The following is a 55,658-nucleotide window of genomic DNA, read 5'->3' as shown; positions in this document are numbered from 1 at the left end:
CGATGTCCCAGTAGTTGTTGCGGCTGACGTCGTGGCTCACGAACGCCGCCGGGGTAGCGTGCGAGAACGGCACGGTGCTGGCCACGCCGATCGCGTAGCCCATCTCGTTCCTGAGCGTTTCGGCTATGGTTTCGATCTCGCCGCCGGCACTGTCGGTTCTTTCCCAGGCGATGTTGCCATCGACGGTTTTCACGCCGGTTGCAATTGCCGTACCTGCGGATGCCGAGTCCGTGGCTGGTCCGGAACCTGTTGCATTATCGGGATTGCCGTTCGGCAGGAAATAATCCTCAAGAGTCTCGATGTCGTGATGCGATGCGCTGAACTGCAGCCACCCGGGCAGAGGAGAACCATCGGCAAGCGTCGCCGTGTAAGTCAGACTGTCGCCTTCCTCGATGTCGGCAAATGCATCGGCCAGCACTATATGCTCCAGCTTCGAGTCTTCCTGCACCGTAACGTCTTCAAGAGGTCTCTCAACAGTCGGCGTATCGGGAAGGGCGTAGATCGCAAGACCCGGCTCGACTTCGTTGGACACGATCAGTAAGCCGCTGCCGGTAACCAGACCTTCTGGCGAAACGAATCCCGTATCGCCCTCGACATCGAGAAGTTCGACAAATTCCACCTCGTATGGGTTGGTGACATCGAAAACAACCACGCTGTTGGCCCGTTCGAGACCGACGTACGCGTAGATGCGACCGTCTACTTCGGCAAGCGTTACATTCTCCGGCTCGGTGCCTTTATCGTCCGAACGCCCGTCGTCATACACCCCGGCTTCAATTGCTGCCCGTTCAGTCAGATCGCCGCTATCGTAGACGATATTGCCTTTGCTGTCCATGATGGAAAACGACCGTCCGCCGAAACCGATCACCTGTTCGGGCGATTGATCTTCAGCTGCTTCATCGGTGAGGTAAACTTCGGTGTTGATGGTTTTGAGACGTCCGATCTCCCCTGACTTCTTGCCTTCATCCTGGATGTACTGATTCAGTTTTTCGAGGTCTTCATAATCGACGAGACGGGTTTCATCGGAATAGAAGTAATCGTCCGACTTCCAGCCATACTTCATGGTGAGGAAATATTCATCACCTTCTTTGACTTTTTCGGCCTCATTATCAGTTTTATCGGATTCAATCACGTAGAAGGTTCCATTCGTCAATGGATCGGTTATCGTATCGACAGGCGTTACCCCGCCAGGAAGCGTCGCGATCAGCTTCAGATATGCCCCATCGTACTCTTCTTCCACGACAAAATTGACAGCATCCGGGCGGATTCTGCCGTCGCCTTCGTTGGCTATGACGACGAAGGTTTCGCCATTATACTCATAGCTATCGATGCCATCGGGCATGCGCATGCCGTAGAATGGTCGATGTCCGGGATCGATCCCCCCATCCTTGTCGGAAGTATCGACTGCAAGCTCGTTGAATCCTATTTCCACCAGGATGTTGTCGGGCCGTCCGTCCACATGGACGAAATCGTTGTCGAAACCGACCACGAGCGTGCCGTCCGGCTTGAGCGCAAGTCCCTCGGCCTTGTCGAAACGAGGGTCAATGCCAAGAGAGGGCAGATTAAGCAGTTCGTTCTTGTTTACAAAAACAATATCGCCCTGCAGCGCATCGGCCAGACTCTCGACATCTGCAAGCTCCGGCTGCGTCACGCCGGTACCGAGCAGTTGCTCCCAGCTTTTACCGTCCTGTCCAGTCGTGTAGTCCAGCGTGTCCGTAGCTCCGGCAAGATTGATTTCGAAAATCGTTTTATTTGCGTTCGATGTTGTCCCCGAATCCCGTTCGATGACGTAAAACACATCGCGTTCCGCATCGTAGACTGCGTCGCCGATCTTGTCCTGGCCTTTCTCGCCGGTAAGCGAATAGATGTATTCATGAACGGCCTCGCCGGTCGTCGGATCAACTGCGATGATCCTGACAACCTCCTGGTTATCGAAACCCGACGGCCTCAGGGGACTCTGTACGAATGCGTAGAGCAGCCCGTCATCGCTGTTCCAGGCCATCGCCTCGAAACCGCGGTTGTTGAAGATGGTGCTGTAGACTCCGGGAAGCGTCTGAAGGGTGTATGCCGGAACATCGGCATACTCGATATTGGCTGCGGCCGCAAAATTGGTTCCTGCAGGCATAATACGATGAATCAGGTTCCCTGTAGCCGCATCGAAAATGGCAATCTGAGGGCCGTATTCATCAGCGACGGCAAAGACAGGATTGCCGCTGTTCAGTCCCGAAATCGTCAGATGCAGGATCGATTCCGTATCGAGACCGAACTGATCCTTGCCGACAAGCTCGTAGGTGTTGAAACCATCCCCATCCTGCCCGGTGAGCCGATAGGCCGCATCGTTGCGGTCGAGCATGCCAAGACCGGAAGCATCGCGGAATCCGCCAATCCCATCCGGAACCTTGAGCGTTGTGCTGCCAAGCTCAACGATCTGGCCATTTGCCTTGCCGAGCTTGTAAACGGTTATCGGATAGTCGGGATCGTCGAAGATTTTGCCGCCTTTGTTCGGGTCTGCAGGATTGTCGTCTTCGCGATCTCCGATACTTGCGGCCTGCGGGCCTCGATCGGTAATGGTATAATAGATTTCGTATTCGGTTCCGTCGATCGTCTCCTTCCCGTCATACCAGAGACCTGAAAGGCCGCCGGCAACCACCTCTCCGTCATCGACCTGGCCATTATCGTTGAAATCGGGTCTTTCACCCGGATAGGCGATATCGAATTCATAGGTGGTCGCCTCAGGAGTGCCGCGATCCCAGTCTTTCAGTCCGACAGGATGAATCGCCACTATTTTTTTCGTTGTCAGATCGACAACCGCGATGGCATTGTTCTCCTGCAGGGATACGTAGGCCTTGCCGCCGCTTATGGAAACATACTCCGGCTCCATATCCTGGGCAACGAGGTTACCCTGAATGCCGTCTGCCGCGTCGTCGCCCGAAATCCGGATGCCTTTGTTGCGCAACTGTTCGAGCTGATCGTTATAATCTTCGAAAGTCAGTGTTGTCACTGCCGATGATCCGGGAGCTGCCGCATTGACTTCGATAATCGAGATACTGCCGAGAGGATCCATCGAATCAACTGCCTGGGTATAGAACATGTTCGGCTCGCCTTCGTTCGCGGTAACAAGCCTCGTACCGTCTTCATTGAAGGCAATGGAGTCCGGCAGCGAACCGACCGTAACCTGACCTGCGGGAATCAGGGTTGTACCGGAGATCGTGAAAAACTGAACCAGTCCATCGGTATGGTAGGTTGCTGTACTGCCGGGAACAGTCGCTTCCCGGTCAACGGCGACGGCAACCAGTCCGTCGGCATTCACCGCGACGCTCTGAGCCTTGCCGGCAAGTTCGATGGTTGCTCTCAGTACAGGGTTAAACGGATCGAGAAGGCTGACGACATAGAGTTCGTCATTGCCGCCGATGACAAATGCTGTTCTGGTTGCCGCGTGGTATGCCGTTATCTCCGATCCGGGCAACGTTATGGACCCGATCAGAGTGTGCTGTTTGCTTTCAGACATGGTGAGGCTCCTGTCCTGGTTGAAGTTGTGGTGAAACGGTAGTGTGACCGAAGTAAGCTCCCACAATGATAAGACAGGGCAAAAACAGTTTTATTAAGGGCGTGCAACGACTTTGTTGCCGTTATGCAAAATCGTCGAGCGGAGAAGGCTGTATTGCCGGACGACCGTAAAACAGATCGTCCGGCATCGCGGAAAAAGTCTGTTATTCCGGATCAGAGGAACTCTTCGAAATAATCGAGGTCTTTGTGAAAGGTCTCTTCAAGCGAGAACAGCGACAGAAATGCCCCTATAAGACAGATGCCGCCTACAAAAAGCGCGCTGTAGCGCAGCCCGAGAAAGCCGCTGCTGAACTGGAAGAGCATGGTAATGGGCACCACCATGCCACGCACGAAGTTGGGAACCGTGGTGGCGACCGTCGCCCGAAGATTGGTGCCGAACTGCTCGGCGGCAACGGTAATGAAAATAGCCCAGTAACCTCCGGCAAATCCCAGCAGCGCACAGACGCCATAGAAGAACGATGCGGAACTGCTGCCCTGCAGGAAATAGAGCGCGACTGCAGCGACGGTCAGCAGCATGAAAATCAGCACCGCTTTTTTCCTGCTCTGAAGAAGCTGGCTCAACAGGCCGCTCGACAGGTCGCCGAAAACCAGGCCAAGGTAGCAGTACATCACGGCATTCCCTGCGGAAACCGTCTCGCCTATGCCGAGATCAAGCGCAAATTCAGGCGAAAAGGTGATCAGCACGCCGACGACGAACCAGATAGGCACGCCGATCATGATGGAGTTCAGGTACCGGAAAAATCGACTGCGGTCTGTGAAAAGCGCGAGCATGTTTCCCCGGCTTATGGAAGATTTCTGCTCCATGGTGCTGAACATGCCGGATTCGGCGACTTTGAACCTGGCAAGCAGGAGAAGCAGGCCAAGTGCGCCGCCGATGAAAAAAGCCGTGCGCCAGTCGTAACTGTTGGCGACGAAATTGGCAAGAATCGCACCCGAGACGCCGATCGATGCGACCAGCATGGTGCCATACCCGCGAATGCGGGTGTGCAGTATTTCGGATACCAGCGTAATGCCGGCTCCGAGTTCTCCGGCAAGCCCGATGCCTGCTATGAAGCGAAGCGCCCCGTATGCGGGCAGAGAGGTCACGAAACCGTTGGCGATATTGGCAACCGAATACATGAGGATCGAGGCGAACATGATCTTCAGCCTACCCTTTTTGTCGCCGAGCCATCCCCAGAGGATGCCGCCGAGCAGCATCCCGATCATCTGCATGTTCAGGAGAAAAACGCCATCGTCGATAAGCGCCTGCCCTTCGATGCCGAGTTCTTTGAGACTGGGAACCCTTACGATGCTGAAAAGGACGAGATCGTAGATATCGACGAAGTAACCGAGTGCCGCCACGATGACCGGCATGCTGAACACATCGCGAACCGATGCGTGTTCTGAACCTGACACGAAATCCTCCGGATAGGGGTTTGCCGTACCGACCGGAAAACCCGATTGATGAATGCTGCTGAAAAAACGATTCTGAATATGCAAAAAATGACAAATTTAACCCGACAGAAATACGCCTCGTCGAGCTGTACCTGTACGTATCCTCCGGTACTCGTCGAGCACCGGCAGATCGGCTTCAGGAAAGTCGTAGTCTCCGATCGAGTTAAGGGTAATCCATGCGAGTGCCTGGTGTTCATGTGCTTCCGGCTCCCCGGAGCGGATTGCGCAGAGGAATGGCAGCAGGCGAAGCGAAAAATCCGGATATGCGTGATACACCGGCTTCAGCATACCTGAAACCGTAACGGTTATGCCAAGTTCCTCGCGGATTTCCCGGTGCAATGCCTCAAGCGCAGGCTCCCCTTCCTCGACTTTTCCACCGGGAAATTCCCATTTAAGGGCAAGCGACTTCCCTTCGGGACGCTGTGCGACGAGAAACGAGCCGTCACGCTCAATAATGGCGCAGACGACATCGCCGATATGTACTGGCGGAGGCATTCCTTGTTCCGTGGGTTGAGCAATAGTGTTATCTTCCTCGAAGATACAGGGTAAGAGCGTTTTTTCGAAACCTATTCATGGCAAAGGATGACCGACGACGCTAAGAGCCGTGAGGCTATCGCCTTTGCGCTCAGGCTCCTCTCGCTGAGGAATCACAGCCGGCATGAACTTGCCGGAAAACTGGTGAAAAAAGGCTACGGACACGATGCCGTCGAAGCCGCAATGAACTATCTTGCCGAAAAACGTCTCGTCGACGACGAAGCGTTCGGTAAAGAACTGATCAGCAGCCGATCGAAACGCAGACCTGTCGGTGTAAGCACCATGCGTTTCGAACTTGCCCGCAAGGGAGTTCCTGACGAAATTGCCGGAAGTCTTCTCCGGGAATATGACAACGCATCGCTCTGCCTTGCCGCGGCTGAAAAAAAATTAGCCGCACTGCACCGTTATGACGAGACGGTCCGGAAAAAAAAACTGGAAGCGTTCCTGCGAAACAGGGGGTTCAGCTGGCCGGTCGTCAGAGAGACCATCGAGAGTCTCTTTCATAACCGGCCTTGGTGATGATACCGGTTACACTGCGTCGGCGTGCACCAGCGAACCGACCTCCTCGCCCTGAAGCAGACGGGTGAAGTTCCCTTTTTCGTTCATGTTCATGACAACGATAGGCAGCACATTCTCCCTGCAAAGCGTGATAGCCGTCATATCCATAACCCGGAGGTTCTTGCGAATGACGTCGAGATAGGAAATCCTGGGAAAGAATTCAGCTTTGGGGTTCTTTTCGGGATCGGAATCGTAAACTCCGTCTACCCTGGTGCCTTTGACTATCACATCGGCTTCTATTTCGATAGCTCTGAGCGATGCTGCCGTATCTGTGGTGAAGTATGGATTGCCCGTACCAGCGCCGAAGATCACGACGCGGCCTTTTTCGAGGTGGCGTATGGCCCGCCTCCTGATGAACGGTTCGGCCATCTGCTCCATCTTGATGGCTGTCTGCAGCCGGGTATAGATTCCCTTTCGTTCAAGCGCATCCTGAAAGGCGATGGCATTGATGACCGTGGCGAGCATGCCCATGTAGTCGGCCTGTACCCGGTCCATTTTTGCTGCGGCTTCTGAAACTCCGCGGAATATATTGCCGCCACCGATGACGAGGGCGATTTCAGCTCCCATATCGCGGGCCTCGCGGATCTCTTCGGCATAACGGTCGAGCATGGCGGCATTGATGCCATACCCGTCATTTCCGGCAAGCGACTCGCCGCTCAACTTGAGCAAGATCCGCCTGTATTTCAGCATATCACCTCCATCGACAATGGTGTTGATTGAATCGAGCCTATGTAAATATGATCAAAAAAAAAGCCTCGTACAACGAGGCTTTTTTTTAATTACTCTCCTAACTGATAGCGGACAAACCCTTTAACATCAACCTGAGCCTGATGCTTCTTTCTGAAGTCAATGAGCACGTCGGCAACTTTCGCATTGCTGTCCTTGATAAATGCCTGCTCGGTCAGCACCACCTCCTGATAGTACTTTTCGAGGCGTCCGGTGACGATCTTATCGACGAACTGTTCCGGCTTGCCCTGTCCGAGCGCCTGCTGGCGGTAGATCTCCATCTCCTTTTCGATGTACTCGGCCGGAACCTCTGAACGATCGACAACAATCGGAGCGGATGCGGCAACCTGCATGGCGAGATCCTTTGCCAGCTCCCTGGATTCTTCAGGCTTGTCGGTGACAAGCTGCACAAGAGTGCCGAGCTGAGAACCGGGATGGACGTAAGATTCCACTACGCCATCGGGAGCCTCGCAGAACACGAGCCGTTTGAGTTCGAGCTTCTCGCCCAGCTTGCCGGTCATGGTTGTCATTGCGTCTTCAACCTTTTCGCCTCCGAAGTCTTCGCCAAGAGAAAGGGCAAGAAGGGCTTCGGGAGAAACCGCTCCGCTCTGAAGCGCCAGAGAAGCCAGTGCGTTGGCAAAACCGGTGAACACGTCGCCGCGGGCAACGAAGTCGGTTTCGCAGTTAAGTTCAAGTATGACTCCGCTCTTGCGATCATCGGCAAGCCTGATGGCAACCATTCCTTCGCGAGCTTCTTTTTCGGCTCTTTTGGCAGCAAGCGCGGCACCTTTCTTGCGAAGGTACTCGATGGCTTTCTGCATGTCGCCGCCGGTCTCCTCAAGGGCTTTCTTGCAGTCCATCATGCCTACGCCGGTAGTATCTCTCAGATCTTTGACGTCTTTTGCTGAAATCTGGCTCATTGGTTTAGAATCACTCTTTTATATTTTGTTATAGTAACGCTGCGTACTCATGATCTTATTCGGCTACTGCTGCGCCTTCGATCTCTTCTTCCTGTTCGTCCATTTCGGCAATCACTTCCTGCTCGACTTTCAGCGCGCGTGCGTTGATAACGGTTTCGGCCGCAGCCTTGACCATGAGCTGAATGGAGCGGATCGCGTCGTCGTTTGCAGGAATGACGTAATCGACTGTTTCCGGATCGCAGTTGGTATCGACCATCGCGAAAATGGGAATGCCAAGCGAACGGGCTTCCTTGATTGCGATGTGCTCTTTTTTGATATCGACCACGAACAGCGCGGCTGGAAGCCTTGTCATGTTGGCGATGCCGCCGAGAATCCTCATGAGCTTTTCTCTCTCGCGGGCGAGCATGAGACGTTCTTTCTTGGTGATCATATCGAAGGTGCCGTCCGTTTCCATGCGGTCGATGGCGTTCATGCGCCGGATGCTCTGACGGATGGTCGAGAAGTTGGTCAGCATGCCACCAAGCCAGCGCTCGCAGACGTAAGGCATGCCTGCTCGCTCGGCCTCTTCGGAAATGATGTGCTTGGCCTGTTTTTTCGTACCGACGAACATGATTTCGCGGCCGGTCGATGCAATGGCTTCGAGGGCCCTGAGCGCCTCGTCGGCAAGGACGACGGTTTTCTGCAGGTCGATGATGTGAACGCCGTTCTTTTCCATGAAAATGTACGGCTTCATTTTCGGACACCAGCGGCGTGCGAGGTGGCCGAAGTGCACTCCTGCGCGGAGCATATCTTCAAGCTGAAACTGCTGTGACATAAATGTATTCTTCCTGGTTTAGTTTGAGCCTCTACCATGCTGCGGCTCCGAGGGATCCGGCACCCGAGAGTGCCGGACACTTCCATGAAGCATCATCCGGAAGCGATCCGGAATGACATGGTATGCGGGATGTTTACTGAAAAAAATATTAACGCTTCGAGAACTGGAAACGTTTACGGGCTTTCTTGCGTCCGAATTTCTTGCGTTCGACCATACGGGGATCCCTGGTCAGGAGTTTTTCGGTCTTCAGAACCGGACGGACGGTTTCGTCGAATTCGGTAAGCGCGCGGGCAATGGCAAGACTCACCGCTCCGGTCTGGCCGCTGAGTCCGCCGCCCTGAACGTTGACCTTGATATCGAACTCTTCAGTTCTTTCGGTCAGCGCAAGAGGCCTGAGCGCCTTTGTGCGTTTGACCTCGTCTTTGAAATACTCTTCCACCGGAAGCTTGTTGATGATGACCCGGCCCTTGCCCGGCGTCATGAACACTCTTGCCACCGAGGTTTTACGGCGTCCTACGGTATCGATAACCTCTTTCATTCCCTCTTCTTTATTGGTGTTTAGTTAACTTTCAGTTCAACGGGGCACTGCGCTTCGTGCGGATGCTCCGTACCGGCATAGACCTTGAGTTTCTTGAACAGCTGGCGACCGAGATTGTTGTGAGGAAGCATTCCCCAGACCGCATGCTCGATGACTTTTTCAGGCTTTTTCTTCAGCAGATCCCTGACATGATCGATCTTGACGCCGCCGGGATAGTGCGAGTGATGGAAATAGCTTTTGTATTCGACTTTCTTGCCGCTCAGACCGACTTTCTCCGCATTGGTCACGATGATGAAGTCACCGGTGTCGATGTGCGGCGTGAACTGGGGCTTGTGTTTTCCCCTGAGTACCCTGGCGATTTCAGCTGCCATTCTTCCTAAAACCTGGCCTTCGGCATCAACGACATACCACTTCCGCTCAACTTCCGCAGGCTTTGCCGAATATGTTTTGAAACTTAACGTCTTGCTCATGCTGCTACAATGGATTAACTGGACTTTTCCGAAAAATAAAGTTTAGCAATGTAAATTATTTCATTTAATTCTACAAATTATAGTATTGCTCTCTTCTCTGAATATTCTCAGGCGGCCGTTTCGGTCCGCCGCACCTGCATAAGACAGTATTGCCGTTATGAAGCCACTGATTGCTCTGGTAGGGCGCCCGAACGTAGGAAAATCCACTCTTTTCAACAGGATTCTGCGCCAGAAAAGCGCCATTGTCGATCCAACCCCCGGCGTAACCCGCGACCGGCATATCATGCCCGGGGAGTGGCAGGGAAAGCAGTTCCTTCTTATGGATACCGGAGGTTACTGCATGGAAGGCGACGTCATCAGCATGGCCATGCTGGAACAGACCATGACGGCCATACGCGATGCCGACGCCGTTGTATTCATCACCGATGTCCGTTCCGGACTGACCTACGACGACCTTGAAATCAGCAGAATGCTGCAGCGGCAGTTCAGCGACAAGCAGATATTTTTTGCCGTCAACAAGGTTGAAAGCCCACAGCTCGCCATCGACGCCGAATCGTTCGTGAGCACAGGCTTTACCCATCCCTATTTCCTTTCTGCCCGCGACGGAAGCGGCGTGGCGGACATGCTTGACGACATTCTCGAATCACTTCCGGCACATGAAGGCCAAGGCGATGACGACGATCCGGCAGTCAGGCTGGCCGTAGTAGGCCGGCCCAATGTGGGCAAATCGAGTTTCGTCAACGCACTGCTCGGAACCAACCGGCAGATCGTATCCGATATACCAGGCACCACGCGCGACGCTATCGACAGCCGGTTTACCCGCAGACAGCAGGAGTTCGTGCTCATCGATACAGCGGGCCTGCGAAAACGCACGAAAATCGATGCCGGCATAGAATTCTACAGTTCGCTTCGCACGGAAAAAGCCCTGGAGCGGTGCGAGGTCGCCGTCGTGATGCTCGACGCAAGACAGGGCCTTGAAAAACAGGATCTGAAAATCATCAACATGGCGGCAGAACGCAAAAGAGGCGTCCTGCTCGTGGTAAACAAATGGGATCTGATCGAAAAAGACTCGAAAACCAGCACAATCTACGAGGAAAACCTGAGATCGCACATGGGCAACCTCTCCTGGATTCCGATACTGTTCATATCGGCAATGACGAAAAAGAACCTCTATCGCGCCATCGACACAGCCGAGCAGATCAGCCGGAACCGTTTGCAGAAAATTCCCACCAGTACACTGAACCGTTTTCTCGAAGAGGCGCTCGCAGCAAAGCACCCTTCCACAAAATCAGGCAAGGAACTGAAGATCAAGTACATGACGCAGATCGAATCCCACTGGCCGGTATTTGCATTTTTCTGCAATAATCCTGAGCTTGTGCAGAGCAATTTCAGGAAGTTCCTTGAAAACAAACTTCGCGAAAAGTTCAATCTCGAAGGGGTTCCGGTGTCGCTTCGGTTCATGGAAAAGTAACCGGCCGGAAAGCCCTTGCCCCTAAAGGGGCATCGCCAAATGCAATTCGACCATCAAACTCATCTCAGTTACTATGCACAAAGTAGAAGAATCGCAGATCATCGCCGCACTGCAGACCGTCATGGAACCGGACCTGAAAAAGGATCTGGTCTCGCTCGGCATGATTCAGGATATCCGCATCGACGAACAGAACAAGGTATCGTTCAGCGTGGTTCTTACGACGCCTGCGTGCCCCATGAAAAACCATATCAGGCAGGCCTGCATCGACGCCATTCGTACCTATGCCCCCCTTGCCGACGATTTAGAAGTGAACATGACCTCGAAAGTCACTTCAGGATGCGGCCATCACGGAGAAGAAAAGGAACGCCCGCTGAAGGGGGTGAAAAACATCATCGCCGTCGCGTCAGGCAAAGGAGGCGTAGGCAAATCCACCATAGCGGTCAATCTTGCCGTCAGCCTTGCCGAAACCGGCGCGAAAGTCGGCCTGATCGACGCCGATCTCTACGGACCGAGCATCCCGACCATGTTCGGCATTTACGACGCCAAACCCGAGGTTGTCAATAAAAACCTTGTCCCTGTCGAGAAATACGGCGTCAAACTGATGTCGATCGGGTTTCTCATCGAAACCGACACGGCGATAATCTGGCGCGGGCCCATGGCTTCGAGCGCCATCAAACAGTTCATTACCGAGGTGGAATGGGGCGATCTCGACTACCTGATCTTCGATCTTCCGCCCGGCACCGGCGACATACAGCTGACGCTGGTGCAGACAATTCCGCTGACGGGTGCGGTTATCGTCACCACTCCGCAGGATGTCGCGCTTGCCGATGTCGCAAAAGCGGTCAGCATGTTCCGAAAGGTGCATGTGCCGATTCTCGGACTGGTGGAGAACATGAGCTACTACGAACTGCCCGACGGCTCGAAAGATTACATTTTCGGCAAATCGGGAGGTGAAAAGTTCGCAAAAGCCCAGGGCATCGCATTCCTTGGCTCCATTCCCATAGGACGGGAGGTACGCGAAGGCGGCGACAGCGGCACTCCGTTCGTCATTGCAAATCCCGGAACCGTCACTGCTGCGGCGCTCGCCCGTTCGGCGCAGGAAGTTGCCCGTCAGATTTCAATGACAAATGCAGGAATGAGTACGGGTTCGGAACATTCATGTTCGTCGGGTTGTTGCCATTGAATGCCCGGACAGAGGCATTCAGGAAGTTTTTTTATCCTGTTTTTTTTAGCGGGAAGTGATATTATAAGAGCTTGAAACAGATCCGGCTTTTGAGTTTTTCATGTATTTCAAATCATTTTAACAGCATTCGATCATGAGCACCAAGGATTATCTGCCTAACAGCGACGGCCTCTACGACAGGGTTATCGCTGCACTTGAAACCGTACGCCCTTACCTTCAGGTGGACGGCGGCGACTGCCAGCTCGTCGGCATCACCAAGGATATGGTTGTGGACGTCAAACTTCTCGGAGCTTGCGGTTCCTGCCCGATGAGCACCCTCACCCTCCGCGCCGGAGTCGAACAGGCGATCAAGAAAGCAATTCCCGAAATCGCCCGCGTCGAGTCGGTCTGAACCGGTAAAGAACAGAACGCCAAAACGGCTGCCCGGCACCATCACCAAAGCAGCCGTTTTTATTTTCCGCCATCCAGCCTCTTCCCTAATCCGGATTTCTCAACAGCACTTCCAGAGCGTCTTCGTCAGCGACGAGAACATCCCTTGGCTTGCTGCCGTCGGCATGGCTGACGATGCGGGCGTCAGCGAGCTGATCCATCACCCGTCCCGCCCGACTGAACCCGAGCCTCAGACGCCTTTGCAGGAGCGATACGCTCGCCTGCTGGTGCATGACCACAAGCCTTGCCGCTTCCTCAAACATAGCGTCTCGGCCGTCCCGATCCTGTATGCCGCCGGCAGACATCGAGCCTCCTTTCTGCATCTCCGCCGCCGGAAGCATATAGATATTTTTCAGGGCCTCCTGCGACCCTATAAACCTTGTGATCTGCTCAACCTCGTGAGATGACACATAAGGGGCCTGGATCCTCATTGACTTCGGCTGATCCGAGGGCTGATAGAGCATATCGCCGTTACCGAGCAGCTGTTCGGCACCGGAACCGTCAAGAATCGTGCGGGAGTCGACCTTGCTGGCTACCTGGAAGGCGATGCGGGCGGGAAAATTGGCTTTGATGATACCGGTGATAACATCGACCGAGGGGCGCTGGGTAGCAACGATAAGGTGAATGCCGACGGCCCTGGCAAGCTGGGCGATCCTGATGATCGGTTCCTCAACCTCTCGGCCGGCCGTGATCATCAGATCGGCGAGTTCGTCGATCACGACGACCAGATAAGGCAGAGCCTCGTCGGGCAGACGCCTGTTATAATCGCCGATATTGCGGACACCGGCCTTTTCAAGGCTTTCGTAACGAGCCTCCATCTCTTTGACCACGCATCTGAGCGCATAGACCGCTTTCTGCGGTTCAGTGATGATCTGCTCGTCAATACCGGGAAACTTGAGAAGAAAATGGTTTTTAAGATGCTGATAGTGGAAAAGTTCTACCCGTTTCGGATCGATCATGACGAATTTCACCTTGTCGGGGCGGCAGGCATAGAGCAGACTTGAAATGATGACATTGATACAGACCGACTTTCCCGCTCCGGTGGCGCCGGCAATCAGCAGATGGGGCATCAAGGCAAGATCTGCGATAAATACTTCGTTCGCAATGGTTTTACCGAGCACGATGGGAAGCGTCATCGTGCTGTTCTTGAATTTTTCCACCTGCAGGACCGATCGGAGCCAGACGGTTTTCGGCTTGCTGTTCGGAATTTCGACACCGACGGCATTCTTGCCCGGGATAGGGGCTATGATGCGGATCCCTCTTGCGGCAAGCGCCATGGCCAGATCGTTCTCCAGAGACTTCACCCGGCTGATTTTGACGTCAGGAGCAAGCTCCATTTCAAAAAGCGTTACCCGAGGCCCGACCGTGGTTGAAATCCTCACCACGTCGATTTTGTAGATATTGAGTTTTTCAAGCAGTTTACGCTTGCTTTCGGCAAGATGGCGTTCATCGATGCTGTTATCGTCCTCGGCAACCCTTTCGAGCAGATCGATCGAAGGAAAACGGTAGGGCTCCCTGTCCTTGGTCTTGACTTTCAGACGCCGCTCATCAAGATCGGCTTCTTTCTCATGAACGCCGGCAGTGATGATCATTTCAGGTTCTCCGGCGATTCCGGCCTGTATGACAGGCTCCACAACCGGCTGCAGAGGAGGCGCTTCGGCATGCTCATCCGAAAATACCTTCAGATGGTCGCCGGAACCCAGGGCATCATCAGCCATGAGGTTTTTGTTCGGCTGAACCGGTTCAGAAACGGTTTTGCTGACATTTTTCTTTCGTTTTTTCTCATCTTTCCGCAGTTTGTTCTCCTCTTTTATGCGAAGCCGATCGGCTTTGCGCGAGGCTCTCCGCTCGAACCAGGCCCTGACGATGCCGACAGGCCGTCTGAAAACCTCGCCGAAAGACTGCCTGGTATCGGAAAACAGGTTGCCCAGGGTTCGGCTTATATAAAAGGTAGTTACGGCTGCGGCGGCAACAAGAAAAATCCATGCGCCCGTCATGCCGATAAGGGTAGAAAGCATGGCAGCAAACATCCTGCCGATAGTACCGGCAAGATAGTCGCTGAACGGCATTGAAGTCAGGCCCGACATGGTAGCGATATCGATAGCCATGAAAAGCATGTACAGAAAAAAAAGCAGGGCCGGTTTGAGACTTCTGTGGCGAAAAAGCGACCAACCCCACACAAGCAGGGCGATGCCGGGCAGAACCGCAGGGTACCCGAAAAACGAACGGACAAAAAACGCCGAAAGCCTCGCGCCCAGCAACCCGAAAGGATTTCCGATGCTTCGGGCGGTCTCTTTTGCCGCAGAGCTCGATATGTCGTTCCAGGAAAGCGAGACAAGAAGGGATTCATCTTCAGGATGAAAACTCAGCAATGCCGCAATGAAAAACAGGGATGCAAGCATCAGGACAATACCAGCAATCTCCCTCTTCTGCTGCTCGTTGCCTCCCTTAAACGGTATCCAGTCTTTCTTGTTATGTTTCTTCACTGCCACGCAGTAATTCCTTATGATGATCTAAAGCGGAGAACGCTCCACGAAAGGCAACGCGCGAATAGTGCCGGGATGAAGCACTCCGCGGATTTCAACGAATACAGGGGTCCCCGGTCTGCCGTACTCCTTGAGAATCGAACAGGTACCTATAGGCTCCTGCAAAGTCGGCGAGAGGGTGCCGCTGCAGACGGTACCTATCTCCTGCCTGTCGGAGTTGTAGAGCCTGAAATGCTGGCGCGGCAGAGCCCTGCCCTCGAGGCTGAAGCCGGCTACCGTCTTTCTCGGACTCAGCAGCACCTGCTCGCACGCATCTTTGCCGATAAATCGGCCCTTCTGCATTTTAACGACCCACTTCAGACGGGCTTCAAGCGGATTGACCGTGCTGTCTATTTCATGTCCATAGAGCGAGTAGCCCATTTCGAGCCTGAGCGTATCTCTGGCACCGAGTCCGACCGGCTTGATGCCGCAGGCTTCTCCTGCACTCAGGAGTGCCGACCAAAGTGCCGGTGCGGAATCGTTCGGAATGAGAATTTCCACGCCCTGCTCGCCTGTATATCCGGTACGCGCTATCAGCAGTTCCGCACCGTTGAAACCGGCCTTCCGGAACCTGAAGGTTCCCAGAGAGGAAAAATCGAACTCCGGCAGCACTTTTCTCAGGATTGACGCCGATGCCGGACCCTGAAGGGCGATAAGCGAAAAATCGTCGGTGCGGTCTTCAAGCGTTACGCCATCGAAAGCGCCGATATGCTGCTTTATCCAGTCGAAATCCTTTCCGGCATTGCCTGCGTTGACAATAAGGAACCATGTTTCCGCATCGATACGATAGATGATAAGATCATCGACAATTCCGCCATCCGGGTAAAGCATCAGATTGTACTGGGCGTCGCCGTCAGAAAGCACTCCGATATCGTTGGTGGTGAGGTACTGGAGAAATTCACCCGCACGCGCCCCCCTGATAAAAAAATTTCCCATATGGGAAACATCGAAAAGCCCTGCGGCTTCCCGAACCGCTTTGTGCTCGGCAATGATGCCGCTGTACTGCACAGGCATGAGATAACCGCCAAAATCGATTATTTTTGCTCCGGCCTGTTCATGCAAGGGAAAAAGCGCTGTTTTTTTCATGACGATCAGATAACGGCATACAATTGACGGGAAAGGCAACCTCCTGTAAAAAAGCATTTTACAGGAAAGTTCAAAGCCTTTTTCTTTGTACATGCAATATATGAATCCTGAGGGGAACTTCGAACGGGCAGCGGCAGCGCAAAAGTCAGGAGCCGAGGGCTTTTGCGCTTTTTCTGGCGATTTTCACCGGTTTGCAGAGCTGCTTGCGTTCATCCGAAGCCCGACCGCAGAGTCCGCAGATGTATCTGGGCCTCCTGCCGGTCGCAGCAAGGCGTCTGACGTGGCCATGCAGGGTTTTGCTGTCGCACTTGCAGAGTTTTTTCATGGCTTGAAGGATCTCCCCATGATGATCGTATCGCCAAGTTCATTCCGGTCGCCCGGCATGACGGGAAAGTACTCGGCCAGAATCCTGCCGCAGCGCTCTACGGCATCGGCTATGGCGGCTCCCTGTCGCCTGCTCCGGATTCCGCTTATGATGGTATCGACAATCTCCTGCCAGAGATGCGGCTCGACCTTCGCGCTGATACCCTTGTCGGCAATGACCCGTACCCGGTGTTCGAATACCGAGATATAGATAAGGATGCCTGTGCGATCGACCGTATCGTGTATGCCACGCCGATGGAATGCGGCGGCAGCTGCCTGTTCTACCTCGTCATGCATGTCGGTGGCCGACACGAACGGACGTTTGAGCAGGGATACTCTCCTGAGAAGCTCGTTGAGCAGGATAAACAGCACGCCAAAAAGCATGAGAAACATCCACATATCGCTGCTGCCGGCAACAAGCATTGCGGAAAGTGCAATGGCGAGCGAAAACATGGAACTGCCAAGCAGTCCCGCAGCCGGATAAGCGTCACTGGAAGCAACAACCTTGACGACGATCTCGCCTGAGGTTTTTTGCTCGGCTTCGCGGATGCGCTCCTCGATAATCTGTTTATCCTGATCCGAAAGAAAGCTGTTGACCGGGTCGTTCATATTCTCTCTATAGCCTTTTGCTTGTATTCATTTACCAGTTACCCGATGCCCCGCCGCCGCCGAATCCGCCGCCGCCGCCACCGAATCCACCGCCGCCGCCAAATCCGCCGCCACCGCCAAAGGAACCTCCGCCGTAAAAACCGCCGCCCGGCCCCCCACCATAGATAAATGGACCTCTGCCCCGGGTTATCTGGCTTATAAAGTAAATAAACAGTATGACAAGCACCAGCAGGGCCAAAGAAGGGGATCCTCTTTTTTCTTTGACGGGAGCAGCCTTGTATTCTCCCTGCACGGCAAGGATGATCGACTCTACGCCTTTCCGAAAGCCGGCATCGAACTGTCCCGTCCTGAAGAGCGGAACCACATCGGAGTCGACGATCCGCCCGGCAAGCAGGTCGGTCATGCGGCCTTCGAGTCCGTAACCAACCTCGATACGAACGTTGCGGTCATCCCGGGAAACCAGAAAGAGAACGCCGTTATCGACCCCTTTCTGACCGATTTTCCATGCTTCGGCCACCCTGATGGAAAAATCCTCTATCGGATCCCCTTCGAGAGAGGGTACCGTGAGAATGACAATCTGAGTGGACTCCTTCTCTTCAAGTTCGGCAAGCCTTGTGTCGAGAATTGCTTCTACCTCCGGAGAAATCATTCCTGCAAGATCGTTTATCCTGCCCGTAAGCCGCGGCACCTCAAGCGCACTGGCTGACTGAACCAGCACCAGCATTGCAAGCAGGCTCAGGAAAAACAGCATCGGGGCCGTCCGTTTCTGCATAAAATTCCGCAAAGCTTAAAATTTCACCTCAGGAACCGCCTGCGCTGCGGCATCGGCTTTGAAATACTCCCTGGCCTTCAATTTGAGCAACAGGCTGTTGGTAATGGAGTTTGGAAACTGCCTGATCGAAAAGTTGAATACCTCAACCGCGCCGTTGTAACGCTGGCGCGCAACGCTGATACGATTTTCGGTGCCTTCGAGCTGATTCTGCAGATCCCTGAAATTCTGGGTTGCCTTGATGTCGGGATAGCGTTCGACGGCAACCAGCAGACGGGACAGGCTTGATGAAAGCTGGCCCTGGGCATTCTGAAATTTGTTCATGGCCTCGGGATCGCTGAGCATTTCGGGGGTAAGCTGTATGGACGTGGCTTTCGCACGCGCTTCGACGACAGCCGTGAGCGTCTCCTGTTCAAAATTCGCGGCCCCCTTTACCGTAGCGACCAGGTTGGGCACCAGATCGGCCCGTCGCTGCAGCTGGGATTCAAGATCGCCCCAGGCTCTTTTGACGGCTTCGTCGTTCTGCTGTATCGTATTATATCCGCAACCTGAGAGCGAACCGAGCAGCAGGAAAAAAGCGAACAGTCTGAAAACGATGGGTTTCATGGCGGTCGTATTGTTAGTTGAACATCATGTTATTGTAATTGATAATTACATGTTACGGATGCAATATAAAGCATTTTGCGGGATGCGGAAAAACGCTGGTCAGCTGATCAGACGCTCGACCGTAAAGATCCCCTGAACTTTTTTCAGCTTGTCCATCAGTGTTGCGAGTTTCTCGATATTGCGGACATAGACCATCAGCGTACCGACGAACATGCCGTCCTTGGCATGCAGCGAAATGCTCCTGATGTTGGTATCGAACCGCGATATCACGGTCGTAATCTGGTTGGTGATGCCGATCCTGTCCTCGCCTATGATTTTAATGCCGGCAAGAAAATCGGTCTCCACCTTGCGATTCCACGAAACCGAAACGATTCGCTCGCTTTTCAGGAAATTTTCGTTACTGACGTTCAGGCAGTTCTTGCGATGAATCTTCACCACGCCGTCTGCGGTAACGAAACCGATGACGTCGTCTCCGGGAACAGGCTGGCAGCATTTCGCATAAGCGTAAGCGATGTTGCTCATACCGGCAATGATGACCTCGTTTTTTCCGGTAACGGGAACTTCCGGCTCCTGACGGGCGGACTGAAGGTACGCCTCGATCTGCCGGGTTTCGCTGACCGTCTGTTTTGCCGCTGATTCCTGCGGCTCCTTTCTTGCGTTGCTGACGCGCTCGAAAATCTCTTCGCCGTTGATCTCCTGGCTGGCAAGCGCGCTGAAAAAGTCGGCGGGCGTTTTGATGCCGTACTTTTTAGCCTGCCGGATGATATCGTTATCGGTAAAGAGCTTTTTGCCTCCCGATAGCAGTTTCTCCCAGATGGTACGACCTTTCTCGATCTGCATGCGCCGCTCTTCGTTGATGGCGGCCCTGATTTTCAGCCTTGCCCGGTGGGTGACGACAAACTTCAGCCAATCGGGTTTGGGCTTCTGGTTTTTCGAGGTGATGATCTCCACCCGGTCGCCGGACTTGAGCTTCGCGTTGAGGCGAACGATCCTGCCGTTCACTTTGGCGCCGATACAGCCGTTGCCTATCTCGGAGTGGATTGCATAGGCAAAATCGATAGGCGTGGCATCCGCCGGCATGGTCTTCATATCGCCTTTCGGCGTAAAGACGTAAATCTCGTCGTGATAGAGATTAAGTTTGAAGCCTTCCATAAAGGACGCCGCCGAATCGGCGTCCTTTATCAGTTCCCGCGCCCAGAGAAGAAAAGAGTCGATACTGGCGTCGTCCTTCGATATCTTCTCCTTGTAGCGCCAGTGAGCCGCGACTCCAAGCTCGGCAAACTCGTGCATGCGCTTGGTACGGATCTGCAGCTCGACCACATAGCCTTTAGGGCCGATGATTGCCGAATGCAGCGACTGGTATCCGTTGTGCTTGGGTATGGAAATATAATCCTTGAAGTGCTGCGGTATTGGTGGATACTTCTGCGTTATGAACCCGTATACAGCAAAACAATCGGCTACGCGCTCGGTATCGACGATCACCCTGATACCGTAAAGATCGTGGATGTCCTCGAAGCTCTTGTTTTTGTTGCGCATCTTGTTGTAGATGGAAAACAGGTGCTTCGCCCGTCCCTGAACCTCTATAAGGAAACCCTGTTTTTCAAGATCCTCCTTGATGGGCGAGATCATACGGTTGAGATAATTGATGCGCTCTGCCCTGCTCAGCCTGACTTTCTGCTGCAGAAACTCGAACATCTCGGGATCGATGTATTTCAGAGCGAGATTCTCGAACTCGACCTTCATCTTGCCGAGACCGAAGCGATGAGCAAGCGGAGCGTAAATATCCCTTGTTTCGAGAGCGATCTTGAGGCGGCGGTGTTCGGGAAGCGATTCGAGTGTGCGCATGTTGTGCAGCCGGTCGCAGAACTTGATGAGAATGACCCGGATATCCTTGACCATCGAGAGCAGCATCTTGCGAAAACCTTCGGCCTGTGTAGTTTCCCGGTTGATCATGATGCCGGATATCTTGGTCAGCCCTTCGACGATGTCGGCGACATCGGAACCGAGCTCGGCAGCAATGTCGTCGTAGGTATAGCCGCTGTCTTCGATCACATCGTGCAGCAGGGCGGCGGCAACAGAGACGTCGTCGAGAGGAAGCTCTTCGAGCATGATGGTGGCGACCTCCACCGGATGATAGAAATAAGGCTCTCCGGATGCTCGTTTTTCCCCCTCATGAGCCCTGTAGCACATGAAGAACGCGCGCTGAACGAGCGATTCGTCGCAGTTCTTGAGATTGCTGCGGCAAAGGCGCAGTATCTCGTGCAGTTTTTCGTAATGGTTTTTCTCTATCTGTGCAAGCATATGCGGTTGCTTCCCCTCTTCCGGTATGGGTTATGTTCCTCTATCTATTCTTATATGATTTTATTTCGCCATAAGCAAAACGAAGGAAAAAGAGCTATCCTTTTTTGCCGGCCTCGGCCCCTCTTTGCTCGAACTTCGTTATTTCATCGCGAAGGTAAGCGGCTTTTTCGTATTCCATGCTTTCGGCGGCTTCCTGCATTTCAAGGCGGAGTTCGGCCGCCATGGCGAAGCACTCTTCAGAGGTAAGCGTACCGATAAGAGACGAAAGCATCCTGTCCGGTTTCGGATCGAGCCCGAACCGTTTTCTGCGGTAACGTTCTTCGGCGTCGGCGACGCTGGTGGTGTTGAACACCTGCTCCATGGATTTGACGATGGACTGCGGCACGATACCATGCTCCTCGTTGTACAGCTCCTGAATCCGCCGTCGGCGTGCGGTTTCATCGAGTACCTCCTGAATTGAGCGGGTGACGACGTCGGCATAGAGCACCACGAATCCTTCGGCATTGCGCGCCGCACGACCGGCGATCTGCATGAGCGAACGGGTATTGCGAAGGAACCCTTCCTTGTCGGCATCGAGAATGGCAACAAGCGATACTTCAGGAAGATCGAGCCCTTCACGAAGCAGGTTCACCCCGACAAGCACCTCGATGTCGCCAGCACGAAGCTCCCTGAGAATCTGCATGCGCTCGAGGCTTTTTATCTCCGAATGCAGATAACGCGAACGAATGCCCGCCTTGCGAAGAAACGCATCGAGATCTTCGGACATCCGCTTGGTAAGGGTCATAACGAGCACCTTGAATCCTTTGGCCATGTGACGGCGGATCTCTTCGAGCAGATTGTCGATCTGGCCCTTCACGGGCCGCACCTCCACAGGAGGGTCGAGCAGGCCGGTCGGCCGGACGACCTGTTCGACGATCACGCCTCCGGAAAGCTGCAATTCGAGATCGCCGGGCGTGGCGCTCACGCAGATCACCTGCGGCACGAGATCGAGATACTCGTCGAACTGCAGCGGACGATTGTCGAGTGCCGAGGGGAGCCTGAAGCCGTGCTCTACAAGAATGGTCTTGCGCGACCGGTCGCCGCCGTACATACCCCGTATCTGCGGCAGCGTGACATGCGATTCGTCAACCACGACAAGATAGTCTTCAGGAAAGTAATCGAGCAGGCAGTGGGGACGCTCCCCGGCTTTGCGTCCGGCAAGGTGCCTCGAATAGTTCTCGATGCCGGAACAGTAGCCAAGTTCCTTCATCATCTCCAGATCGTAACGGGTACGCTCTTCAAGGCGACGCGCCTCGATGAGGCGGTTATCGGCGCGCAGCTCGTTCAGGCGTCCGGCCAGTTCGTTCTCGATGGCCAGCATGGCCTGCCGCATCTGCTCTTCTCCGGCAACGAACTGGCGGGCCGGATAGATGAACGCATACTCGTCGCGACCCAGCACTTCTCCGGTCTGCATGTCGAAAGTCTGCAGGCTCTCGATTTCCGGGCCGAAAAATTCGATTCGAAGGGCAAGTTCGTCATGTGCCGGAACGAGATCGATGATATCCCCCCGGACCCGGAACTTGCCGGGAGCGGGAGAGAGATCGTCCCTGACATAGTGCAGGGAGACCAGTTCCTGGAGAAACTCGTCACGATCTTTTTCCATTCCGGGACGAAGTTCGATGATCTGGGACTTCCACTCTTCGGGCGATCCGAGTCCATAAATGCAGCTGACCGAACTGACCACGATCACATCCCTGCGCCCGCTGAGCAATGCGCTGGTAGCCTTGAGCCGCAGCCGTTCGATCTCGTCGTTGATGCGAAGATCTTTTGCGATATACTTGTCGAGCGCGGGCAGATATGCTTCGGGCTGATAGAAATCGTAATAACTGATAAAATATTCCACGGCATTGTCGGGAAAAAACTGCCTGAGTTCTCCATAAAGCTGCGCAGCGAGCGTTTTATTGTGGCTCATCACCAGTACGGGCCTACCCGCTTGCGCAATGACATTTGAAATCGTGAAAGTCTTGCCGGAACCGGTCACTCCAAGCAGCGTCTGCCACCGGTCTCCCCTCCGCACTCCTCCGACAAGCTGTTCGATCGCCTTCGGCTGATCGCCTGCCGGCCCGTAAGGACTCACGAGCCTGTATTGTTCGCCGGCCATTCCGCTATCTCCCCCATACTTGTGGTTATCCATAAATACTTGCAGAAAAAGAACTATTAGCAAAGGCTGTTCGTTCTGCAACCCAGAGCAGGCTGTCCCTCCTGCGCGTAAAGTATGGTATTTTTCGCCTGTTGCCCGTCGATATGTTGCAATAGTGCTCAGGAAATCCGATTATTATATTTTTTCCAATGACTGTTGTCCATTATTCACGACAGGGGAAGCTCCTTGCCACGGCGGGCGTAGCCCTTTTCTTTTTTATGCATTTACTATCCTGCAGATCCATGATAAACGAAGTGAAGCATTCGACCGACGCCTATCCGTATACGACAGTACCCGGAGATTCCCTCCATACAAGAATCTACAGGCTCAGCAACGGCCTGACCGTATTGATGAGTCCCTATCACGACGAACCGAGAATCTATACCTCAATTGCCGTCCGGGCAGGAAGCAAGAACGATCCTGCCGAAACAACCGGCCTTGCGCACTATCTCGAGCATATGCTGTTCAAGGGAACCGATTCCATCGGATCACTCGATTACGAGAAAGAACATGCCGCCCTCGAAAAAATCATGGACCTCTACGAGGAGTATAGGTCAACGGCCGATCCGGATAAACGGGCAGCCATCTACCGTGATATTGACAGCACGTCGAATGTCGCCGCCCGGTATACCGTACCGAACGAATACGACAAGCTCCTGAACTCCATCGGAGCCCAGGGCACCAACGCTTATACCTGGGTAGAACAGACGGTCTATATCAACGATATCCCCTCGAACAAGCTCGATCAGTGGCTCACCATCGAGGCGGAACGGTTTCGCAATCCGGTCATGCGACTTTTCCATACCGAACTCGAAACGGTCTATGAGGAAAAGAACATGACCATGGACAGCGACAGCCGAAAAATCTGGGAGAATCTTTTCGAGGGTCTTTTCAGCAGGCATACCTACGGCACACAGACCACTATCGGCAAGGCGGAACATCTGAAAAATCCGTCGATAAAGAACGTCATCAACTACTACCGCAGCTATTACGTGCCGAACAACATGGCCATCTGCATAGCCGGCGATTTCGATCCTGACGAAACAATCAGACTTATCGACAAAAAATTTTCAATACTGCAGCCGAAGGAAGTTCCGTCGTTCACTCCTGCCGTCGAAGAACCGCTTGCAAAACCGGTCGTCAGAAAAATCAGGGGACCCGAAGCCGAAGAACTCGTTATCGGGTTCCGGTTCAGCGGCGTAAACTCCCAAGAAGCCGACTACCTGACCCTGATAGACAAGGTGCTGTATAACCAGACCGCCGGCCTGATAGACCTGAACCTTAACCAGCAGCAGAAAACGCTTGATGCGGGATCGATGCTCGTGATGATGAAGGACTATTCCGCCCATCTCCTGAGCGCGAAGCCGCGCGAGGGCCAGAGCCTCGACCAGGTGCGGGAATTGCTGCTTGAACAGATCGAACAGCTCAAGCAGGGCAACTTTCCGGACTGGCTGCTCGAAGCGGTTGTCAACGACCTGAAGATCGAACAGCTCAAAATGTACGAAACCAACCGCGGAAGGGTAGAAGCATACGTGGATTCCTTCATCTGGGGAATGGAGTGGAACGATTATACCGCTCAACTCGACCGGTTGCGGAACATTACGAAAAAAGATCTCGTTTCGTTCGCAAACACCCATTATGGCGATAATTACGTTGCGGTATACAAAGAGCACGGAACCGAAAAAAGCAGTCCGAAAATTCAGAAACCCCCCATAACGCCGATCAGGGTGAACAGGGATACATCGTCGAAGTTTGCCGGCGAAATCCTCTCCCGGAAATCGGAGGAGATAGAACCATCGTTCCTCGATTACCACAAAGACATAGGTTTCCATGATCTCAATGCCGACATAAGGCTGCACTACCTGCAAAACAGGGAGAACGACCTGTTCACCATCTACTATGTGTTCGATATCGGTAAAAACCACAGCAGAAAAATCGATCTGGCGCTCGATTATCTCTCGTATCTCGGCACATCCGCACTCCCGCCTGCCGAATTCAGCCGGGAACTCTATAAAATCGGTGCAAGCTTCTCGGCTTTCACGTCGGACGATTATGTCTACCTGAAACTCTCGGGGCTGCAAAAGAACTTTTCCGCATCGATCCGCCTCCTCGAACAGCTGCTGACCGATACCATGGCCGACGAAGGTGCGCTGGAAAAGCTTAAAGCCGGCACCATGAAGGAAAGAGCCGACGACAAGCTCTCCAAACGAAAAATTCTTTTCGAGGCCATGGCAAGCTACGGAAAATACGGACCGGCCTCCCCGTTCACCAACGTGCTCTCCGACAGGGAGCTCGATCAGGTATCGTCTGCGGAGCTGCTCGACGAGATCCGTAACCTCATGCAATACCGGCACCGGGTGCTCTATTACGGACCGGCCACCGCAGATGCGCTGATTGCGGAGCTGCGTACCGTGCGCCGGTATCCGGAAACCTTCCTGCCGACTCCCGTCGCCGATCCCTTTCCTGAGCTCGATCAGCAGAAAAACCTGGTCTACGTGGTTGACTACGACATGACGCAGGCCGAGGTAATCATGCTTTCACGGGACGAACCCTACGACGCATCGATGGTACCGCTGGCGACGCTCTTCAACGAATATTACGGAGGCGGCATGTCGTCGGTGGTGTTTCAGGAACTTCGGGAAGCCAAAGCGCTGGCTTATTCGGTCTTCTCGGTATACAGAATGCCGAAATTCCGCGATCGCCACAGCTATATTTTCAGCTACATCGGCACCCAGGCAGACAAGCTGCCTGAAGCTCTTGACGGTATCAGCGCCCTCATGCGCGAACTGCCGGAATCGCCGGAACTGTTCGCATCGGCTAAAAACGGCATCATGCAGAAAATCGCTTCGGAGCGGCTCACCAGAACGGAAGTGCTCTTCAACTACGAAGACGCAAGGAGACTCGGACTCGACCGCGATATCAGGCAGGATATCTACCATCACGTCCCGAAAATGGAACTTGGCGACGTACAGAACTTTCACCTGGAGCATTTCGGAAACAGGAACCATGTCATGCTGGTGCTTGGTGACACCTCAAGGCTCGACATGCAGACGCTGGGCAGATATGGCCAGGTCAGGGAATTGAAACTCGACGAACTTTTCGGTTACTGAACGATACGGAAGCGGCAGGTGAACTATCCGATCGACAACAATCGGCGGAAGGCTCAATTGCCGCGCTATCCCATAACTGCACAGCCATACCATTATGAAAGTGCTCAGCCGGTATATCTTCCGGCAGTTTGCGACATCGTTTCTCTTTGCTTCGATCGCTTTCGTACTGCTGTTCATGCTGATCGACATGGTGGAAAATCTCGACGATTTCGTCGATCAGAATATCGGCCCGATCGGCATCCTGCACTATTACTTGCTGACGATACCCGCAACGGTTCAGATTACAGCGCCTGTAGCCGCGCTGCTCTCTTCCATTCTTGCCGCAGGAAGGTTTTCCGCATCGAATGAATTGGCGGCGCTCGGATCTGCGGGCCTCGGCATGCGTCAACTGATCCTTCCGTTCATGATCGGAGGCGCTATTATCGCTCTCGTCAATTTCTTCAACGCCTCGATTGTCGAACCCGCAGCTGCAGGCGCCAGAATCGCATACAAACGTACCATGCTGAACGAAACCCGCCGCGGGCTTCACGACGGGCTCAATATCCAGCTTCTCGAACCTGACGGCAGCGTCGTAACCATCGGATCGTTCGATCCGCTCAGTTCGACGGCAAAAGATGTGACTGTCGAGCGATTCGACGGATCCCGTCTGCGCTCGAGAACAGATGCTCCCGAAATGGCGTTCAATCCGCAGCTGCAGCGATGGATAATGCCGGTTGCTTCCCGACGGTCGTTCGGCGCCGACACAGGCTCAGCGGAGTTCAGCAGCGGCAGCGACACGCTTTCGCTTGATGTTTCGCCCCAATCCCTCAGGGAACTGAATCTGCAGCCGGAAGAAATGACGCTCGTGCAGCACTACCGCTATCTTGTCGATAAAGCGCGGGCGGGATTTCCGAAGCTTGAACGCGCGGCCGTCAAACTGCACGCCAAAGTCTCCATGCCACTGGCGTCGATGATCGTCATTCTTATCGGTGTACCGCTTGCCGCCATGAAGCAACGCAACGGACGCGCAGCGGAAATCACCCTGGCGCTCTTTATCGGCCTGCTTTTTCTCGGCATGCAGAGAACCGTAGCCACAATGGGGTATAACGGCATCATCGAACCCTGGGTGGCGGCATGGCTGCCGCTCATGGTGTTTCTGGCCACAGGCCTGCTGCTCTATCGCAAGGCATCGACATGAATGGCCGTAAGCCACATATTTCCCTCATCGCGCTGATGACAGACTTCGGTACCGATGACACCTATATCGGACAGATGAAAGGCGTGATTCTTTCCATCCACCCGGCAGCGAACATCATCGACCTCACTCATGCCGTCATGCCGCAACATATCGCGCACGGCGCGTTCCTCCTCGAACGAACCATACCGTTTCTCCCGGAAGGAACCATCACGGTCTCGGTGGTCGACCCGGGAGTCGGCACATCGAGAACTCCGATCGCCGTAAAAACGGACAGGCAGATATTTCTTGCGCCGGATAACGGGCTTCTGACCCCTGTGCTTGCGGGACAGACCATTATCGCCTGTTCGAGCATTGCCAACCCCGACGTGATGCTGCCGACGCAGAGCGCGACCTTTCACGGCAGAGATATTTTTTCGCCGGCGGCCGCCCATCTTGCCGCTGGTTTTCCATTCGAGAAGCTTGGCGATCCTCTCGATCCGGCATCCTGCGTCACCCTGCCGTCGAACGGCAGCCGCACTGATAACAACGGCAGGGCAATCGAAGGGTGGGTGCTGTTCGCCGACCGGTTCGGCAATCTCGTCACGACAATCGACTCCCCACTGCCCGGCAATCCCGATGAGTGGCGCGTCGAAGCGGCCGGACTGCCAGCCTTACCTCTGTCGAGAACGTACGGAGATGTCTCTGAAGGCGAACTGCTGGCTTACGGGGGAAGTTTCGGAACGATCGAGATAGCCGTGCGGAACGGCAATGCTGCCCTGATGACCGGCCTCACGGTAAACGCCGGGGTACGACTTGTTAAAACTGAAAATCCCTGCCGTACCGAAACCGACAGGGATCCGTCATAACGCCAAGATAACGCCGAAAAAGGGAGCAGCAAAGTTCCCGCCGTTGTCAGCTTCCGATATACTCCTTGAGAATCTTGCTGTACGCAGACTGGCGAAGCCTTCTGATGGCTTTCTCCTTGATCTGCCTGACGCGTTCCCGGGTCAGCTTGAACTTCTCTCCGATCTCTTCGAGCGTAAGCGGGTTGTCCATGCCGATACCGAAGTATGAGCGGATGACGTCGGCCTCTCGCGGAGCAAGCACGGAAAGCGAACGCTCCACTTCGAGGGTGAGAGAATCGCGGTTCAGGCCGTGATCGGGAAGATGACCGTCATTCTGCAGCACATCGAGCAGCCGGTTGTCGTCTCCCTGGGCAAACGGAGCATCGACCGATACGTGACGTCCGGCAATTTTGAGGGTATCGGCAACATCCTGGGAGTCCATATCGAGCAGATTTGCCAGCTCTTTGGTATTCGGATCGCGCTCGTACTCCTGTTCGAGCTGGCTGTATGCCTTGCTGATCTTGTTGAGCGTCCCTACCCTGTTCAGGGGAAGACGGACGATCCTCGACTGTTCGGCAAGTGCCTGAAGAATGGATTGGCGGATCCACCAGACCGCATAGGAGATGAACTTGAACCCTCTGGTTTCATCGAACCGCTTGGCAGCCTTGATCAGACCGAGATTACCCTCGTTGATCAGGTCGCCGAGCGTCAGCCCCTGATTCTGGTACTGCTTCGCCACGGAAACAACAAATCGGAGGTTCCCCTTTATGAGTTTGTCGAGTGCGCGCTTTGCCCGCTTGTACTCCACGGTATCGACCGGCATATCGTAGCCCGCCTTGATGGCCATGGTAAGTTTAACTTCGTCATCCGCAGTGAGCAGATCGTATTTACCGATCTCCTGAAGGTAACGGTCGAGCGAAAGGCTCTCCCTGTTGGTGATTTGTTTGCTTATTTTCAACTGCCTCATTGTCTTGATACACTCCCTGCAAACCTGTGGGCAGGCATCATGAAGTGATGGTTTTTCCTCTCAACATAAACGGAGAAAATATCCATTTAGAAATAAATTTAAAAAAGGGATTTTATGGAACAGCAAGCCCACCCGCATGTCCGCTCTCCTGCAACTGACGGAAGAACAGGCAACTGCATTAAGCAAGAACCTGAAGGTTAATAGTCAGTTTTTCAAGATTTCTTTCCGCTTCGGCCAGTTTTGCCCGTTCCTTCTCAATCACGTCCGATGGAGCATTTGCCGCGAACCCTTCATTGGATAGTTTCTTCTTCAATGAGGTCACATATGAAGAAATGCTGCCGATCTCCTTCTGAAGCCGCGCCCGTTCTTTTTCGAACGATATTAACCCTTCAAGCTGGATAAAAAGTTCATTGCCCTCCACCACCGAGGCTGCTGCATGTTCCGGCCTCGTAAAAGATTCAGCTATTTCTACGCCACATTTCGTCGCTGCCGCAATAATCTCCCTGTTGGCTGAAAAAACGTCGAAAGATCTCCCGTCACGGGCTTTAAGAATCAGGGGAGCGGTACTCGACGCCGGAACGGCGAAAAGGGATCGGAGGCTTCTGACTTCCGAAATAACCGCTCTGGGCAGGAGAGAAAGGGAGATATCGCGATCAAGCCACTCCTGAATCGGATCGGGAATCCGGGAGAGCGCTATCGTACTCTCTTCAGGGCGTCTGGCAATATGGTGCCAGATCTCGTCGGTAATAAACGGCATGACGGGATGCAGCGCTTTGAGCGTTCCCTCCAGGACATGGACGGCAAGAAGAACTGCCCGGCGAGCTTCCTCAGGATCTGAAGACACGGAAAGCGCTGTCTTGAGGGCTTCGAGATACCAGTCGCAGTAATCGCCCCAGAAAAAGTCGTAGACGTTTCTGACGATATCGTTGATCCTGAACTGCCCGAATGCCGAGTGGTAGCGGTCGAGCATGGCGTGGTATTTCGCCATGAGCACATCCTCTTCGGCGAACGTAAAGGCGCCAGTATCGGGTACGAAACCCTGATATGCCTCTTCGAACGTTTCAGGCGAAGCAAAATACTTTTCACGCTGCATGAAAACGAGCCTCGACGCATTCCAGAGTTTTGTGGCAAAGTTCCGGCCCAGCTCGCACTTTTCCTCACCGAAAAGCACATCCTGACCGAGGGGCGCGATATAAATGATGGTAAAACGCAGCGCATCGGTACCATAGATGTCGATCACCCTGAGGGGATCGGGCGAATTGCCGAGGGATTTCGAAAGCTTGCGCCCTTTCATGTCCCTGATGATGCTGGTGAAATACACGTCCCGGAACGGCACGTCACCCTTGAAGTAGAGGCCGGCCATGATCATGCGCGCCACCCAGAAAAAGATGATATCCGGACCGGTGACGAGCGTATCGGTCGGGTAGAAAGCCCGAAGATCGTCGTTGTCACTGTGCGGACCTGTCCAGCCAAGCGTGGTAAGCGGCCAGAGCCACGACGAGAACCAGGTATCGAGCACATCGTCGTCCTGCACCAGTTTGTCGGTGCCGGCAAGATGGCATGCCTCCTCGTAAGAAGAGGCGACCCATACCCTGCCTTCGGGATCGTACCAGGCAGGAATGCGGTGCCCCCACCAGAGCTGGCGCGAAATGCACCAGTCCTGAATATTCTCCATCCAGTGACGATAGGTACTGATCCAGTGCGGCGGATGGAAGCGGATCTGGCCGTCGTTGACCACCTGCAGCGCGCGTTCGGCCAATGGCTTCATGCGAACGAACCACTGTTCAGAAAGATAGGGCTCGACCACCACATCGGCTCGTTCGGAATACCCTACGTTATGTTCGTACTCCTCGACCCGTTCGAGATTGCCGCGCTCTTCAAGATCGGCCATGATCTTCTCCCGGGCATCGAAACGATCCATGCCGGCATAACCGTACTCGTCGGTCATCCTGCCGTCGCGCCCCACTACGGAGAGAATGGGAAGATTGTGGCGCCGGGCCACTTCATAGTCGTTGGGATCGTGGGCCGGCGTAATCTTCAGGGCACCTGTACCGAATTCGATATCGACGTAATCGTCCGCAATAACAGGTATATGGCGACCGGCGACCGGCACGACGACCAGTTCGCCGACAAGATCGCTGTAACGGGGATCTGCGGGATTCACGGCAATAGCCACATCCGCGAGAATGGTCTCCGGACGAACCGTGGCGATGGTGATGTATTCGCCGGGACGCTTCACGAGAGGATAGCGGACGTAGACCAGCTTATCCCTCCTGGGCTTCATGATCACTTCCTCGTCGGAAAGAGCGGTCTGGGAGACCGGGCACCAGTTGATGATACGCGTTCCCCGATAAACAAGCCCGTCCCGATAGAGTGCGATGAAAGCATTGATGACCGCCTCGGACGCCCGGTCGTCCATGGTGAAGAGGTTCCTTCTCCAGTCGCAGGATATGCCAAGCTTTCGAAGCTGGCGAAGAATCAGCCCGCCGTACTCTTCGCGCCACTGCCAGACATGGTCGAGAAAATCCTTGCGACCGAGGTCATGACGGCTCATCCCCTCCTTTCGGAGCTTTTTTTCCACGACGGTCTGGGTCGCGATGCCCGCATGGTCGGTACCGGGCAGCCAGAGCGCTTCGTTGCCCTTCATGCGGCTGTACCGGATGAAGATATCCTGCAGGGTATGGTTCAGCACATGGCCGAGAGTGAGACTACCGGTTACGTTCGGCGGCGGCATGAGCACGGCATAAGGCGTTTTGCCTTCTGACAGTACGCGACTGCTTTCGGCGTGAAAACAGCCGGATGCCTCCCAGCGGGCGCTGCTCCAGCGGTTTTCGACTTCCTGGTGGTTATAGGTTTTTTCGAGATTGAATGGCACTCTCTCTTCGCTCATGATAACGACGGTTACGACTGATGAAAAAAAGTGATCTCCGGACTTATGATCAATCCGCCTTTTCAGGCGCCGGACGTTTTTCGAATATCTGGTCGATGATGCCGTATTCGAGAGCCTCGGATGCGTTCATCCAGCGGTCGCGCTCGGAATCCTCCCTGATCTGCAGCACATCCCTTCCGGTATGTTTGGCAAGCAGTTCTTCGAGCAGCTTGCGGATCTTTTCGATTTCGCGGGCCTGGATGATGATGTCGGTTTCCTGCCCCTGCGCACCGCCCGAGGGCTGGTGAATCATGATGCGGGAATGCGGCAGCGATGCGCGTTTCCCCGTTGTGCCGCTGGCAAGCAGAAATGCCCCCATGCTGGCAGCCATGCCGACGCAGACCGTCGCAATGTCCGGACGGATATACTGCATGGTATCGTAAATACCGAGTCCCGCAGACACACTGCCTCCCGGAGAGTTGATGTAGATGAATATATCGCGTTCAGGATCTTCAGATTCAAGAAAAATGAGCTGAGCCATCACCAGACCGGCGACATGCTCGTCTATGCCGCTGCCGAGGAATATGATACGCTCCCTGAGCAGACGCGAAAAAATATCGAAGGCGCGCTCGCCGCGTCCCGACGTTTCGATGACCATGGGTACCAGCGTATTCTGAATACCCTGTTCTATAGCGCCCGAATAGAGTTTGCGGGCGTAATTTTCAAAGCCGAAATTTATGTTTGCCATAGCTGGTCAATGAGTTGAGTGAATGAAAAAGAAACCGTTAAAATACATAGAGCAAACAACAAATCAATCAATCCTGTTCCAATAGGTAATAAACTTGAACGAGAAAACAATATATTTAAAGCCCGAAAAACCAAACAATCGCAGATCATGCAGGTCCGTCTCATCTCGGTTACAACGCCCTGTTTCGACACTGAAAACAAGCCGCTGACGGCAGAAGGACTTATCGCCTACTGCGCAAGGGTTTCGAGCCCGCATCAGGAAAACCTCGATTACGAAAAACTGCTGGCTTACTGCATATCCAACAGACACTGGAGCATTTTTGAAATGGCGGACATGACCGTGGAAATAGTCACCTCACGAGCCATTGCGCCCCAGATACTCCGGCACAGGAGCTTCCAGTTCCAGGAGTTCTCGCAGCGGTATGCCAGAGTGCAGGCAATAGAAACCTATACACCACGACGCCAGGACAGCAAAAACCGTCAGAATTCGCTGGACGATCTCGGAACCGAAACCATAGAATGGTTTGAAAACGCCCAGGCGGAAATTGCGCGGATATCGATGGAAAAATATGAGGAGGCTCTCGATAAAGGCATCGCAAAGGAGTGTGCGCGGGTACTGCTGCCGCTTGGAACCCGAACAAAACTCTACATGAAAGGATCGGTTCGAAGCTGGATCCACTATCTTGAGGTGAGAACCGACAGGAGCACCCAGAAAGAACACCGCGACATAGCCGAAGCCATCAGAACCATTTTCTGTGATCAGTTCCCCGTAACTGCATCGGCTCTCGGATGGAGCTGACCCTGCAACTCAGGCGGTGAGCATGCCGGAAAGCCTGACAATATGGTTCTTAAGCTCCTTGCGATGAACGATACAATCGATGAAACCATGTTCGAGCAGGAACTCCGCCCGCTGGAACCCTTCCGGCAGATCGCGCTTGATCGTATCGCGGATGACCCTCGGACCGGCAAATCCTATCAGCGCCTTCGGTTCGCTGAGATTGATGTCGCCGAGCATGGCAAAAGATGCCGTGATGCCGCCCATGGTCGGGTCGGTCATGAGCGAAATGAAAGGGAGTTTTTTCGAGCTGAGCAGGGTAAGTTTCGCCGACGTCTTTGCCATCTGCATGAGGCTTAACGCCCCCTCCATCATTCTTGCTCCGCCTGACTGGGAAATCACGAGAAGAGGCGCATTGAGCTCGATGGCCTTATCGACGGCACGGGATATTTTTTCGCCCACCACAGACCCCATCGATCCGCCGATGAAACCGAAATCCATAGCCGATACCACCAGCGGCCGTCCGCCGGCGTCACCCCAGGCATTCCTGCATGCTTCGGTTTTACCGCTTTTTTCGATAATGTCGTGAACCCGATCCGGATACTTTTTGGTATCGGTAAAACCGAGCGGATCCCCTGCGCGCAGGGTATCGTCGAACTCCTGATAATTTTCGTTGTCGAACAGTATGGAAAAGTAGCGATAGGGAGAAATCCTGAAATGATAACCGCAGGCAGAACAGGTATAAACGTGATCTTCAAGCTGTTTCTTATGTATCATCGCGCCGCACTCCTCGCACTTCCACCAGAGCCCTTCCGGCATGTCGAGCTTGTCTGTGGTGCGAATCGAGGGCTTTACCCGTTTGAACCAGACCATTTTTCTTAATTAGTACTAAAGGTTATACATTAAACCCTAAGATATGAAGTCACCGGCACAACTCAAAAACGGCCTGAAAATGTGAGAGGAAAAGCTCCATGACGAGGAAACATGACTTGCAGGAAAAGCTGCGTTCCGACTTGCAGAAAACAGTGCTGATTACCCTGATCCTGCTGCTTGCCCTGTTGCCGGCAACACTGCAGGGAGCCACGGCTTTCGTGGTATACCCCGACACGCTCGCCCTGCCCGGAAAACGGTTTTCCATCGTTCCCTTCATGAAACCGGCCCGGAAAACCGTCGGCCTTGCGCTTTCGGGAGGAGGCGCCAACGGCATAGCGCAGATCGGCGTACTCAAAGCTCTCGAAGAGGCGGAAGTGCCCGTCGATCATATCGCAGGTACAAGCATGGGCGCCATTATCGGGGGGCTCTACAGTTCCGGTTACACCCCGGAAGAACTTGCCGTCATTGCCGGCGACCTTCCCTGGGAATCGCTCCTTGCGATACGGGAAGAATCTCCGCGCGCACGCATATTCCTGGAACAGCAGAGAATACGGGACAGGGCAACTGCCGCCATACGGTTCGACAAGCTCAAACTCATGGTGCCGAAATCCCTCAGCTCCGCGCAGTCGCTCACCGAAACCCTCGATGCCCTGGTACTGAACGCAGTCTACCATGCATGGCCCGATTTCGGTTCGCTGCCCGTCGGCTTCAGGGCCGTTGCGACCGACCTTGTTTCGGGAAAACGCATATCGCTTGCATCCGGTTCGCTTTCAGAAGCCATGCGGGCAAGCAGCACCGTTCCTGTGCTGTTCGAACCGGTTGAACGCGACGGTTACCGGCTTGTCGACGGAGGGCTTGTGGCGAATCTTCCCGTCGACGAACTCGACTATTTCAATACCGCCTACAAGGTAGCCGTCGATACCCATGGAAGCATGTACTCGAAAAGCGACGACCTCGATCTCCCCTGGAAAGCCGCCGACCAGGCCATCACCATCCTGACCGCCCTTCAATACCCTGCCCAGCTTGAAAAGGCCGATATGGTCATCGCCCCGGATCTTACAGACCGCATCGCCACAGATTTCTCCGATATCGAAGCGCTGATCGAATCGGGCTATGCGACAGGCAGAGAGCTTGCCTTAACCATCAAACGTGATATTCAAACCGGACCGCAAAAAGAGTATCGAATCGAAAACCACAAAAAAACCTTTGCGTTCATAAACGGGCAGGCCGATGTCGATGCCGGATACGATGCGATCGTATCCGGCATCATCGAAGACGAAAAACTCCTTTCCGGGGCGTTTGAAAAGCTGCTTGCAACCGACCTGTTCTCCTCAGTCTCCGCACTCCTCGATCAGAACCGGAAAAACGTGACATTCCGCCTTGTTCCGCTCCCGCGCATCGGGAACATTGTGGTGACGGGAGGTCCGGAAGAACCCCTGACGCAGCAGGATATCGACCGGTGTTTTGAACCCGTCATCAACCGGCTCTACACCAACCGTACCGGCACGACGGCGATTGAAAATCTTGTGCGCCTCTTCCGCAAGAGGGGCTACAGCCTTGTCGAACCTGAAGCCATAACCCTTTCAGGAGAAACGCTGACAATCGCAATGACATCGGGAAAAGCCGACAGGATCGAAATCGTCCGGAACAGAAACGGCGCATCGCTGACGCCGATACGACGAGAGATCAAAGTAGGAACGGAAAAAGCCGTGCGACTTGAAAAAGCGGAGGAAACCACCGGCAATCTCTATGAAACGGGCATGTTCAGCAGAGTATCGGTTTCCGCCGAACGGAACCCTGAGTCCGGCGACAGCTCCGGAAAAGCGCTGACATTCTCGCTTGTCGAAAAACCCTCGTCAGTACTTCGCCTCGGAATACGGTACGACGAAACAAGCAATGCCCAGTTGCTTCTCGATCTGAGAAACGAAAATATAGGAGCCGACGGCGCGTCGCTCGGCGCATGGATGAAGGCGGGAAATAACAACACGGCCGCAAATGTCGAATACTACATGCCGCGCATCGGCTCGACGCATTTGACGCTTTTTTCGAAACTCTTTTATGAACAACGCGAATTCGACACCCGGCAACTGCGCTTTTCGGAATCATTCGACGGATATTCCGACGCTGTTGTCTCTACCTACGGCATCCAGCGATACGGCATCTCGGGAGCGTTCGGCACGAGAATCAGAAAAAACGGACGTCTGTCGCTCGATGTCACCCTGCAGAATGCCCAATCCTATCACGATGCCGGCCCGGAGCATCCCGATCTTCGCTCCGGAACGATGAATCTGCTCTCCGTCGGAAGCTCCCTGACGATAGATTCGCGCAACAGCGCCCAGCTGCCTACCTCCGGACGATATACCCATATCGGCTACACGCTTGCCCCGGTACTGTTCGATAACGATGAAATATTCTGGCAGATTGCCGCCGAACATGAAGAAAACATCCCCATCGGGAATGCGCTCACCCTGCAGATCTCAGGCGCTGCAGGCATCAGCGGCAGCTATCTCCCCCTGTCGGAACAATTCTTTCTCGGCGGCCCGGGCAACTCCGGCAGCAGAAGGTTCGTCGGACTGAAACCGTACGATCTCATCGGCAGCAATATGGCCGCAGCCGGCATGCAGATCGCCTACAGGGCACCGTTCGAAATCATCTTTCCGACCTCCCTGACCTTCTCATACAATGCCGGCAACGTCTGGCATAAACGGAAAGAAATCTCGCTCTCCCGGCTGATACACGGCGTCGGCGCAGGAGTTGTCTGGGACACTCCTGTCGGGCCGGCAAGGCTCACCCTTTCGAAAGCTTTCGCATTTCTGCGTGAGGAAGATGACAGCCAGTCCTCGTCGTTGCGATTTTCCGATACCGTCTGGTATTTCAGTCTCGGACATGATTTTTGAGAAGAACTTTCTGTATTTTATGCCCTGCATGGAAGATGCGTTTTCGTGAACGAACCCGGCAACGGATGTGAATGAGCTGAATAAACCGGTAATACTGGTCTGCAATGATGACGGCATCGAAGGAGAAGGCCTTCATGCTCTGGCTGCCTCGATGAAGAAAATCGGCAACGTTACCGTCGTGGCTCCGGCGGAACCGCACAGCGGAATGAGTCACGCCATGACGCTCGGAGTCCCGCTCCGCATCAGATCGCACCAGAAAAACAACCGGTTTTTCGGATATACGGTCTCAGGAACCCCGGTTGACTGCATCAAGGTCGCTCTGAGCCATATTCTCGACGAAAAACCGGACCTTATTGTATCCGGCATCAACTACGGAAGCAACACCGCTACAAACACCCTTTACTCCGGAACCGTCGCCGCGGCCCGCGAAGGAGCGATTCAGGGAATCACCTCGCTTGCATTCTCGCTGACCACCTATGAAAACGCCGACTTCACCTATGCCGCGAAATTCGCCCGGAAACTGGCCCGGAAAGTCCTGAGCGAAGGACTTCCCCCCGATACGATCCTCTCGGTCAATATCCCCAATCTTCCGGAAAAAGAGATCGCCGGCGTCGTCGTCACGCAGCAGGGCAGTTCCCGCTGGGAAGAAGATGCCATCGAACGCAACGACATGTACGGCAATCCCTATTACTGGCTCAACGGCACCCTGAAGCTTCTCGACCGCTCCCTCAACCACGATGAATATGCAGTCCGACAGAATTATGTCGCCGTTACGCCGCTGTGCTGCGACATGACCAATCACGCTTTTCTCGACACGCTCAACCGGTGGAACCTGCAAACATAATCTGGTGAACACATACCTGCTCGATTACCGGACGATACTCTCTCCGAAAAAAGGATTCCCTGCCCTTTTCAGGGACTATACCTCCGAAGGAAACGAAAGGAACCGACTGTTTTCGGCAGGGTTCCATCTCGACTACCAGAAGGAAAGCGACTACTACCGTCAGCTAAGCCTGCTTGAATCGAGAACGTTCGACCGCAGCATGCTCGTCGAAATACTGCGTCGCCAGAACATCCGGTACGGGTGCAGGGAACTGCACCTGCGTGAAATCGAAAAACTGCGTTCCCCCCGCTGCATGGCTATCGTAACCGGTCAGCAGCCCGGCCTTTTTACCGGGCCGGCCTATACGATATATAAAGCCCTGACGGCCATCGTTTTTGCAGAACGGCAGAAAACCCTCTTCCCGGAATACGACTTTGTTCCGGTATTCTGGATCGAGAGCGAAGATCATGACTATGAGGAATCGGCACATGCAGCAATATTCGGTAATGGCGGCATCGAACACTACCGTCCCGAACCATTTAAACGGCTTCCGGACCAGATGGTTGCCGCAGCATGCTTCGGCCAGGATATCCGCACGATAGTCGGAACCCTCCTTGAACACCTGCAGGAATCAGAAAACAAGCCGCTGATCGCCTCCATACTGAACGACTGCTGCATCCCCGGCAACACCCTCGATATGAGTTTCGCCCAGATCATGATGCATATCTTCGCGAACCAGCCGATCGTGATGCTTTCGAGCCAGGACACCGATTTCAAAAGACTCTCCGCGCCTGTGTTCCTGCGCGAAATTGCAACCTGCCCGGCCTCTTCCTATAACGTCATCGCCCAGAGCTCGACTCTGGAAGATCTCGGATACAGCGCACAGTCGAAACCAAGGGCGGTAAATCTGTTTTATATCAACCACCACGGCCAGCGCCAGAGAATCGAGTACCCGCAGGAAGACCTTTTCGTGATCACGCCGGAAAACAGGCGCCTGACGCGCCACCAGATGCTCGAACTCTGCCAGGATCATCCTGAACGGTTCAGCCCGAACGTCGTACTCCGACCGATCCTGCAGGACAGCGTGCTCCCGACCTTCGCCTGCATCGCTGGTCCCGGCGAAGTCAGCTATCTTGCGCAGTTCAGAATGAACTACGAACATTTCGGCATTACCATGCCGTTCATTATCCCGAGAGGCAGTTTCACCCTCGTAGAACCGAAATTCAGTCGGATCATGGACAAACTGCTGCGGGTTTCCGGACGACCCGGCTTTTCAAGGAAACAGATCTACCATGCCCTGTTCAGCGATCTGCAGGCGTTGAAACGCAATGCCGAAATGATTGCCGAAAATCCCGGGATCGATGCCAGATTTGAAAAAACAAGAACGGAAATCGAAACGGCGTTTCGCGAACTGGGACCGGAAATCGGAAAAATCGATCCGACGCTTGAGCCGGTACTTGCCGCATCGATCCAGCAGGCAATGAAAATAGTGGACGCCATCGAGCAGAAGGCGCGGAAAGCGGGAAGACGCAAAAACGAAGAACTGATCGAACAGATCCTGAAAACCGAAACGGCGTTCTTTCCTGAAGGAGCGCCGCAGGAAAGAGTGATCAATGTCTTTTATTTTATCAACAAATATGGCTTCGAACTGATCGGAGCCCTGAAAAACCTCCTCGCCGGCCATTCGACCGAAACCCATCTGGTCGTTGAACTGTAATAAGGATGGCTTGTTGGCTTGTTAGCTGGATGGCTGGATAGCCGGATAGCTGGACAGTTGCACTCAGCACTCAGCACTAAACTCAACCCGACTGATAGCTGTGTACGCTGTTCTGAGCGGAAGGCAGATAGTTGACCCCGAACCAGCAGACCAGCAGCACAAGGAACGAAACTGCAAGGTACCACTGAAGCCTGTTTTTTTCCGTCCGGATTGCCGACAGATGCATGTAGCCGAGATAGGCCATCCACGAAATGAACGCCCAGGTTTCTTTAGGATCCCACGTCCAGTAGTGCCCCCATGCCTCCTTTGCCCAGAGAGCGCCGAAAACGAGCCCGAAAGTAAGAAGCACGAATCCGAGCAGGGCAAGGTAATGGGAGATGGAATACCCGATCAGCTCGGGCCGGGAACGGAAACCCGATATAATGTTATGCCAGGCGGCGGCCGAAGATGCGGCAAGCAGCACATAACCGACGAGATAGACCACGACATGCGGAATGAACCAGACGCTCTGCAGGGCAGGCATCAGCGCCTTGTCGAAAACCTCCGGGTGCGCAAGGTTGATTGCAAGAAAAAATGACGCAAGCGCCATACAGTAATATTTCAGCCAGGCGATCTTCCAGCGGTACTCGACCAGAAACCCGACAACGGGAATGAGAGCCGCATACCAGAGCCTCGTCTCGCCGAGCGTCCTCAGCGGAGGTCGTTCAAGCGCAATCCAGTAGGCGGCTATAAACCATCCAAGCAGAAGGGTACCTGCAATCATGATGCCGTAAGCGGGAAACCGCAGCACGGCGTAACGTTTTGCCGGAATGCCCAAAAGAGAGCCGAGAGCCCATGCTGCCATGACTGACATGGCAATAACTGAAAATTCGACCGGCATCATAGTATCTCCCCCTGTTTCATACCCTTCCAGAAAAAGAGCGCGTTACCTGCCATGATCATGAAAAAGCCGAAATAGACCACAGGAAGCCAGGGATCCCTGACGGCTTCGATCAGGCTGAGCTCCGACCACCTTCCCGCTTTTTCGTCGTAACCCATCTGATAGAGTTTCCAGCCTTCGAATGAAACCGGTTTGTTGACCTCAAGTTCGGCAGCAGTACTGCTGCCGCCGCTGCCTTTAAGCACCACCCCGGAGCGAAACACCCTGGGCGTGCCGGGAAACATAACAAGAAAATAACGTTCGATCTGCACGACTCCCGGCTTGATCGAGGGACTCCCGGTATTCAGCCAGTGATCTGAATGGATTTCCCCCGCAGCAATACGAACCCTTGCATAGGGAATGCCGTGCTTTTCATCCGCTTGCCGGGGAGTGCCGTCCGGACCCGGCAGAGCATTGGGCAGGTAGTCGAGTACCGTAACGGAAAAACCCGGCCACTCCGACCTGAACCCTTTGCCGACCTCTGCCGTACCCTCCGCCTTGCCGGTGAGCACCCTGTCATTTTCCGGATCGTAAAGCACGATGCGTGGCGTATACTCTTCAATCGAAAAATCGTCGAGATAAACCGAAAACGGCAGCTGCACCATCCGGTTTTCCTGCGGAATGAAACCCTGACTGCTTGCCCGCCCCTCGTAAACAGGAATAATCAGGCGCTGAAGATCGGAGGCTCCCGCCAGGCCGCAGGCCAGCGCAATCCAGAACCCGCCGTGAAAAAGCATGAACTGAAGATTGGAAATTCGGAATGGAATGGTTTTCCAGACGACCGAAAGACCGAGATTGCAGAGAAAGAGCAGCACGACGAAAAGAAAAGGCCAGCCGGAAAATATGCGGTTCATCCCTAACCTGTCAAGCACGGCATCTCCCGATGCGACGCCCTGCTGAACGAACCCGCCGATGAGCGAGAGAAAAACAAGGGCGAAAATCAGCGAAAGCCCCAAAGGAATGCCGCCAAGCCAGGACACGAAAGCATTCTGCCGGAATGCGGTGCCGAGCAGAAACAGCAAAGCGGCCAGCACAAGGATGAACAGCGCATTCAGAGGCCAGAACAGCATGGGAAGACCTTCCCCGCCGAGGGCATACTGTATGGTGAATCCCGCCAGCACAGCAAGCACCGTAACGGCAGAAGCAAGCCGGAAATTTCTCTCGCCCCCCAACCATCCCTTCACATCTTCTCGCATAGGATTATCTTATTCTTGATGAACACTCGAACAACTACCACCGTTTTCCACGGTCGTCGTCTCGCCCTCCTTTTTCAGAAGCTGACAGCACTTGCAGACAATGAAATGCAATTCATCCGTCGACGCATCCTCGCAGATCTTCTTTACGGCCGCCTTGATCTCCTGACGGTACAACCTTGTTCTCGGAGATTGCAGTCCTCGTTTTTTATGAATATACTGCGACACTGCGGCCGGGGTCACTCCCAGTTTTTTAGCCGCCTGCGACTGTGTCATGCCGGTTTTAACAAGCTCTATGGCAAGATCGGCCCGGATCTGTGGAAGATAATACCAAACCGCTTTTTCACAGGGAAATATCACGATGATTTCCGGTTAAATGATTAAAGAAAAACGCATCAAAACATATGCGAGCACGCTGGTTATCGTCCTGTTCGTCATCCAGTTCGTGCCGCTCGATCGCATCAACCCGCCTGAAACATCGCCACTTCGTGCGCCGGATGCGGTCATGGCCGTCCTGAAAAAATCCTGTTACGACTGCCATTCTCACGAAACAAAATGGCCGGGCCCGGCATATATCGCGCCGGTTTCGTGGGCGGTATCCGCCAGGGTCTCTTTCGGACGTCGCGCACTGAATTTTTCACAATGGGACACCGGCAGCAAAACCGATCAGAGAGCCCGGATAGAAGCAATCAGCAACACCGTTCTCGGGAGCAGACAGCATCAGCGGCTCTATTACGCTGCAAACCAGCAGGCACGGATGAGCGCGGAAGAAAGGAGACTGCTTTTGAACTGGATTGAGAATGTCAAAAGAGAACAGCGAACAGGATCTAAAAATTCAGGGAATACCCCTCAGGATAAAACGCTCTGATTATCGGTATGACGCACTCCGGATCGTCTTCAAGATAGATAAAATCCAGATCCGATTGGTCGATATATCCATGCTTTTCGCACATGGTACGGCAAACCCAGTCGTAAAAACCGCTCCAGAAGGCCTTGCCTATCAGAATAACCGGAAACTTCGCGCTCTTTCCGGTCTGGATCAGGGTAATGGCCTCCGATACTTCATCGAGCGTCCCGAACCCCCCGGGAAGAGCGACAAATGCCTGCGAATATTTCAGGAACATGACCTTCCTGACAAAAAAATACTGGAATGAAACAAGCCGTCCGCTGTCGATATACCGGTTCGGCTCCTGCTGGTTCGGCAACTTGATGTTGAACCCTATCGAAACCCCTCCGGCATCCTGGGCTCCCTTGTTGGCGGCCTCCATAACCCCCGGCCCGCCTCCCGTGATGACAGCAAAACCCTCTTTGGCCAATAACATCCCTGTTTTCTCGGCAAGCCCGTATTCGCTGCTGCCGGGACGAACGCGCGTTGAGCCGAAAACCGTGACGGCCGGCCCTGAATCGGACATGGTTTCAAAACCGCTGACGAATTCAGCCATGATCTTGAATACGCGCCAGCCGTCAACCATGAAATCGGTCTCCCTTCCCGAAACAGGACGGATCGGCGGCTGAGTTGCGGCAGGATCAGGCGGCTCATGTCCTGATGTCACAGCTTTCTTCATAGCCACACCTGCTTACAGCCCTTTATGCGGCTGCAGTTCAAGAAAGTTCCGGATGATTTTCTTCCCTTCCCCGGTCATGATCGACTCGGGATGAAACTGCACGCCGTACAGGCCCAGCGCCACGGAGTCCATACCCATGATCGTGCCGTCTTCAGTCCAGGCCCTTACAGTCAGCGTCGAAGGAAGAGTTTCCCGTTCAACGATCAGGGAATGATATCGGGTAGCGATAAAAGGATTATCGACTCCATGAAAAATTCCGCTGTTATCGTGATGGACCAGCGAAGTCTTGCCATGCATGACCTGACCGGCCCTGACGACCCTGCCGCCGAGCGCCTGGCCGATCGACTGATGACCCAGACAGACTCCGAGCAGAGGAATCGCTCCATCGAGTGCCCTGATAAGCGGTACGGATACGCCGGCATCCTCCGGGGTTCCCGGGCCGGGCGAGATGACGATCTTGTCGGGCTTGCGGGCAATAATCCCTTCGACGCCCAGTTCATCGTTTCTGTAGACCTCGACAGGAAGACCGGACTCCGCGATATACTGTACAAGGTTATAGGTGAACGAATCGTAATTATCAACTACAAGAATCATGCAGACCAAAGGTTATGCTATCGTTACAGAAAAATCCTCCGACCCTGTTCGCGGCCGGCGACAAAACGGAACATGGCTTCGTAGGCAGCGCTCATGGCAACCTGCCTCCTCTCCATCACCTTGCGGGCGGTTTCCACAGCTTTTTCGATCATATACGGCCCGAAACCCTCCGCAGCGCTTCCCCAGGTAAACGAATGCACCTCTTTGGGAGGGAATCCCCCGCCGAACACGTTCGCGGCAGTACCGACAATGGTGCCGGTATTGAACATCGAGTTGATCGAGCATTTCGAATGATCGCCCATTAACAGACCAAGAAACTGCAATCCTGTAAAGACATCCCTTCCATCCATGAGCAGTTTCACGCTACCGTAATTGTTTTTCAGATCCGACGTATTGGTTCCTGCCCCAAGATTACACCATGAGGAAATATACGAGTGACCGAGAAATCCGTCATGCTGTTTGTTGGCAAACGGTTCTACGATCGAGTCCTCAACCTCGCCTCCGACTTTTGAAGCCGTACCGACAAACACATTGCTGTATACTCTCGCGCACGCCTTGACCCTCGACCATGGCGAAAGAAAAACATTGTTCATAATAACCGCCTGAGGCTCCACGACCGCGCCGTCCCCGATTATGATGAAACCCTCTTCCGCATCGAGTACGGCGCCCGCCTTTACCACCGCTCCGGGAGCGATGGCGATGTTGGCGCGATTGACGATCACGGCAGAAGGATGCACGTCTCCCTCGATGAAACCGGTTTCAAGAGAAGCCGCGTCGCGTTCCATCTCTTCCGGATGAAGCGCAACGACATCCCACAGATGCTCAAGCAGACGGAACCCTTCCACCTGACGCACCCGAAGCGTTTCGGCAAGCAGACGGGTATCGATCAGATCCGGAAGAACGCCGTCCCGCATTCCCGCAAGCCGCTCGCGCGGCAGCCGGGCAAAAAGCAGGTTATCGCCCTGCATCAGCGCACTGAGAGGCTCAAAATCCTCGCCGAGGATAAGATCAGCCATCGCCTCTTCGAAAAGCAGGCGGCCATTGATGAGAAACAGATCGTCGTCATCGATCCGGTTCACCGTTCTGTCAGGATGCTGCTCGCGATAACATGGCGCAAGGTGACTCCTCAGATGCCAGGTAAGACGGATCCGGTCTGAAATGGATGCTTCGAGTTTTTCTGCCAGGGTACGAAAACCGGCGTACAACCCGTAAACCGGTTTGAAATTCACGAGCGGCTTCATCCGCGACACCTTGTCATCTTCAAATACCAGGTACTGCATCGTTTCCTGAACTATCGGATTTGTTCTTTTTTACCCTTTTTCAGCTGCCCGACACGACGGTAAGGCCACCGGGCACGGCCGATATGCTGATGCGCCCCGGAAGGATCTCAAACAGCTCTCCGTCCATATGCATCGATTCCGGATCGAAAACAGCTACCTCCACAGCCGACGCCTTGCAGTAAACGACCTTGGGATCCTGAATCTGGGTACCCCGGAGATACTTCGACACATACCATAAAATCGAAATCTTCGGGATGGATTTCAGAATGCATACATCGAGCAGACCATCTGCCGGATCTGCTTCAGGGGCAATGCGAAACCTGCCGCCCTCCACGCTTCCGTTCGATACGGAAAAAGCAAAAACCGGTTCATGCATCTCCAGAACGGCATCGGGCGCAGTAACAATAATATGCATTTTTAACGGCGTATAACCTATGAGCACGCTGAAAAGCGCATAAACGTAACCCAGCTCCCCTTTCAGCCAGGAGATGCGTTTCACCGCGCCGGCTATTCTGCCCGTAAAACCGATACCCAACGAATTGACGAAAAACCGCTGATCGCCACGATTGAACCGCACGCTGCCGATATCGACCCGACGGTCGCGCCCTGCTATGCAAGCCTCGAAATCAGCCCCGCCATCTGCCTTGCGGCCCAGCGCTTTAACGAAATCGTTAGCCGATCCTATCGGAAGAACGCCAACGGCAACATCATCTCCGGCAACGGCGTTAACCACCTCATGCACGGTACCATCACCACCGCAGGCGACAAGACAGTCGCTTCCGCCGCTTGCCCGGCGGGCAATTTCGCCGGCATGCCCGGCATACTCTGTTTTAACCAGCTCTGCGCCGCCGAGCCCCGAAACCATCTTCCGAAGCCACGACTCTCTCTGAAGCGCCCTGCCCTTGTCGGCGGCCGGATTAAAAATAAAGGTATAACGACGCGGCTTATCCATAAACATGCCCGACCAGATTACGAAGAATATGCGCAGAAGCCAGAAAAAGATCGTCCATAACCCGCATGAAATCGCGATGCGTTCCATAATAAGGATCATGAATGGCATCCTGACCTCGGCCGGGCACGAACGACATAACCAGCCTTACCCGAGGCCGCTCGCCAAACCCGATGATATTGCCGATATCCTCGTAATTTTCGTGGTCCATCGCAAATATCCAGTCAAATGCCTCGAGATCGAGATCTTCGACGCAACGGGCCTGGAGAGCGGAAATATCGATACCGTATCCGGCTGCAGCCGATACGGCCCTGTCATCGGGCGAAGATCCTTTCTGGTAACATCTTGTCCCGGCCGAACTCACCAGAAAACAATGCTCGACCCCGAGCATTGAAGCACGGGAGCGAAACACCCCTTCAGCCATTGGCGAACGGCAGATGTTTTCATAACAGACGAAAAGAATGCTCAAAGGATTATCTGTAGTCATCGGCCACGACATCATCCATTTTGTTCACCGCTCCGAAACCGATACCATTAAACATTGGTCGGCATCGACTCCATGAAATTGCAGGCATTGCTCAAACGGCTCCATATTGCAGATAAAAAGCTGTTCATGCTCGCCAATTTAGAGAAGGTAACAGAAATCGACCATCGTTACCGCAAGGATTTTCTGAATTTCATATTCAACCGGGGCACGAACATCAGACTTGTCGTGCTCTATACTATCAAACAATAAGGGTACCTCGAAAAAGTTATTCTGCACCCGGATTGCCGCGTTGATCGGTGCTCGAAATCCTCATGTACTGTGGTGTACACTCCGGTTTCTCAGCTCCGTCCGCCTTGCACTCCGGGTGCTCACGACACTTTTTCGAAGTACCCATAAGATACGGACGGCAAAGGACACGATCTCCTGACGGCAATGACAAGAATCTCGCTGCCGGATACCATGAAGCAGCCGGTTTATCCGCCATCTCCGGATCAGGAATTATACCCCTGCTTCATCGCCCTGGGAGCTTTGTGAAAGGATATGGCGACAAAAGAACCGATATTCAGGAAATAACAAAAAAAGCCGCTGAAAACAGCTGAACAGAGGCACAAGACGATACGCGCCATGCTCCAGCGAGAAATCGCCATACATACGAAGCTGCGAAAAGAACACGAAACCGCAATCATGGCCATGGAGACGACAATACGGCTCAATCAGGAGGAAATCAGGAGACCTGAAACAGCAGGAAAGGAAATAAGCGCAAAAATCGAATTACTGTTTCAATCAGTTGAAGGCACTCGACCAAAGCGGTGCGACCGAACCTTTATTCGACGCCATACCTCGAAAAAAAACAATACAGTACCTTATACCACGCCCACAAAATACAAGCCTAACTGTATTTTTTTTACAAAAAATAAACACAATTGTTGATTACCTCACAACAATTCGCCATATTACTCATTATAACACGTCACATGCAAAAGTCACGGTGATTAATCAATAAACAATGAGTAAAGAAGTGGTCGATAAACCGCCGGCTCACCAGGAAAAACACTGGGAAAAGGAGCACAGACAAGCCGGTTACACAAAACACTTCAAGCTTATCGACAGAAACGTTCTGCATATTTCAATAGAGGCACGGCAAAACATCACGCTTGAATGGATGGACGTCGATCTTTTCGAAACCGTACTCGACCAGACCGGCCTTATCAACAAACCGTTTCACTGCATCTGGGACTTCACGCACATAAACGAAATATCGTATCATTACAAAAAAGATATCACGAAACTGCTCTATAACCGGAACCCTCAGTTCAGGCTTATTGTTTTTTATAACATGGAACCAAGTGCGCGTGTTATAGTGGAATCCTTCGCTGCAGTAGCTCCGGACAGCATCAGGGTCATCATGACCGATACTTACAGTGAAGCTTACGATGCGGTACTTGCTTATGAAAGGGGAGAACTTCCGGATCCACCGGTTGAAACCCATGCTGAGGCGATGAAAAGAAACTTTCTGGCCTATCTGGCCAGAATGTCCTGGTTCGATATGTTTGACGAGCATATCAATGTTCCTTCATTCGACGACAAATATTACACGTTCTTTAAAGCCATCGAAGCCATGCAGGCAGACCTTCGCGAAAAAGAAAAAGAAAAAGCAATGGAACTCGAACAACTGAAAAATGACTATGAGCAGAAGATAACCGAGTCGGTTATCAAACTGAACGCTCAGATCGAACTCAACAAAAAGCAGGCCAGAGAGCATGAGAAAGAGATGGCCGAACTGAAGTCAAGGATTGCAAATCAGGATATGGAGCTCACAAGGGTCTCGACGGCCATTGCTGAAAAAACCACCGCCCTGCGCAATCTTCTCGACCAGATTTACGCGCTCGATATCGATCAGGACCAGAAACGGCAGATGACCGATTCCTGCCTGAGCCTTATCGAAACCGAAACCATAGAGAAAAGGCTGAACATCGAACTGACCGAATCGGACTCGGTGTTCCTTTCCAAGCTGCAGAAAAAACATCCGAACCTCAACCAGCGCGAACTGCGCATCAGCCTGCTCGTTAAGCTGAACTACGACACGCGGGAAATCGCCCGCTCGGTCGGCATTTCGACAAGAGGAATGGAGAGCATCCGCTACCGCATGCACAAAAAACTCGGCCTTGGAAAGCACCAGTCGATCAAAACCTATCTCTCCGATCTGGCCGCAACGTTCTGAGCGCTGAACTCTCCTTCCGGAATCCCCTTTCCGGAAGGAAAACCACAAAACAGGTTAAAAGTCTGCGCTTCAGCTGAAGCGCAAGCTTTGTAACTTCCCACACCATATCACGGGTGGCAGAGGTACTTCGCAGTATCTGACGGCATTACTGCGTCATCGATCCCGAAGCCGCAGCTTCGACCAAAATCCGGATCCCTCCCCTACTGGCCAATACCTGTTCGCAGAGCGCCTGTAAAAAAAACTGAAACCCGACTTGATTTTTCCAGGCAACCTCAAGGCACACAACCCTTCACCTGTGTAAATCTCCGATAAAAAACGCTGCAACTGCTTTTTTGTAGTGTGTTTATTTTGTATCTAAACAGTGTACGGTTTGTGAATGCATAAGACCGATATCCGAACAGAACTCCATCGTTGCGATAAAATTATTTAGCATAGGACACCCTTTGTCCCATGTCTCTGCCTATATTACTTCATTAACCTGAAGCATTTGCGTCATGAGACAATCAAGACCCCCGTTGGAGCGCATACTGTATATCGACCGGGAACTCCGCAATAACGGTTACCCGAACTGCACCAAAGTCGCCCGCCACTTTGCAGTCAGCAGAAAAACCATTCAGCGCGACATTGAAGACATGTGTCTCATGCTGCATGCGCCGATTGAATACGACAGAAAGAAAAAAGGCTACTTCTATAACAAGGAATGGACATTTCTGCCTTCCGCATTTCTTGACCGGCATGAAGCCGAAGCACTTATAGCCACCAAAAAAGTCCTCTCCCGGTATCAGGGAACCCCCTATTATCAGGAAATCAGCAGTGCGCTCGACAAGGTTCTGCAGTATCTGCCCCCCTCACATTCCGAAAACGGCATACTCGACATCTATTCGTTCGAACAACCCTCATCGGCGGAAATCGATACAAAAAGTTTTATGCTGCTCGATGAAGCAATCCGCAACAGCCGGAAAGTTGCCATAACCTATCACGCCCCATCAAAACAGGAAAAAACCGAGCGAACGGTTCACCCCTACCGGCTGCACTACGATCATTCAAAAAGCACCTGGTATCTTATTGCCTACTGCGAACTGCGGCAGGCCACAAGAAAATTCGCCGTCACCAGAATCAGATCCATCACCCCATGCGCAACCGGGTTCACCATTCCGGAATCCTTTTCAATCGATAACTATCTCGAACAGGCTTTCGATCAATGTGCAGGCGTCGAATTATATACCATCGCCATCTGCTTTACCCCGTATCAGGCACAATGGATAAAGGAGCAACGAATACATTCGACGCAAAAGATCGAAGAACACGAGGATGGATCGATCACGCTGTATATGCACGTCGGGGCACTCGATGCGGTCAAACGCTGGGTCATGCGCTACGGAGCAGAAGCTGAAGTGGTTGAACCGCAGGAGTTGAGGGATATGATCAGGGAGGAAGTGACGAAAATGGTTGATATGTATGGGATCACGGAATTGAGAAATCGTAACAAATTCAAAGGCAATGAATAATGTACGAAAACCCGTTGCCCATCTTCGTGAAGATGACTCGGGAAAATGGCTCGAACATGAACTGAATGAACATCTTATCGGTGTAGCCACTATTGCTGCTGGATTTGCAAGCGAATTCGGCAATGCCGACTGGGCCATGGCTGCCGGTATGCTGCACGACCTCGGCAAATTCAATCCTCGCTGGCAGGAGTATCTGCGCATGAGCAACGGCGATTATCTGGAGGAGCGCGATGGGCAAGATTGACCACTCTGCAGCCGGAGCGATTCTGGCTGCCAACAAAAACAAAGGTATTGGAAAAATTCTTGGATACCTGATTGCTGGGCACCACACGGGCTTGCCGAATTGGTATCCGGAAATGAGAACAAACGGATATACGCTTGAAGAGCGCCTGAGTAATCCCGAACATCTGCAAAATGCCCTGAAAGGCAACCCGCCGGACAGCGTTCTGAATGCTGTGTTGCCCTCGTCGTTGCCGTGCCAAAGCCAGAATGGCGGTTCGGAGCTGGTGCATGTTTGGATACGTATGCTCTACTCCTGCCTGGTCGATGCGGACTTTCTCGATACTGAGCGTTTCATGAGCCCGGAGAAGGCTGATCTTCGTCCGAATGCTGTTGATTTGGAAATGCTGAAAGAGCGTTTCGACCTGTACATGGCAGTCAAAGAGAATGGATCTCCGGATACGCCGGTCAACCGGGCGAGAAAAAATATTCTTCGGGAGTGCCGCGAAAAAGGGCGTTCGCTGGAGCCGGGACTGTTTTCGCTGACCGTGCCTACCGGTGGAGGCAAAACCCTTGCTTCGATGGCCTTTGCGCTCGAACACGCTCTGAAGCACGGTAAAAAGCGCATCATTGTTGCCATTCCTTATACCAGCATCATTGAACAGACGGCAGCGGTCTATCGCGAAGTGTTCGGCGATGAGGCCGTGCTGGAGCATCACAGCAACCTCGATCCGAAAAAAGAGACGCCAAAGTCCAGACTGGCAACCGAGAACTGGGATGCACCGATTATCGTGACCACCAACGTGCAGCTTTTCGAGTCGCTCTTTGCTGCGAAAAGCTCGGCCTGCCGCAAACTGCACAACATAGTCAATTCGGTCGTGGTGCTCGACGAGGCGCAGATGTTACCGACCGATTTTCTGCAACCGGTCGTATCCGTCATCAAATCGCTGAGTGCGCATTTCAGGGCATCGGTCGTGCTCTGCACGGCTACGCAGCCGGTGTTGAGCGGCAAGGTTGGAACCGGCAAAGATATTCTGAACGGATTTGCGGACGGATCCGTGCGCGAGTTGATGGCTGATCCGGAAAAACTGTTCAGCGTTTTTCAGCGCGTTCGCGTCCGGATGCTGGGCCAGGCCGATGAGCGGCACGAGTGGTCGGAGATTGCCGAACGGCTTCGGGAGCACGAGCAGGTGTTGTGCATCGTCAACACCCGCAAGGATTGCCGGGAGCTTCATGCGCAGATGCCTGACGGAACGGTACACCTTTCAGCGCTGATGTGTCCCGAGCATCGCAGCAAGGTGATTGCTGAGGTGAAATCGAAACTGATGGTGGGCGAGCCGGTGCGGGTGGTGAGCACGCAGTTGCTCGAAGCTGGCGTGGACATCGATTTTCCGACGGTTTACCGTTCGTTCAGCGGGCTTGACAGCATAGCGCAGGCAGCGGGCCGGTGCAATCGCGAGGGACGGCTTGAACGCGGCGATGTGGTTGTGTTCAATCCGCCGAAGCCGTCTCCATCGGGCCGCTTGCTCAAAGCTGAAACTGCCGCCCAGACGCTGTTCCGTACCGAGCCTGAGCTTGCAGCGTCGCTCATGCCGGAAGCGTTCCGCCGCTATTTCATCCACTACTTTGGCGGACTGAATGGATTCGACACGCGGGGAATCATGGATTTGCTGGCGGGAAACGACGCGGCCAGATATTTCCAAATCCAGTTCCGCACCGCAGCTAAAAGGTTCAAGTTGATCGATGATGCGATGCAGTATGGTGTGATCGTCAGGTATCGAAACGGAAAAACAAACATAAGTGCATTAATTGATCAACTGCGTTTTGGTGGCCCGAGCCAAACACTGATGCGACAGCTCCAGCGCTATTCGGTCAATGTCTATGATCCGGATTTGAAAAAACTGAAAGACAATGGCCTGATCGAAGAGGTCAGCGGTATTTGGGTGCAGACCCAGGATAGTCTGTACGATCCGGTTTTCGGCCTGAATATCGATGCCACCCTGAATTTTTACTACTAAGCTCAACAAGGAGAAAAACTCTATGGAGCATTGGAATAAACCATTCTGCCTCGAAGTCGAAGGCGATTACGCCTGCTTCACCCGGCCTGAAATGAAGGTCGAACGGGTGAGCTACGACGTCATCACGCCATCGGCGGCAAGGGGAATTTTCGAGGCAATTTTCTGGAAACCAGCGATCCGCTGGCGGATTCGCAAAATCGAAGTGCTGAAGCCGATCAAGTGGATTTCAGTGCGACGGAACGAGGTCGGCCAAACAGCAAGCGACCGAAGTAAAGGGATTTTTATTGAGGACGCACGCCAACAGCGAGCGGGCTTGTTTCTGCGGGATGTAGCCTACCGGCTTCACGCTGAGCTTGAGTTCGTTCCGCCGTCGGAGCGTCCCGATGCAAAGCGCCCGATGCCGGAATCATTGCAGGATGGCTGGGAAACGGCAGAGCTGCGCAAGGATGAAAATCCGGGCAAATACTACGGCATTTTCGAGCGCCGGGCGTGGAAAGGGCAGTGCTTCAACCAGCCCTACCTCGGTTGCCGTGAATTCAGTTGCGAGTTCAGGCTGGTCGAGCATCCGGCAAACGAACCTGCACCGATCAGCGAAACCCGCGATCTGGGTTTCATGCTTTACGACCTCGATTTTCAAAAAAATCCGGAAGAACCGCCACCAGCTTTTTTCAGGGCATTGATGGAAAACGGGGTGATAAACATTCCGGCATGGGAAAGCGAGGAGGTGAGGAAATGATTCTGCAAGCACTGTACGACTATTACCAGCGAAAAGCTACCGATCCGGAGAGCGGTATTGCTCCAGAGGGGTTTGAATGGAAGGAGATTCCATTCGTTATCGTCATTGATCAGAACGGGAATTTTGTATCCCTCGAAGATACGCGAGAAGGTGAAGGCAAGAAGAAAAAAGCGAAAGCTTTCTTAGTGCCTGCTGCGGAAAAACGTACAACAGGTGTGAAAGCTAATTTGCTTTGGGATAATCTTGAATATGCTATTGGGGCAAATCCAAGAAATCGTGACGATATTGAAACCCGTAAAGATGCTTTCCTGAAGCGCCTAAAAGATGCTTTTCCGCATGGAGAATCAGCAGTGATTGCCTCTCCTTTAACGGCGTTTCTTCAAAACGAGCCATTGGCGCAAATCGTAGCAAAATTGCCGGAAAGCGAAACTTGGAAAGATGCGTTTGAGGCTAATGCAAACGTTGTATTTCGGGTTTTAGGTGCCCAAGATTCAAGCCTTTGTGAGACGCTGAAACCGTACATCAAAAAACAGAAAGAGAGCGGTGAAGATGGCGGAATGTGTCTCGTTTCAGGAGAAAGTGTACCGGTTGCTCGTCTTCATGCAGCTATAAAAGGTGTGCGAGATGCTCAGTCCTCAGGAGCTGCCTTGGTTTCGTTTAATCTGCCTTCTTTTACCTCATATGGCAAAACCCAAAATTTTAACGCACCAATTAGCGAGTCAGTTGCCTTTGCCTATACGACAGCACTTAATATGTTGCTTGGTAAAGAGTCCAAAAATAAAGTTCAGGTTGGAGATTCGACGACCATTTTCTGGTCTCAAAAGCAAGATGCTTTTGAAGAGGATTTCCCGGCCTTTTTCGGTTATCGAAAAGATGATCCGGATGCAGACGTCAGGGCAGTTAAAGCTCTTTACGATGGGGTTTATACCGGTCATGCCAGTATGGATTCAGATGTGAGGTTTTTCGTGCTCGGTCTTGCTCCGAACTCGGCTCGTATTGCCGTTCGCTTCTGGCATACCGGAACAATTGCTGAATTTGCAGATAACATTCGGCGCCATTTTGATGATCTTGACATCATCCGTGGCCCGAAAGATAGCGGTCATTTTTCAATGTTCTGGTTGTTATCTGCAATGACTCACGAAGGCAAGGTGGATAACGTTCCACCTAATCTTTCCGGCCAGATTTTTCAATCTGTCATTACCGGTGGCTTGTATCCAGCAACCATGCTTCAGCAGGCAATACGGCGTATACGCGCTACTCAGGATGTGACGAGGGTTCAGGCCAGTATTCTGAAAGCGTCTCTCAATCGTTATTCAAGAATTTATAAAACCAAAGCAAAGGAGATAACCGTGGCACTTGATCCAACCAACAATAAACCGGGCTATCGGCTTGGGCGGCTATTTGCTGTTCTTGAAAAGATTCAGGAAGAGGCAAGCCCCGGCCTCAACGCAACGATTCGTGACCGTTTTTACGGGGCGGCATCAGCGACACCGGTGAGTGTTTTTCCGCAATTGTTGAAACTGAAAAACCATCATCTCTCAAAGCTCGAAAACGCTGGACGACGGGTGAATTTCGAGCGAATGCTGGCAGATGTTTTTGATGGTATTGGTACAGCCATGCCTTCACATCTTTCAATGGAAGATCAGGCTTGCTTCGCGATTGGTTATTACCACCAGCGCCAGGACTTTTTCAAAAAGAAAGATTCAGATAACAATAATGAAAACAAGGGAGAAGAATTATGAGCACTGTCGATAAACGCTATGATTTTGTTCTGCTTTTCGATGTTCAGGACGGAAATCCGAATGGTGATCCCGATGCGGGCAATCTTCCAAGAATCGATGCTGAAACCGGCATGGGGCTTGTGACCGATGTTTGTTTGAAGCGCAAAGTTCGCAACTATGCGCAACTTTCAGATCAGGACATTTTTATCAAGGAAAAAGCGGTTCTAAATACATTGATCGATCAAGCGCATGAGCAAGAGGCTGTTATTACTCCGGCAATTAAAGGACTCAACCCTTTGCATACCGAACGCTTGGGTGATCAAATAGTTTTTCTACCTGTTCCGGCGTCTTCTGCAGATGCCTCAAATGTGAAACGGTCTTCTTCCGAAT

Annotated in this window: 48 protein-coding genes; 20 read left to right on the top strand and 28 right to left on the bottom strand. The window is 53.3% G+C overall.

Annotation, left to right across the window (positions count from 1 at the left end):
* The 3 genes from K4305_RS07625 to K4305_RS07615 all read right to left on the bottom strand — a co-directional run.
* The coding region (locus tag K4305_RS07625) for a choice-of-anchor I domain-containing protein (protein ID WP_331561817.1) at window positions 1–3,505 on the bottom strand (3,505 nt) is incomplete at its 3' end.
* 212 nt (window positions 3,506–3,717) lie between these two features.
* Window positions 3,718–4,917, bottom strand: coding sequence for an MFS transporter (locus tag K4305_RS07620; RefSeq protein ID WP_442880442.1), 1,200 nt, complete (start codon window positions 4,915–4,917; stop codon window positions 3,718–3,720).
* 138 nt (window positions 4,918–5,055) lie between these two features.
* On the bottom strand, window positions 5,056–5,493 hold the full coding sequence (locus K4305_RS07615) for a (deoxy)nucleoside triphosphate pyrophosphohydrolase (protein WP_331561815.1): 438 nt from the start codon (window positions 5,491–5,493) through the stop codon (window positions 5,056–5,058).
* A gap of 87 nt (window positions 5,494–5,580) precedes the next feature.
* Here K4305_RS07615 and recX point away from each other — a divergent pair, with 87 nt between their 5' ends.
* Window positions 5,581–6,051, top strand: coding sequence for a recombination regulator RecX (recX, locus tag K4305_RS07610; RefSeq protein WP_331561814.1), 471 nt, complete (start codon window positions 5,581–5,583; stop codon window positions 6,049–6,051).
* 9 nt (window positions 6,052–6,060) lie between these two features.
* Here recX and pyrH read toward each other — a convergent pair whose 3' ends face one another.
* The 5 genes from pyrH to rplM form a co-directional block, all read right to left on the bottom strand.
* Window positions 6,061–6,780 (bottom strand): UMP kinase, encoded by a 720-nt coding sequence (pyrH, locus tag K4305_RS07605; RefSeq protein ID WP_331561813.1) that lies wholly within the window; start codon window positions 6,778–6,780, stop codon window positions 6,061–6,063.
* Between the two features lie 89 nt (window positions 6,781–6,869).
* On the bottom strand, window positions 6,870–7,736 hold the full coding sequence (tsf, locus tag K4305_RS07600) for a translation elongation factor Ts (protein WP_331561812.1): 867 nt from the start codon (window positions 7,734–7,736) through the stop codon (window positions 6,870–6,872).
* A gap of 55 nt (window positions 7,737–7,791) precedes the next feature.
* On the bottom strand, window positions 7,792–8,550 hold the full coding sequence (rpsB, locus tag K4305_RS07595; protein WP_331561811.1) for a 30S ribosomal protein S2: 759 nt from the start codon (window positions 8,548–8,550) through the stop codon (window positions 7,792–7,794).
* Between the two features lie 148 nt (window positions 8,551–8,698).
* Window positions 8,699–9,088 carry a 30S ribosomal protein S9 gene (rpsI, locus tag K4305_RS07590; protein WP_331561810.1) on the bottom strand — a complete coding sequence of 130 codons (390 nt, stop codon included), beginning with the start codon at window positions 9,086–9,088 and terminating at the stop codon, window positions 8,699–8,701.
* 20 nt (window positions 9,089–9,108) lie between these two features.
* Window positions 9,109–9,558: a 50S ribosomal protein L13 gene (gene rplM, locus K4305_RS07585; RefSeq protein WP_331561809.1), complete on the bottom strand. Its 450-nt coding sequence runs from the start codon at window positions 9,556–9,558 to the stop codon at window positions 9,109–9,111.
* Between the two features lie 157 nt (window positions 9,559–9,715).
* Between rplM and der the strand changes: the two genes are divergently transcribed.
* From der to K4305_RS07570, 3 genes are all read left to right on the top strand, one after another.
* A complete protein-coding gene (gene der, locus K4305_RS07580) occupies window positions 9,716–11,029 on the top strand; it encodes a ribosome biogenesis GTPase Der (protein WP_331561808.1) in 1,314 nt (437 codons plus the stop codon).
* 73 nt (window positions 11,030–11,102) lie between these two features.
* The gene (locus tag K4305_RS07575; RefSeq protein ID WP_331561807.1) at window positions 11,103–12,212 is read left to right on the top strand and encodes an Mrp/NBP35 family ATP-binding protein; all 1,110 of its coding nucleotides are present in this window, start codon (window positions 11,103–11,105) and stop codon (window positions 12,210–12,212) included.
* A 133-nt stretch (window positions 12,213–12,345) separates the two neighbouring features.
* Entirely contained in the window at window positions 12,346–12,603 is a 258-nt protein-coding gene (locus tag K4305_RS07570; RefSeq protein ID WP_331561806.1) for a NifU family protein, read from the top strand.
* Window positions 12,604–12,688: 85 nt separating this feature from the next.
* Here K4305_RS07570 and K4305_RS07565 read toward each other — a convergent pair whose 3' ends face one another.
* The 8 genes from K4305_RS07565 to uvrB form a co-directional block, all read right to left on the bottom strand.
* A complete protein-coding gene (locus K4305_RS07565; protein ID WP_442880441.1) occupies window positions 12,689–15,043 on the bottom strand; it encodes a DNA translocase FtsK in 2,355 nt (784 codons plus the stop codon).
* A gap of 111 nt (window positions 15,044–15,154) precedes the next feature.
* Entirely contained in the window at window positions 15,155–16,252 is a 1,098-nt protein-coding gene (gene gcvT / locus K4305_RS07560; protein WP_331561805.1) for a glycine cleavage system aminomethyltransferase GcvT, read from the bottom strand.
* Window positions 16,253–16,397: 145 nt separating this feature from the next.
* Window positions 16,398–16,577, bottom strand: coding sequence for a hypothetical protein (locus tag K4305_RS07555; RefSeq protein ID WP_331561804.1), 180 nt, complete (start codon window positions 16,575–16,577; stop codon window positions 16,398–16,400).
* Entirely contained in the window at window positions 16,574–17,224 is a 651-nt protein-coding gene (locus K4305_RS07550; RefSeq protein WP_331561803.1) for a TPM domain-containing protein, read from the bottom strand. The genes K4305_RS07555 and K4305_RS07550 overlap by 4 nt, the downstream gene beginning before the upstream one ends.
* A 31-nt stretch (window positions 17,225–17,255) precedes the next feature.
* The gene (locus tag K4305_RS07545) at window positions 17,256–17,975 is read right to left on the bottom strand and encodes a TPM domain-containing protein (protein WP_331561802.1); all 720 of its coding nucleotides are present in this window, start codon (window positions 17,973–17,975) and stop codon (window positions 17,256–17,258) included.
* A 36-nt stretch (window positions 17,976–18,011) separates the two neighbouring features.
* A complete protein-coding gene (locus K4305_RS07540; RefSeq protein WP_331561801.1) occupies window positions 18,012–18,599 on the bottom strand; it encodes a LemA family protein in 588 nt (195 codons plus the stop codon).
* 99 nt (window positions 18,600–18,698) lie between these two features.
* On the bottom strand, window positions 18,699–20,900 hold the full coding sequence (locus K4305_RS07535) for a RelA/SpoT family protein (RefSeq protein ID WP_331561800.1): 2,202 nt from the start codon (window positions 20,898–20,900) through the stop codon (window positions 18,699–18,701).
* A 94-nt stretch (window positions 20,901–20,994) separates the two neighbouring features.
* Entirely contained in the window at window positions 20,995–23,073 is a 2,079-nt protein-coding gene (gene uvrB / locus K4305_RS07530; protein WP_331561799.1) for an excinuclease ABC subunit UvrB, read from the bottom strand.
* A 248-nt stretch (window positions 23,074–23,321) separates the two neighbouring features.
* On the opposite strand from uvrB, the gene K4305_RS07525 reads away from it, so the two are divergent.
* From K4305_RS07525 to K4305_RS07515, 3 genes are all read left to right on the top strand, one after another.
* Window positions 23,322–26,189, top strand: coding sequence for a M16 family metallopeptidase (locus tag K4305_RS07525; protein WP_331561798.1), 2,868 nt, complete (start codon window positions 23,322–23,324; stop codon window positions 26,187–26,189).
* Window positions 26,190–26,283: 94 nt separating this feature from the next.
* Window positions 26,284–27,366 (top strand): LptF/LptG family permease, encoded by a 1,083-nt coding sequence (locus K4305_RS07520; protein ID WP_331561797.1) that lies wholly within the window; start codon window positions 26,284–26,286, stop codon window positions 27,364–27,366.
* Window positions 27,363–28,211 (top strand): SAM hydrolase/SAM-dependent halogenase family protein, encoded by an 849-nt coding sequence (locus K4305_RS07515; RefSeq protein ID WP_331561796.1) that lies wholly within the window; start codon window positions 27,363–27,365, stop codon window positions 28,209–28,211. The genes K4305_RS07520 and K4305_RS07515 overlap by 4 nt, the downstream gene beginning before the upstream one ends.
* 46 nt (window positions 28,212–28,257) lie before the next feature.
* On the opposite strand, the gene K4305_RS07510 is transcribed toward K4305_RS07515, so the two are convergent.
* The 3 genes from K4305_RS07510 to clpP all read right to left on the bottom strand — a co-directional run bounded on the left by K4305_RS07510 (window position 28,258) and on the right by clpP (window position 32,774).
* On the bottom strand, window positions 28,258–29,157 hold the full coding sequence (locus K4305_RS07510) for a sigma-70 family RNA polymerase sigma factor (RefSeq protein ID WP_331561795.1): 900 nt from the start codon (window positions 29,155–29,157) through the stop codon (window positions 28,258–28,260).
* A 178-nt stretch (window positions 29,158–29,335) separates the two neighbouring features.
* Window positions 29,336–32,047 carry a valine--tRNA ligase gene (locus K4305_RS07505; RefSeq protein ID WP_331561794.1) on the bottom strand — a complete coding sequence of 904 codons (2,712 nt, stop codon included), beginning with the start codon at window positions 32,045–32,047 and terminating at the stop codon, window positions 29,336–29,338.
* A gap of 49 nt (window positions 32,048–32,096) precedes the next feature.
* Complete coding sequence (clpP, locus tag K4305_RS07500) at window positions 32,097–32,774, bottom strand: ATP-dependent Clp endopeptidase proteolytic subunit ClpP (RefSeq protein WP_331561793.1); 678 nt, start codon at window positions 32,772–32,774, stop codon at window positions 32,097–32,099.
* Between the two features lie 147 nt (window positions 32,775–32,921).
* On the opposite strand from clpP, the gene thyX reads away from it, so the two are divergent.
* Window positions 32,922–33,572 carry an FAD-dependent thymidylate synthase gene (gene thyX, locus K4305_RS07495; RefSeq protein ID WP_331561792.1) on the top strand — a complete coding sequence of 217 codons (651 nt, stop codon included), beginning with the start codon at window positions 32,922–32,924 and terminating at the stop codon, window positions 33,570–33,572.
* A gap of 9 nt (window positions 33,573–33,581) precedes the next feature.
* Here thyX and accD read toward each other — a convergent pair whose 3' ends face one another.
* The gene (accD, locus tag K4305_RS07490) at window positions 33,582–34,421 is read right to left on the bottom strand and encodes an acetyl-CoA carboxylase, carboxyltransferase subunit beta (RefSeq protein ID WP_331561791.1); all 840 of its coding nucleotides are present in this window, start codon (window positions 34,419–34,421) and stop codon (window positions 33,582–33,584) included.
* A 98-nt stretch (window positions 34,422–34,519) separates the two neighbouring features.
* Here accD and K4305_RS07485 point away from each other — a divergent pair, with 98 nt between their 5' ends.
* From K4305_RS07485 to bshC, 3 genes are all read left to right on the top strand, one after another.
* Entirely contained in the window at window positions 34,520–37,318 is a 2,799-nt protein-coding gene (locus K4305_RS07485; protein ID WP_331561790.1) for a BamA/TamA family outer membrane protein, read from the top strand.
* A gap of 67 nt (window positions 37,319–37,385) precedes the next feature.
* A complete protein-coding gene (gene surE / locus K4305_RS07480) occupies window positions 37,386–38,162 on the top strand; it encodes a 5'/3'-nucleotidase SurE (RefSeq protein WP_331561789.1) in 777 nt (258 codons plus the stop codon).
* 4 nt (window positions 38,163–38,166) lie between these two features.
* Window positions 38,167–39,858: a bacillithiol biosynthesis cysteine-adding enzyme BshC gene (bshC, locus tag K4305_RS07475; protein WP_331561788.1), complete on the top strand. Its 1,692-nt coding sequence runs from the start codon at window positions 38,167–38,169 to the stop codon at window positions 39,856–39,858.
* A gap of 82 nt (window positions 39,859–39,940) precedes the next feature.
* Here the strand turns inward: bshC and K4305_RS07470 are convergent, their stop codons facing one another.
* Genes K4305_RS07470 through K4305_RS07460 form a run of 3 tightly spaced genes read right to left on the bottom strand, consistent with a single transcriptional unit; the run spans window position 39,941 to window position 42,330 of the window.
* A complete protein-coding gene (locus K4305_RS07470) occupies window positions 39,941–40,738 on the bottom strand; it encodes a cytochrome c biogenesis protein (protein ID WP_331561818.1) in 798 nt (265 codons plus the stop codon).
* Window positions 40,738–41,973, bottom strand: coding sequence for a cytochrome c biogenesis protein ResB (locus tag K4305_RS07465; RefSeq protein ID WP_331561787.1), 1,236 nt, complete (start codon window positions 41,971–41,973; stop codon window positions 40,738–40,740). The genes K4305_RS07470 and K4305_RS07465 overlap by 1 nt, the downstream gene beginning before the upstream one ends.
* A gap of 9 nt (window positions 41,974–41,982) precedes the next feature.
* A complete protein-coding gene (locus tag K4305_RS07460) occupies window positions 41,983–42,330 on the bottom strand; it encodes a transcriptional regulator (protein WP_331561786.1) in 348 nt (115 codons plus the stop codon).
* A gap of 16 nt (window positions 42,331–42,346) precedes the next feature.
* Between K4305_RS07460 and K4305_RS07455 the strand changes: the two genes are divergently transcribed.
* The gene (locus K4305_RS07455; protein ID WP_331561785.1) at window positions 42,347–42,838 is read left to right on the top strand and encodes a heme-binding domain-containing protein; all 492 of its coding nucleotides are present in this window, start codon (window positions 42,347–42,349) and stop codon (window positions 42,836–42,838) included.
* On the opposite strand, the gene K4305_RS07450 is transcribed toward K4305_RS07455, so the two are convergent.
* The 5 genes from K4305_RS07450 to K4305_RS07430 are packed head-to-tail and all read right to left on the bottom strand — an operon-like array spanning window position 42,798 to window position 46,827.
* The gene (locus tag K4305_RS07450) at window positions 42,798–43,535 is read right to left on the bottom strand and encodes a TIGR00730 family Rossman fold protein (protein ID WP_331561784.1); all 738 of its coding nucleotides are present in this window, start codon (window positions 43,533–43,535) and stop codon (window positions 42,798–42,800) included. The two genes, K4305_RS07455 and K4305_RS07450, sit on opposite strands and share 41 nt — an antisense overlap.
* A gap of 12 nt (window positions 43,536–43,547) precedes the next feature.
* Window positions 43,548–44,129: an aminodeoxychorismate/anthranilate synthase component II gene (locus K4305_RS07445; protein ID WP_331561783.1), complete on the bottom strand. Its 582-nt coding sequence runs from the start codon at window positions 44,127–44,129 to the stop codon at window positions 43,548–43,550.
* Between the two features lie 23 nt (window positions 44,130–44,152).
* Window positions 44,153–45,409 carry a GlmU family protein gene (locus tag K4305_RS07440; protein ID WP_331561782.1) on the bottom strand — a complete coding sequence of 419 codons (1,257 nt, stop codon included), beginning with the start codon at window positions 45,407–45,409 and terminating at the stop codon, window positions 44,153–44,155.
* Between the two features lie 40 nt (window positions 45,410–45,449).
* Window positions 45,450–46,361, bottom strand: a complete 912-nt coding sequence (locus K4305_RS07435; protein ID WP_331561781.1) for a diacylglycerol/lipid kinase family protein — start codon at window positions 46,359–46,361, stop codon at window positions 45,450–45,452.
* Entirely contained in the window at window positions 46,354–46,827 is a 474-nt protein-coding gene (locus K4305_RS07430; RefSeq protein WP_331561780.1) for a low molecular weight protein-tyrosine-phosphatase, read from the bottom strand. The genes K4305_RS07435 and K4305_RS07430 overlap by 8 nt, the downstream gene beginning before the upstream one ends.
* A 72-nt stretch (window positions 46,828–46,899) precedes the next feature.
* Here K4305_RS07430 and K4305_RS07425 point away from each other — a divergent pair, with 72 nt between their 5' ends.
* The 8 genes from K4305_RS07425 to K4305_RS07390 form a co-directional block, all read left to right on the top strand.
* Complete coding sequence (locus tag K4305_RS07425) at window positions 46,900–47,094, top strand: hypothetical protein (protein WP_331561779.1); 195 nt, start codon at window positions 46,900–46,902, stop codon at window positions 47,092–47,094.
* 757 nt (window positions 47,095–47,851) lie between these two features.
* Window positions 47,852–49,066: a transcriptional regulator gene (locus K4305_RS07420; RefSeq protein WP_331561778.1), complete on the top strand. Its 1,215-nt coding sequence runs from the start codon at window positions 47,852–47,854 to the stop codon at window positions 49,064–49,066.
* Window positions 49,067–49,560: 494 nt separating this feature from the next.
* Window positions 49,561–50,574, top strand: coding sequence for a helix-turn-helix transcriptional regulator (locus K4305_RS07415; protein WP_331561777.1), 1,014 nt, complete (start codon window positions 49,561–49,563; stop codon window positions 50,572–50,574).
* Window positions 50,567–50,818 (top strand): CRISPR-associated endonuclease Cas3'', encoded by a 252-nt coding sequence (locus K4305_RS07410; RefSeq protein WP_331561776.1) that lies wholly within the window; start codon window positions 50,567–50,569, stop codon window positions 50,816–50,818. The genes K4305_RS07415 and K4305_RS07410 overlap by 8 nt, the downstream gene beginning before the upstream one ends.
* A gap of 112 nt (window positions 50,819–50,930) precedes the next feature.
* On the top strand, window positions 50,931–52,811 hold the full coding sequence (gene cas3, locus K4305_RS07405; protein WP_331561775.1) for a CRISPR-associated helicase Cas3': 1,881 nt from the start codon (window positions 50,931–50,933) through the stop codon (window positions 52,809–52,811).
* Window positions 52,812–52,833: 22 nt separating this feature from the next.
* On the top strand, window positions 52,834–53,547 hold the full coding sequence (gene cas5c / locus K4305_RS07400) for a type I-C CRISPR-associated protein Cas5c (protein ID WP_331561774.1): 714 nt from the start codon (window positions 52,834–52,836) through the stop codon (window positions 53,545–53,547).
* The gene (gene cas8c / locus K4305_RS07395; RefSeq protein ID WP_442880440.1) at window positions 53,544–55,289 is read left to right on the top strand and encodes a type I-C CRISPR-associated protein Cas8c/Csd1; all 1,746 of its coding nucleotides are present in this window, start codon (window positions 53,544–53,546) and stop codon (window positions 55,287–55,289) included. The genes cas5c and cas8c overlap by 4 nt, the downstream gene beginning before the upstream one ends.
* Window positions 55,286–55,658 (top strand): type I CRISPR-associated protein Cas7 (locus K4305_RS07390; RefSeq protein WP_331561772.1); only part of this gene is annotated, 373 nt, incomplete at its 3' end. The genes cas8c and K4305_RS07390, both read left to right, overlap by 4 nt.

The organism is Chlorobium sp., assembly GCF_036528655.1.
Classification (GTDB): domain Bacteria; phylum Bacteroidota; class Chlorobiia; order Chlorobiales; family Chlorobiaceae; genus Chlorobium.
Note: the sequence above shows the minus strand (reverse complement) of the source record. Positions and strands in the feature narration are given on the sequence as shown.

Bases quoted from the DNA above. Each gene is read 5' to 3' on its own strand.
- gcvT (WP_331561805.1), bottom strand. From the start codon at position 16,252: ATGAAAAAAACAGCGCTTTTTCCCTTGCATGAACAGGCCGGAGCAAAA.
- K4305_RS07540 (WP_331561801.1), bottom strand. From the start codon at position 18,599: ATGAAACCCATCGTTTTCAGACTGTTCGCTTTTTTCCTGCTGCTCGGT.
- cas3 (WP_331561775.1), top strand. From the start codon at position 50,931: ATGAGAACAAACGGATATACGCTTGAAGAGCGCCTGAGTAATCCCGAA.
- clpP (WP_331561793.1), bottom strand. From the start codon at position 32,774: ATGGCAAACATAAATTTCGGCTTTGAAAATTACGCCCGCAAACTCTAT.
- K4305_RS07435 (WP_331561781.1), bottom strand. From the start codon at position 46,361: ATGGATAAGCCGCGTCGTTATACCTTTATTTTTAATCCGGCCGCCGAC.
- K4305_RS07420 (WP_331561778.1), top strand. From the start codon at position 47,852: ATGAGTAAAGAAGTGGTCGATAAACCGCCGGCTCACCAGGAAAAACAC.
- K4305_RS07535 (WP_331561800.1), bottom strand. From the start codon at position 20,900: ATGCTTGCACAGATAGAGAAAAACCATTACGAAAAACTGCACGAGATA.
- der (WP_331561808.1), top strand. From the start codon at position 9,716: ATGAAGCCACTGATTGCTCTGGTAGGGCGCCCGAACGTAGGAAAATCC.
- K4305_RS07450 (WP_331561784.1), bottom strand. From the start codon at position 43,535: ATGAAGAAAGCTGTGACATCAGGACATGAGCCGCCTGATCCTGCCGCA.
- cas5c (WP_331561774.1), top strand. From the start codon at position 52,834: ATGGAGCATTGGAATAAACCATTCTGCCTCGAAGTCGAAGGCGATTAC.
- K4305_RS07470 (WP_331561818.1), bottom strand. From the start codon at position 40,738: ATGCCGGTCGAATTTTCAGTTATTGCCATGTCAGTCATGGCAGCATGG.
- recX (WP_331561814.1), top strand. From the start codon at position 5,581: ATGACCGACGACGCTAAGAGCCGTGAGGCTATCGCCTTTGCGCTCAGG.
- K4305_RS07465 (WP_331561787.1), bottom strand. From the start codon at position 41,973: ATGCGAGAAGATGTGAAGGGATGGTTGGGGGGCGAGAGAAATTTCCGG.
- accD (WP_331561791.1), bottom strand. From the start codon at position 34,421: ATGGTCTGGTTCAAACGGGTAAAGCCCTCGATTCGCACCACAGACAAG.
- K4305_RS07410 (WP_331561776.1), top strand. From the start codon at position 50,567: ATGAATAATGTACGAAAACCCGTTGCCCATCTTCGTGAAGATGACTCG.
- K4305_RS07520 (WP_331561797.1), top strand. From the start codon at position 26,284: ATGAAAGTGCTCAGCCGGTATATCTTCCGGCAGTTTGCGACATCGTTT.
- K4305_RS07555 (WP_331561804.1), bottom strand. From the start codon at position 16,577: ATGAAAAAACTCTGCAAGTGCGACAGCAAAACCCTGCATGGCCACGTC.
- K4305_RS07505 (WP_331561794.1), bottom strand. From the start codon at position 32,047: ATGAGCGAAGAGAGAGTGCCATTCAATCTCGAAAAAACCTATAACCAC.
- rpsB (WP_331561811.1), bottom strand. From the start codon at position 8,550: ATGTCACAGCAGTTTCAGCTTGAAGATATGCTCCGCGCAGGAGTGCAC.
- uvrB (WP_331561799.1), bottom strand. From the start codon at position 23,073: ATGGATAACCACAAGTATGGGGGAGATAGCGGAATGGCCGGCGAACAA.
- K4305_RS07545 (WP_331561802.1), bottom strand. From the start codon at position 17,975: ATGCTGTTTTTCCTGAGCCTGCTTGCAATGCTGGTGCTGGTTCAGTCA.
- rpsI (WP_331561810.1), bottom strand. From the start codon at position 9,088: ATGAAAGAGGTTATCGATACCGTAGGACGCCGTAAAACCTCGGTGGCA.
- pyrH (WP_331561813.1), bottom strand. From the start codon at position 6,780: ATGCTGAAATACAGGCGGATCTTGCTCAAGTTGAGCGGCGAGTCGCTT.
- rplM (WP_331561809.1), bottom strand. From the start codon at position 9,558: ATGAGCAAGACGTTAAGTTTCAAAACATATTCGGCAAAGCCTGCGGAA.
- K4305_RS07445 (WP_331561783.1), bottom strand. From the start codon at position 44,129: ATGATTCTTGTAGTTGATAATTACGATTCGTTCACCTATAACCTTGTA.
- K4305_RS07620 (WP_442880442.1), bottom strand. From the start codon at position 4,917: ATGCCGGTCATCGTGGCGGCACTCGGTTACTTCGTCGATATCTACGAT.
- K4305_RS07415 (WP_331561777.1), top strand. From the start codon at position 49,561: ATGAGACAATCAAGACCCCCGTTGGAGCGCATACTGTATATCGACCGG.
- K4305_RS07485 (WP_331561790.1), top strand. From the start codon at position 34,520: ATGACGAGGAAACATGACTTGCAGGAAAAGCTGCGTTCCGACTTGCAG.
- K4305_RS07515 (WP_331561796.1), top strand. From the start codon at position 27,363: ATGAATGGCCGTAAGCCACATATTTCCCTCATCGCGCTGATGACAGAC.
- K4305_RS07565 (WP_442880441.1), bottom strand. From the start codon at position 15,043: ATGCTTGCATCCCTGTTTTTCATTGCGGCATTGCTGAGTTTTCATCCT.
- K4305_RS07510 (WP_331561795.1), bottom strand. From the start codon at position 29,157: ATGAGGCAGTTGAAAATAAGCAAACAAATCACCAACAGGGAGAGCCTT.
- K4305_RS07440 (WP_331561782.1), bottom strand. From the start codon at position 45,409: ATGCAGTACCTGGTATTTGAAGATGACAAGGTGTCGCGGATGAAGCCG.
- K4305_RS07615 (WP_331561815.1), bottom strand. From the start codon at position 5,493: ATGCCTCCGCCAGTACATATCGGCGATGTCGTCTGCGCCATTATTGAG.
- K4305_RS07525 (WP_331561798.1), top strand. From the start codon at position 23,322: ATGATAAACGAAGTGAAGCATTCGACCGACGCCTATCCGTATACGACA.
- K4305_RS07550 (WP_331561803.1), bottom strand. From the start codon at position 17,224: ATGAACGACCCGGTCAACAGCTTTCTTTCGGATCAGGATAAACAGATT.
- K4305_RS07455 (WP_331561785.1), top strand. From the start codon at position 42,347: ATGATTAAAGAAAAACGCATCAAAACATATGCGAGCACGCTGGTTATC.
- tsf (WP_331561812.1), bottom strand. From the start codon at position 7,736: ATGAGCCAGATTTCAGCAAAAGACGTCAAAGATCTGAGAGATACTACC.
- K4305_RS07575 (WP_331561807.1), top strand. From the start codon at position 11,103: ATGCACAAAGTAGAAGAATCGCAGATCATCGCCGCACTGCAGACCGTC.
- K4305_RS07570 (WP_331561806.1), top strand. From the start codon at position 12,346: ATGAGCACCAAGGATTATCTGCCTAACAGCGACGGCCTCTACGACAGG.
- thyX (WP_331561792.1), top strand. From the start codon at position 32,922: ATGCAGGTCCGTCTCATCTCGGTTACAACGCCCTGTTTCGACACTGAA.
- cas8c (WP_442880440.1), top strand. From the start codon at position 53,544: ATGATTCTGCAAGCACTGTACGACTATTACCAGCGAAAAGCTACCGAT.